This is a genomic window from Nocardia paucivorans NBRC 100373, from assembly GCF_000308675.1.
Lineage (GTDB): Bacteria > Actinomycetota > Actinomycetes > Mycobacteriales > Mycobacteriaceae > Nocardia > Nocardia paucivorans.
Map to the genome: position 1 here is coordinate 1 of NZ_BAGE01000128.1, position 57,550 is coordinate 57,550.

51 protein-coding genes, 2 pseudogenes and 1 riboswitch (1 of these 54 cut by a window edge) are annotated in these 57,550 nt (G+C 65.8%); of the genes and pseudogenes, 28 read left to right on the top strand and 25 right to left on the bottom strand.

Annotated features, from left to right (window positions below; genetic code table 11):
* The 3 genes and pseudogenes from ON32_RS26055 to ON32_RS26065 all read left to right on the top strand — a co-directional run.
* Positions 1–332 (top strand): annotated as a pseudogene (locus ON32_RS26055) (hypothetical protein); the annotation flags it as partial.
* Between the two features lie 361 nt (positions 333–693).
* Complete coding sequence (locus tag ON32_RS26060; protein WP_040793770.1) at positions 694–1,212, top strand: copper chaperone PCu(A)C; 519 nt, start codon at positions 694–696, stop codon at positions 1,210–1,212.
* Positions 1,205–2,404 (top strand): Dyp-type peroxidase, encoded by a 1,200-nt coding sequence (locus ON32_RS26065; protein WP_040793694.1) that lies wholly within the window; start codon positions 1,205–1,207, stop codon positions 2,402–2,404. Before ON32_RS26060 ends, ON32_RS26065 begins: the two co-directional genes overlap by 8 nt.
* A 500-nt stretch (positions 2,405–2,904) precedes the next feature.
* On the opposite strand, the gene ON32_RS26070 is transcribed toward ON32_RS26065, so the two are convergent.
* Complete coding sequence (locus ON32_RS26070; protein WP_040793695.1) at positions 2,905–3,576, bottom strand: TetR/AcrR family transcriptional regulator; 672 nt, start codon at positions 3,574–3,576, stop codon at positions 2,905–2,907.
* 117 nt (positions 3,577–3,693) lie between these two features.
* On the opposite strand from ON32_RS26070, the gene ON32_RS26075 reads away from it, so the two are divergent.
* Positions 3,694–4,731, top strand: coding sequence for a glycoside hydrolase family 113 protein (locus ON32_RS26075; protein WP_040793696.1), 1,038 nt, complete (start codon positions 3,694–3,696; stop codon positions 4,729–4,731).
* 207 nt (positions 4,732–4,938) lie between these two features.
* Here ON32_RS26075 and ON32_RS26080 read toward each other — a convergent pair whose 3' ends face one another.
* A complete protein-coding gene (locus tag ON32_RS26080) occupies positions 4,939–5,427 on the bottom strand; it encodes an FBP domain-containing protein (protein ID WP_040793697.1) in 489 nt (162 codons plus the stop codon).
* Between the two features lie 273 nt (positions 5,428–5,700).
* Between ON32_RS26080 and ON32_RS26085 the strand changes: the two genes are divergently transcribed.
* On the top strand, positions 5,701–6,174 hold the full coding sequence (locus tag ON32_RS26085; protein WP_040793698.1) for a hypothetical protein: 474 nt from the start codon (positions 5,701–5,703) through the stop codon (positions 6,172–6,174).
* Between the two features lie 39 nt (positions 6,175–6,213).
* Here the strand turns inward: ON32_RS26085 and ON32_RS28365 are convergent, their stop codons facing one another.
* Positions 6,214–6,744 (bottom strand): CAP family protein, encoded by a 531-nt coding sequence (locus tag ON32_RS28365; protein ID WP_157224381.1) that lies wholly within the window; start codon positions 6,742–6,744, stop codon positions 6,214–6,216.
* A 358-nt stretch (positions 6,745–7,102) separates the two neighbouring features.
* On the opposite strand from ON32_RS28365, the gene ON32_RS26095 reads away from it, so the two are divergent.
* The 7 genes from ON32_RS26095 (at position 7,103) to ON32_RS26125 (ending at position 16,829) form a co-directional block, all read left to right on the top strand.
* Positions 7,103–8,137 carry a linear amide C-N hydrolase gene (locus tag ON32_RS26095; RefSeq protein ID WP_040793699.1) on the top strand — a complete coding sequence of 345 codons (1,035 nt, stop codon included), beginning with the start codon at positions 7,103–7,105 and terminating at the stop codon, positions 8,135–8,137.
* Positions 8,138–8,472: 335 nt separating this feature from the next.
* Positions 8,473–8,916, top strand: coding sequence for a hypothetical protein (locus tag ON32_RS26100; protein WP_245551301.1), 444 nt, complete (start codon positions 8,473–8,475; stop codon positions 8,914–8,916).
* Positions 8,916–10,295 (top strand): hypothetical protein, encoded by a 1,380-nt coding sequence (locus ON32_RS26105; protein ID WP_040793700.1) that lies wholly within the window; start codon positions 8,916–8,918, stop codon positions 10,293–10,295. Before ON32_RS26100 ends, ON32_RS26105 begins: the two co-directional genes overlap by 1 nt.
* A complete protein-coding gene (locus ON32_RS26110) occupies positions 10,292–11,680 on the top strand; it encodes a vWA domain-containing protein (RefSeq protein ID WP_051133704.1) in 1,389 nt (462 codons plus the stop codon). The genes ON32_RS26105 and ON32_RS26110 overlap by 4 nt, the downstream gene beginning before the upstream one ends.
* A gap of 14 nt (positions 11,681–11,694) precedes the next feature.
* Positions 11,695–12,822 carry an ATP-binding protein gene (locus tag ON32_RS26115; protein WP_040793702.1) on the top strand — a complete coding sequence of 376 codons (1,128 nt, stop codon included), beginning with the start codon at positions 11,695–11,697 and terminating at the stop codon, positions 12,820–12,822.
* Entirely contained in the window at positions 12,819–15,614 is a 2,796-nt protein-coding gene (locus tag ON32_RS26120) for a DUF5682 family protein (RefSeq protein ID WP_083874800.1), read from the top strand. Before ON32_RS26115 ends, ON32_RS26120 begins: the two co-directional genes overlap by 4 nt.
* A gap of 954 nt (positions 15,615–16,568) precedes the next feature.
* Complete coding sequence (locus ON32_RS26125; protein WP_040793703.1) at positions 16,569–16,829, top strand: hypothetical protein; 261 nt, start codon at positions 16,569–16,571, stop codon at positions 16,827–16,829.
* A gap of 131 nt (positions 16,830–16,960) precedes the next feature.
* Here the strand turns inward: ON32_RS26125 and ON32_RS26130 are convergent, their stop codons facing one another.
* From ON32_RS26130 to ON32_RS26160, 6 genes and pseudogenes are all read right to left on the bottom strand, one after another.
* Positions 16,961–17,356 carry a VOC family protein gene (locus ON32_RS26130; protein WP_040793704.1) on the bottom strand — a complete coding sequence of 132 codons (396 nt, stop codon included), beginning with the start codon at positions 17,354–17,356 and terminating at the stop codon, positions 16,961–16,963.
* A gap of 34 nt (positions 17,357–17,390) precedes the next feature.
* Positions 17,391–17,930, bottom strand: coding sequence for a hypothetical protein (locus tag ON32_RS26135; protein WP_051133705.1), 540 nt, complete (start codon positions 17,928–17,930; stop codon positions 17,391–17,393).
* A gap of 1 nt (position 17,931) precedes the next feature.
* Positions 17,932–18,348, bottom strand: coding sequence for a hypothetical protein (locus ON32_RS29795; protein WP_040793705.1), 417 nt, complete (start codon positions 18,346–18,348; stop codon positions 17,932–17,934).
* A gap of 334 nt (positions 18,349–18,682) precedes the next feature.
* A pseudogene (locus ON32_RS30950) lies at positions 18,683–19,394 on the bottom strand (SAM-dependent methyltransferase).
* Positions 19,395–21,012: 1,618 nt separating this feature from the next.
* Positions 21,013–21,432 carry a DUF2000 domain-containing protein gene (locus ON32_RS26155; RefSeq protein WP_040793707.1) on the bottom strand — a complete coding sequence of 140 codons (420 nt, stop codon included), beginning with the start codon at positions 21,430–21,432 and terminating at the stop codon, positions 21,013–21,015.
* Positions 21,429–22,409: a DMT family transporter gene (locus ON32_RS26160; RefSeq protein WP_083874802.1), complete on the bottom strand. Its 981-nt coding sequence runs from the start codon at positions 22,407–22,409 to the stop codon at positions 21,429–21,431. The genes ON32_RS26155 and ON32_RS26160 overlap by 4 nt, the downstream gene beginning before the upstream one ends.
* 103 nt (positions 22,410–22,512) lie before the next feature.
* On the opposite strand from ON32_RS26160, the gene ON32_RS26165 reads away from it, so the two are divergent.
* The gene (locus ON32_RS26165) at positions 22,513–22,989 is read left to right on the top strand and encodes an Lrp/AsnC family transcriptional regulator (RefSeq protein WP_245551302.1); all 477 of its coding nucleotides are present in this window, start codon (positions 22,513–22,515) and stop codon (positions 22,987–22,989) included.
* Between the two features lie 199 nt (positions 22,990–23,188).
* On the opposite strand, the gene ON32_RS26170 is transcribed toward ON32_RS26165, so the two are convergent.
* On the bottom strand, positions 23,189–24,007 hold the full coding sequence (locus ON32_RS26170) for a CE1 family esterase (protein ID WP_051133709.1): 819 nt from the start codon (positions 24,005–24,007) through the stop codon (positions 23,189–23,191).
* A 54-nt stretch (positions 24,008–24,061) separates the two neighbouring features.
* Between ON32_RS26170 and ON32_RS26175 the strand changes: the two genes are divergently transcribed.
* Positions 24,062–24,619 (top strand): TetR/AcrR family transcriptional regulator, encoded by a 558-nt coding sequence (locus tag ON32_RS26175; RefSeq protein ID WP_157224382.1) that lies wholly within the window; start codon positions 24,062–24,064, stop codon positions 24,617–24,619.
* A gap of 30 nt (positions 24,620–24,649) precedes the next feature.
* Here the strand turns inward: ON32_RS26175 and ON32_RS26180 are convergent, their stop codons facing one another.
* Positions 24,650–25,165 carry a hypothetical protein gene (locus ON32_RS26180; RefSeq protein ID WP_040793709.1) on the bottom strand — a complete coding sequence of 172 codons (516 nt, stop codon included), beginning with the start codon at positions 25,163–25,165 and terminating at the stop codon, positions 24,650–24,652.
* Positions 25,166–25,575: 410 nt separating this feature from the next.
* Here ON32_RS26180 and ON32_RS26190 point away from each other — a divergent pair, with 410 nt between their 5' ends.
* The 3 genes from ON32_RS26190 (at position 25,576) to ON32_RS26200 (ending at position 27,985) form a co-directional block, all read left to right on the top strand.
* A complete protein-coding gene (locus ON32_RS26190; protein WP_040793711.1) occupies positions 25,576–25,935 on the top strand; it encodes a DegT/DnrJ/EryC1/StrS family aminotransferase in 360 nt (119 codons plus the stop codon).
* A 312-nt stretch (positions 25,936–26,247) separates the two neighbouring features.
* Positions 26,248–27,441, top strand: a complete 1,194-nt coding sequence (locus ON32_RS26195) for a hypothetical protein (RefSeq protein ID WP_157224383.1) — start codon at positions 26,248–26,250, stop codon at positions 27,439–27,441.
* A gap of 31 nt (positions 27,442–27,472) precedes the next feature.
* A complete protein-coding gene (locus tag ON32_RS26200; protein WP_051133710.1) occupies positions 27,473–27,985 on the top strand; it encodes a type VII secretion system-associated protein in 513 nt (170 codons plus the stop codon).
* Between the two features lie 57 nt (positions 27,986–28,042).
* Here ON32_RS26200 and ON32_RS26205 read toward each other — a convergent pair whose 3' ends face one another.
* The 5 genes from ON32_RS26205 to ON32_RS26225 all read right to left on the bottom strand — a co-directional run bounded on the left by ON32_RS26205 (position 28,043) and on the right by ON32_RS26225 (position 36,585).
* Positions 28,043–30,298, bottom strand: coding sequence for an ABC transporter ATP-binding protein/permease (locus ON32_RS26205; RefSeq protein WP_051133711.1), 2,256 nt, complete (start codon positions 30,296–30,298; stop codon positions 28,043–28,045).
* Positions 30,295–31,269 carry an ABC transporter permease gene (locus tag ON32_RS26210; protein ID WP_040793713.1) on the bottom strand — a complete coding sequence of 325 codons (975 nt, stop codon included), beginning with the start codon at positions 31,267–31,269 and terminating at the stop codon, positions 30,295–30,297. Before ON32_RS26210 ends, ON32_RS26205 begins: the two co-directional genes overlap by 4 nt.
* 6 nt (positions 31,270–31,275) lie before the next feature.
* Positions 31,276–32,877: an ABC transporter substrate-binding protein gene (locus ON32_RS26215; protein ID WP_040793780.1), complete on the bottom strand. Its 1,602-nt coding sequence runs from the start codon at positions 32,875–32,877 to the stop codon at positions 31,276–31,278.
* A gap of 38 nt (positions 32,878–32,915) precedes the next feature.
* A riboswitch (cobalamin riboswitch) is annotated at positions 32,916–33,043 on the bottom strand.
* 99 nt (positions 33,044–33,142) lie between these two features.
* Positions 33,143–35,614 carry a phosphoketolase family protein gene (locus tag ON32_RS26220; protein WP_083874804.1) on the bottom strand — a complete coding sequence of 824 codons (2,472 nt, stop codon included), beginning with the start codon at positions 35,612–35,614 and terminating at the stop codon, positions 33,143–33,145.
* A gap of 125 nt (positions 35,615–35,739) precedes the next feature.
* Complete coding sequence (locus ON32_RS26225; protein WP_083874805.1) at positions 35,740–36,585, bottom strand: class I SAM-dependent methyltransferase; 846 nt, start codon at positions 36,583–36,585, stop codon at positions 35,740–35,742.
* Positions 36,586–36,674: 89 nt separating this feature from the next.
* Between ON32_RS26225 and ON32_RS26230 the strand changes: the two genes are divergently transcribed.
* The gene (locus ON32_RS26230) at positions 36,675–37,277 is read left to right on the top strand and encodes a TetR/AcrR family transcriptional regulator (RefSeq protein ID WP_040793782.1); all 603 of its coding nucleotides are present in this window, start codon (positions 36,675–36,677) and stop codon (positions 37,275–37,277) included.
* A gap of 188 nt (positions 37,278–37,465) precedes the next feature.
* On the opposite strand, the gene ON32_RS26235 is transcribed toward ON32_RS26230, so the two are convergent.
* Positions 37,466–37,945: a MarR family winged helix-turn-helix transcriptional regulator gene (locus ON32_RS26235; protein ID WP_040793715.1), complete on the bottom strand. Its 480-nt coding sequence runs from the start codon at positions 37,943–37,945 to the stop codon at positions 37,466–37,468.
* 45 nt (positions 37,946–37,990) lie between these two features.
* On the opposite strand from ON32_RS26235, the gene ON32_RS26240 reads away from it, so the two are divergent.
* Positions 37,991–39,559: an FAD-dependent monooxygenase gene (locus ON32_RS26240; protein WP_083874806.1), complete on the top strand. Its 1,569-nt coding sequence runs from the start codon at positions 37,991–37,993 to the stop codon at positions 39,557–39,559.
* A 99-nt stretch (positions 39,560–39,658) separates the two neighbouring features.
* Entirely contained in the window at positions 39,659–40,627 is a 969-nt protein-coding gene (locus ON32_RS26245; RefSeq protein ID WP_051133712.1) for a serine/threonine-protein kinase, read from the top strand.
* 56 nt (positions 40,628–40,683) lie between these two features.
* Here ON32_RS26245 and ON32_RS26250 read toward each other — a convergent pair whose 3' ends face one another.
* Both ON32_RS26250 and ON32_RS26255 read right to left on the bottom strand, forming a co-directional pair.
* Positions 40,684–41,346 carry an enoyl-CoA hydratase/isomerase family protein gene (locus ON32_RS26250; protein WP_040793716.1) on the bottom strand — a complete coding sequence of 221 codons (663 nt, stop codon included), beginning with the start codon at positions 41,344–41,346 and terminating at the stop codon, positions 40,684–40,686.
* A complete protein-coding gene (locus ON32_RS26255) occupies positions 41,343–42,011 on the bottom strand; it encodes a TetR/AcrR family transcriptional regulator (protein WP_040793717.1) in 669 nt (222 codons plus the stop codon). Before ON32_RS26255 ends, ON32_RS26250 begins: the two co-directional genes overlap by 4 nt.
* Before the next feature lie 210 nt (positions 42,012–42,221).
* Between ON32_RS26255 and ON32_RS26260 the strand changes: the two genes are divergently transcribed.
* Positions 42,222–43,571, top strand: coding sequence for a lipase family protein (locus ON32_RS26260; protein WP_051133731.1), 1,350 nt, complete (start codon positions 42,222–42,224; stop codon positions 43,569–43,571).
* Positions 43,572–43,595: 24 nt separating this feature from the next.
* Here ON32_RS26260 and ON32_RS26265 read toward each other — a convergent pair whose 3' ends face one another.
* The gene (locus ON32_RS26265) at positions 43,596–44,138 is read right to left on the bottom strand and encodes an ArsI/CadI family heavy metal resistance metalloenzyme (RefSeq protein ID WP_051133713.1); all 543 of its coding nucleotides are present in this window, start codon (positions 44,136–44,138) and stop codon (positions 43,596–43,598) included.
* A gap of 94 nt (positions 44,139–44,232) precedes the next feature.
* Between ON32_RS26265 and ON32_RS26270 the strand changes: the two genes are divergently transcribed.
* The 5 genes from ON32_RS26270 to ON32_RS26290 all read left to right on the top strand — a co-directional run bounded on the left by ON32_RS26270 (position 44,233) and on the right by ON32_RS26290 (position 48,194).
* The gene (locus ON32_RS26270; protein WP_040793718.1) at positions 44,233–44,592 is read left to right on the top strand and encodes an Rv2640c family ArsR-like transcriptional regulator; all 360 of its coding nucleotides are present in this window, start codon (positions 44,233–44,235) and stop codon (positions 44,590–44,592) included.
* Between the two features lie 191 nt (positions 44,593–44,783).
* A complete protein-coding gene (locus tag ON32_RS26275) occupies positions 44,784–45,446 on the top strand; it encodes a sugar O-acetyltransferase (protein ID WP_051133714.1) in 663 nt (220 codons plus the stop codon).
* A 26-nt stretch (positions 45,447–45,472) separates the two neighbouring features.
* Complete coding sequence (locus ON32_RS26280; RefSeq protein ID WP_157224384.1) at positions 45,473–45,796, top strand: hypothetical protein; 324 nt, start codon at positions 45,473–45,475, stop codon at positions 45,794–45,796.
* 83 nt (positions 45,797–45,879) lie between these two features.
* Complete coding sequence (locus ON32_RS26285; RefSeq protein WP_217998124.1) at positions 45,880–46,470, top strand: NADPH-dependent FMN reductase; 591 nt, start codon at positions 45,880–45,882, stop codon at positions 46,468–46,470.
* Positions 46,471–46,658: 188 nt separating this feature from the next.
* Positions 46,659–48,194: a glycosyltransferase family 39 protein gene (locus tag ON32_RS26290; protein WP_245551303.1), complete on the top strand. Its 1,536-nt coding sequence runs from the start codon at positions 46,659–46,661 to the stop codon at positions 48,192–48,194.
* A gap of 24 nt (positions 48,195–48,218) precedes the next feature.
* Here ON32_RS26290 and ON32_RS26295 read toward each other — a convergent pair whose 3' ends face one another.
* The gene (locus ON32_RS26295; protein WP_040793789.1) at positions 48,219–49,187 is read right to left on the bottom strand and encodes an Acg family FMN-binding oxidoreductase; all 969 of its coding nucleotides are present in this window, start codon (positions 49,185–49,187) and stop codon (positions 48,219–48,221) included.
* 284 nt (positions 49,188–49,471) lie between these two features.
* Here ON32_RS26295 and ON32_RS26300 point away from each other — a divergent pair, with 284 nt between their 5' ends.
* A complete protein-coding gene (locus tag ON32_RS26300; protein WP_040793721.1) occupies positions 49,472–51,130 on the top strand; it encodes a catalase in 1,659 nt (552 codons plus the stop codon).
* A gap of 31 nt (positions 51,131–51,161) precedes the next feature.
* On the opposite strand, the gene ON32_RS26305 is transcribed toward ON32_RS26300, so the two are convergent.
* The 4 genes from ON32_RS26305 to ON32_RS26320 form a co-directional block, all read right to left on the bottom strand.
* On the bottom strand, positions 51,162–52,478 hold the full coding sequence (locus tag ON32_RS26305) for a cryptochrome/photolyase family protein (protein WP_040793722.1): 1,317 nt from the start codon (positions 52,476–52,478) through the stop codon (positions 51,162–51,164).
* Between the two features lie 52 nt (positions 52,479–52,530).
* Positions 52,531–53,151 carry a lipocalin family protein gene (locus ON32_RS26310; RefSeq protein ID WP_040793723.1) on the bottom strand — a complete coding sequence of 207 codons (621 nt, stop codon included), beginning with the start codon at positions 53,149–53,151 and terminating at the stop codon, positions 52,531–52,533.
* A gap of 149 nt (positions 53,152–53,300) precedes the next feature.
* Positions 53,301–54,194: a hypothetical protein gene (locus ON32_RS26315; protein WP_051133715.1), complete on the bottom strand. Its 894-nt coding sequence runs from the start codon at positions 54,192–54,194 to the stop codon at positions 53,301–53,303.
* Positions 54,195–54,367: 173 nt separating this feature from the next.
* Positions 54,368–55,372, bottom strand: a complete 1,005-nt coding sequence (locus tag ON32_RS26320; RefSeq protein ID WP_051133732.1) for a helix-turn-helix transcriptional regulator — start codon at positions 55,370–55,372, stop codon at positions 54,368–54,370.
* Between the two features lie 62 nt (positions 55,373–55,434).
* Here ON32_RS26320 and ON32_RS26325 point away from each other — a divergent pair, with 62 nt between their 5' ends.
* On the top strand, positions 55,435–57,550 hold the 5' portion of the coding sequence (locus ON32_RS26325; RefSeq protein ID WP_040793724.1) for an ATP-binding cassette domain-containing protein. Its footprint extends 122 nt past the window's final position; the window shows 2,116 of its 2,238 coding nt (coding positions 1–2,116); the start codon lies at positions 55,435–55,437; its stop codon lies off the right edge, out of view.

Below are 57,550 nucleotides of genomic sequence, written 5' to 3' on the forward strand. Positions count from 1 at the left end.
TCACGGACATAATGGCGATGCTCGTATTCGGGCAGGCGCTCGGCCATACCGCCCTATCGATATCCGCACACGAACACGGAAGCTCCGCGCCGTCACTCATGCTCGGCGCGCACCTCGTCGCCGTGCTCGTCGGGGCGCTGCTGATCCACGGCGCCGAATCGGCGGCCCGCTACGTCCTCGTGAGTATGCGGGGTGTGCTCCTCGCGCTTGACCCGGCACTCCCCGTGCCGGACGGGCCCGGCCGTCCGCTCATACGGACCACGGTGCCGAGACCACTGCCCCTCCTGGTGGACTCGGGAATCGGTAGGCGCGGACCACCGCTGCCCCGGTAACACGCCATACCTTTCACCGTTCGCCGGAGCGACCGCGAGATATCGGGCGCTAGGTGCCGCACGGCATCGCCCGTGATCATCCCACGCACCGATGCTCGGTGCGCCGGGTCGTTTCCCGGTGGGCCGGGACCCTACGGCCGTCCTTTTCGTGCTCGGCTCACAGCACGCCTCGGATGTCTCCGAGGTCCTTGCCGCCACGGACAGCGCGGGTCGGATCGCGGTGCGACCGGCTCGCGTCTCCGGACATGATCCGAGCACATCCCGGCACGGTGACTTCCCCTTACTTCTCTCGAATGGAGTCCGTGTGTCCATCGCAGCCGAATCCACCCCATCGACTTCCGGCGCGTCCCGCGCCGCGCGCCTGGCCCGCGTCGCAACCGCGGCGCTGGCGGTACTGCTATTGCCCGCCTCCTGCGCGAGCTCGGAGCCGGACGGGAACGCCGCCGCATCGGTCACCGTGCACGACCAGTGGGTCAAGGCGGCCGACAGCGGGATGTCAGCGGCCTTCGCGGAGATCACCAACGACGGCGACCGCGATATCGTCCTGGTCTCGGCGACCAGCGCGGCATCGTCCCGGATGGAACTGCACGAGACGGTGACCGATTCGTCCGGCACCAAGACCATGCGCCCCAAGGAAGGCGGTTTCACGATTCCGGCCGGGCAGACGCTCACCCTCGCCCCCGGCGGCGACCACCTGATGTTCATGGATTTGAAGGAGCCGCTGCGCACCGGCTCGAACACCTCGATCGAACTGCACTTCGCCGACGGTTCCACCACGGCGTTCACCGCCCGGGTGCGGGATTTCTCCGGCGCACAGGAGAACTACGCCCCCGACACCGAACACCATGGCCACCACGCCTCCACGACACACGATGGCTGAGCGGCGCAGCGGCCGGCTCTCCCGACGGCGGCTCCTCGGTGGCGGGGTCGCCGCCGCGGGGGTGGTCGGCGCGGCGGGTGCGGGGTGGACCGCCGCCGACCTGCGCCGGGCCCCGACCGACACGGCGACCGCCACCGAACCGTTCTACGGCCCCCACCAGGCCGGTATCGCCACTCCACCCCAGGCGTACGCCGCGTTCGTCGGACTGGACCTACGGTCGGGCACCGACCGTGACGATCTGGTCGGTCTGCTCGGCATCTGGACCGAGGACGCCGCCCGCCTCACCCAGGGGCGGCCGGCGCTCGCCGATACCGAGCCGGAACTGGCGGCCCGCCCGGCGCGGCTCACCGTCACCGTGGGGTTCGGTCCACGGATATTCGCTACGGCCGCGCCGGCGCGGCGCGCACCCACCTGGTTGCGTCCACTACCCGCGTTCGAGATCGACCGGCTACGGCCGGAGTTCAGCGGCGGTGACCTGTTGTTGCAGATCTGCGCCGACGAGCCGACCACCGTCGCGCACGCGGTGCGGGTACTGTGCCGCAGTATCACCTCGCTGGTCACCGTCCGCTGGGTGCAGCGCGGGTTTCGCGACGCCGCTCCCGGCGCCACCCCCCGCAATCTCATGGGGCAGGTCGACGGCACCGCCAATATCGACCCGAACAGCGCCGATTTCGATCGGCTCGTCTGGGATGACGGCGGCCGGCAGCCGTGGCTGGCCGGGGGGACCTCACTGGTGCTGCGTCGTATCGCCATGGACCTGGACACCTGGGACGAGCTCGACACCGAGGGCCGTGAGCTCTCGGTGGGTCGCACACTGTCCAACGGTGCGCCGCTGACCGGCACCCATGAGCACGACGAACCCGATTTCACGGCCGTCGACGTCAACGGTATTCCGGTTATCCCACCGTCGGCGCATATCGCCCGCGCCCACCACACCCACGACGGTGAGCGGTTCCTGCGACGGGGATACAACTACGATGACGCCCCCGAACCGGGACGGATATCGAACTCCGGTCTGCTGTTCGCGGCCTATCAGCGCGATATCGACGCCCAGTTCCTACCGGTACAGCGCAGATTGGCCGAGTTCGACGCGCTCAATATGTGGACGACCCCGATCGGTTCGGCGGTGTTCGTCATCCCCCCGGGCATCGAACCGGGCGGGTACCTCGGTGAAACACTCTTCGCCGATTGAGCCCGTTTCGGTCCGGGGAGCCGACCCGCGTAGCGTCCGCTCGCGGCCGGCTCCCCGGCTCCGGCGCCGCGCTCGGCCGGTCGTTGTACGACCAGGTGTTCTGGTTCGGGTACCCGCTTGCCTTCCAGATCTTGTCGGTCAGGCCGACCAGTAGATAGTCCAGCCCCACTCCGGCCTCGGTCCACGACGCATGGGTTCGCGCGAATCGGGCGAGTTCCTCACCGCCACCGCGCCATAATTGGCTGCGGCCCGGCCGACCAATGAGTAGGCCACATCGTGCACCGCTCGCAAATGCGCTCGGAGCGTCCAAATTCTCCAGCAGGACCTCGACCCGCTCCGGCGGCGGTCGAAGATCCAGGCCACCGTGATCGAACAGAGCTCGCCGAAGCGCTGCCGAAGACATGTCGGCCACCGTAACGTCCGGACCACGCTCACCGGGGCTGTTCGGTAGAGCGTTCGGACCCGAGTAGGCAGCCGGTCCGCGCCCTCGCCCGATATGTCTATTCCCGAGGAAGTCGTTCTGCTTCAACGGTTTCCATGTGTCTCTGCTCGGCCGCATCGAGTGCCGGTTCGAGGGGGGCGAGCGCGGCGCGGAGCAGGTCCGGTAACGAGCCGGAAGTGACGACGAAGCCCGAGGTGGCGAGAACGCCGGTGGTCGGCTGTAGCCACTGTTCGAGTGCGACGCGGACCGCTGCGGCCACTCCGGCCGCGAGCACTCGGGCGGTAAGACCATGGGTATCGCGCAGGTGACCGGCGATCGCATCGGCGAGTGGTGGGGTGATCGTATCTGTGGCGTTCAGAAACGCCGCACGAAGCGCCGGGCGGGTGGTGATCAGCGACAGGGCGTCGCGTCGGTGTTCACCCGGATCGGTGTATTGCGCCAGGACCGCCTCGATAATGGCATCTGCGAGCCGAGCTTCGGGCGCTCGTGCCGCGACCATGGCTGCGACTCGTGCTTCCCGATCCGCGGTGATGGCGGCGACGATCGCTTGTTCGCGGCTGGAGAAGTAGTTGTTGTAGGTCCGGGGGGAGACGCCGGCTGCCTCGGCGATCTCCTCGACGCGCACATTGTCCGGCCCCTGTTCCAGGGCCAGGCGTAGTGCCGCTTCCCGCAACGCTATCCGGGTGGCCTGCTTCTTTCGCTCACGTAACCCCGTCGGTCTTGTTGTCACGACCTCTATCGTGCCACATACTGCGCAAACGTAATTTTGCCTAAGCGAAAATTTGCGTGAAGGAAATTTTTGTTTAGGCTGATGTCGACCTCATCCATCGGCAGAAGGGTTACGCACATGCGAGGCAAGGGAATCACCTACGACACCGGTTTCGTCCGCGACGGCAGAATGTCGCGGACGGACTTCGACCCCACGGTGGTCGAACGGGAACTGGCCATCATCCGGGACGATCTGCACTGCACGGCGGTCCAGATCATCGGCGGTGATGCGGACCGGCTGGAGTTGGCGGCCCGGTGCGCAGCCGCACTGGGCCTCGAGGTGTGGTTCTCGCCGTATCCGCTGGAGCTCGAGACCGCGCAGATCTTGTCGCTGTTCGCCGAATGCGCCCTTCGGGCCGAACGGCTACGCGGTACGGGAGCCGAGGTCGTATTCGTGGCGGGTGTCGAACTGTCCCTCATGAACCGAGGTTTCCTACCCGGCGACACCGTTGGGGACCGCGTCGAGTTCCTGGTGACGGACCCCGGCCGTCGCCAGGACCGGATCAGGGAGGTGAGTGCCCGCCTCGACGCATTCTTCGCCGAGGCCGTGCCCGTGATCCGTGCGCATTTCCGCGGCAGGCTCACCTACTGCGCCGTACCGCTCGAACACATCGATTGGACACCTTTCGATTTCGTATCGGTCGAGCTGATTCGATCGGCCGAGGTGGCCGATCGGTTCCAGGCGGGCGTGCGCGCCTTGGTCGCGCAGGGAAAGCCGGTGGCGATCACCGGATTCGGTACGGCCACCTGGCGCGGTGCGGCCGAGGTGGCGCCACGCAGCAACGAGATCGTCGAATACGATACGACCACCGGAGAGCCGATCCGACTGAACGGGAACTATGTCCGGGACGAGGCCGGTCAAGCCGCGTACCTTGCCGAGTTGCTGGAGATCTTCGACACCGAAGGCGTCGACAGCGCCTTCGTGTTCCTGTTCGCGCTACACAACCATCCACACCGTCCCACCGGCGACCCGCGAGACGACCTGGACCTCGCGAGCCTCGGTATCGTCAAGGTCCTGGAAGACCGCCACGGTGATACCTATCCGGACATGGCATGGGAACCCAAAATGGCGTTCACCGCCGTCGCCGAGCACTACCGCGACCGGGACGACGGGTGACGTCGTCCCGGTCGCCTCGATGCCACCATCGCTCCTCCTCGGCCGGCAGGAACCGGAGCAATCCGGTTCCTGCCGGCCGAGGAGGAGCGGGACGCCTCCGGATTCCTGTGTTCACACATGGAATCCCGAGTCGTCCGTGGGATCGGTCTCGAGTGTCGGCGCATGGGCCACAACCTCTTTCTCTCGTAGTGCATTGTCGAGCGGTGATCAGCCGCGGACCCGACCGAGGAACGCGGTCATGTTCTGTCGGATCTGGTGGATGCGGTCGGCGGGGTCGTAGTCGTCGCGGTAGGCGCGGCCCAGGGCCGGGGTCAGCAGGCGCCGGGCGTACAGCGAACAGCGGAGGTCGCCGCACATATAGGTGCCGGTGGAGTTACCGCGTCGACCGGCTTCACCGGCCTTTCGGGCGGTCATCAGGACGACTCCTCCGTCGGTATGGGTGGTCGAACAGATGGCGCACATCTGGGTCCGGCGTGGTCCGCCCGTCTCGTAGCGCAATGCGATACCGGCGAGACCGTCCGCCTCGGGTAATACCAGATACGCGCGACCCGGTAATCCCGGATCGGTCCAGCCCAGGAAGTCCAGATCGTCCCATGGGCGGGTCGCCAGGTCGGCCGGTACCGTCAGTCGTTTGGCGTCCCCTTTCGAACAGTTGACGAACGATGCTCTGATCTCTCGTTCGGTGACAGGCTTCATCGGTTGTCGAACTCCTGCGGATCGAATGGACAAACCGCGACACCCTATCGACCGTCCAGGAGTATCGGCAACGTTATTTCCGCACGTGGCCCGCTGTTCGTCTACCTGCTCCGGCTCCGGCCGGCCACCCGTTCGACGCCCCACGGTCCATCGGCCGCCGCCGCATCATCCACGCCGGAATCCACGCCGGAATCGTGGAAAAGCTGCGGGACAACGCATGGCAACGGCACACTTCATCGAGTACCGAGCTCTTGTCGACAGAAAGGAACGTTCATGTTCGATAGCGGCCGCTCACATATCGTCGCCCTGGTTCCGGTCGTCCTCGGTGCGCTGCTGTCCACCGCTCCCGTCGCACACGCCCAACCCGACGATCTCGACGGTTACACCCCGGTGGAGACCGCCGACTATCAGGTGCCCGGACCGCAATACGGGGGGACGGTCTTCTTCACCACTCCCGATGGCCGGCACTGCGCGATCTACTGGAACAACGGTCCGGCCGGTTGCGACGCGGTCTCCATCGACGCCCCCGAAGGGACCAACCAGATCAGGACCGCGATCGACGAACCCGCGCATTTCCTCACCTCGGAGACGCCGACCTTCACCCATCCCGAGGCGAAGCTTCTACCGGAAGGTCATCGGCTCTCCTTGGAGAACACCACCTGCGGTGTGGGGTTCCAGGGCACGGTGAGCTGCGCGGTCGCCGATCATGGGTTCACCCTCGCCGCCACCTACAGCGTGCTGCGCTGACCGGACGAGTGACGTCGGGCCTCGGCGCCGGGATCCAACTCAGCGTGGACGCGCGACGTTCTGGGGAAACTTCCCCTCCACATTGCCGGGTGGATCGTAGAGGGCGACGACGACATGGTTGTCACCCTTCGAGGCGTACCCGATACCGAGTCGGGTGCTGGCCTTCCACACCACCTGGGTGAAATGTCCGGTTCGGTGGCTGAAGCCGGGATTGTCGTAATCGTAGTCCGCGATCTCGTCGTACCACATCTGCGTGGCCTGCTCGACATGGCCCACGGCGTCGGGAGAGCCGCCCATCATTATGAAGAGGTTCTCTCCGGCCTCGTTCTTGTGCGGGCAGGAGTGGTCGATCCGGCCCAGGTCGGCGTAGTACTGCGCGCATTGCCGGGCCGAATCGATCAGTCGCTGGTCCAAGGTCATGAGCGGTGAGTCGTGCCGGGGTCGGAGGTTGTTGTGCGCGACGAGCCCGGTCTGCACGAAATCGTCCTGTCCTGCGGCCGTGCCCCCGCCGGTGACGGATACGGTGAGTATCACCGCGGCAATGACCGATACCAACCGCCCGACGCGCACGAAGACCTCCCCGAGGAAAGCGGAACACAGTAGAAGACGAACCAGAGTATTACCGGAAACAGCCACGGCCCGTGGTTGTTTCGATCCAGGGAGTGTACTGCGGGCATCTCTGCCCTTCCCTGTGGGGCCCCGGCGGGGTGCGGGACGGATTCGGGAAGGCCATGCCGAGCGGTTCGAGCGGGCTGTGGTGTCGTGGGCCCGGTGCAGGTTGCCCCCCCGGAATCGTCGACACCGGCGATATCCATCCGACAGCACTGTGTGCGGGTAGGATGATCGTCCGAAAAAGCTGCGGCGATTATTCGAGGATCTCGAGGCGGAACCCTACTTCGACAGCGCTTGTGAAAGGTCCGGGAGACTTATGTGCACTCGCGTGATGTGGCCCGACGCAAATGGTTCCGTTCTGGTGGGACGGAATATGGATTTTCACCGGGATCTGATGACCAATTTGTGGAAGCAACCTCGTGGAGTGACCCGGGACGACGGTGTCGAGGGTGAGCTGACGTGGACCTCCCGTTATGGAAGCGTTATTGCCGCCGCCTTCGACATGATCTCGGTGGACGGACTCAACGAGGCGGGATTGGGCGGGCACATCCTGTGGCTCGCCGAATCGACCTACGGTGAACTCGACCCTTCACGTCCCGCGCTGAGTCAGGCCATCTGGCTCCAATATTTCCTGGACAATTTCGCCACCGTGGCGGAGGCCGTGGCGTGGATCGAGAAAACGAACGTTCAGGTCGTACAGATGCCGGACCCGACCGGCGGAAAACCACCCACCATCCACCTCGCTCTCGACGATGCGAACGGCGACTCGGCGATCATCGAATACATCGATGGTCGTCCGAACGTGTACCACGATCGTAACCATCGCGTGATGACGAATTCCCCCACATACGATCGACAGATCGAATTGCTCACGCGCTGGGAAGGTCTCGGGGGAGACGAACCGCTCCCCGGCGATACCCTGGCCGAGCACCGTTTCGCGCGTGCGGCGTACTACGTAAGCCGTCTACCCGGGCCGAACAGTCAACTGGAAGCCATAGCGAGCATGTTCAGCGTCATCCGCAACGTGGCCCAGCCGTTCCGTATTCCGGATCCCGGGAAACCCGATGCGTCGCAGACCATTTGGCAGGTGGTCCTGGATCTGACGAACAAACGATACGTCTACGAGTCCACGACGCGACCCAATATTGTCTGGGTCGATCTGGCGGATCTCGATTTCGGCGCGGGTTCCCCACAGCTCAAATTGAATCTGACCGGTGAGCTTTCGTTGGAAGGCGGCCTTGCGGGCAACGTCGGCGGTCGATTCGAGGATGCCGGTCCCATGGTGTTCCTCTCGTTCCGGCTCCTGGAACAGCTCGAGGCGGCTCGAAAAGCACAGCACACCTCTCAGTGATCCGGGCGATTCCGACGCCGGGAAACCGCTGATCACATCGGGTTTTCCGACGTTCATCGCCTTCCGGAAAGCGCACTACGACAGAGCTCCATCTCGGTACACGGAGACCGGCGGGAACCGGCGCTCCGAACCTGTCGACCCGTCGTCGTCGCCGGGCAGGTGTGGACGCGGCGCGAAAGTGCTCCTACCTGTGAATTCGGGTTCGAGGCGGTACTTGTCGGTGCCGTCACCTATCTTGGGCGCATCGTGATCGACCGGGAGGGAGAACGATGGCCTCGAATCCGAGTGCCACGCCGGATGTGCCGGCATGGGAAAGTACTTCTGTCGTAAGACTTTTGACCGCTGTCGCGCCGCGCAAACTGAACAAGGTGCCGTTTGTGGAACTGGCCGACGGGCGTCTCCAGGGCGTGGTGTCGAGTGGCTCCGATATCTCCCGTGTGTACGTGGCGTCGGTGACCGCCGGAACACATGGGCTGAGCTGTAGCACCAACAACAACCGGCCGTGTGGCGGGTTGAACCAAGGATGGACCTGCAAACACCTGGAGGCACTCGTCGCGGAAGCGGTGCTCCAGTACGGACAGGATCGAGTGGCGCGTTTCCTGCGTGTCGAGGTTCCCGAAGGCGCTCGTCTCGTGGACTGCCTCGACGGAATCCGTTACCCGGCTCCGGCCGCCGCGGTGTTCAGCCGGTTCCTGCGCCATCTGACCTACCTGGAACTGCCGAACAGCACCACACCGATCCCCGAACTGCACTGGTTCCCGGCGGGAGTGGGGCGCTGATGCAGTCTGTACAACTGGACGCACTGGAGGACAGGCCCGCCGATATCGTGGCGGCCTTGGATGTGGTGAACGGCTTCGACACCATGCTGGTCGACGGTCTCGCCCGGCTCTCCGAACCACAGAGCGTGGCATTGGCGGAATTGGCCGGAGCCGTGGCGGCTTCCCCACTTGCCGATGCGGTGGCAGCGGCGGTGGCGAAGGTGCGCACGGGAGTGATCGGGGCGGATGAGTTGTCGGCGCTGGCCGCCGCCCGGGCCGCTCTCCTGGGCGCGGTGCACGACGCACTGCTAGACCAGGTCGATACGGCGCTGGGCCGTACTCGCCGTGAATGGACGGCCACCCCGGACACCGCCGCCCCGAGCCCGCTCGCGGAGGGCGTCCGCGCCTGGTTGGGTGAGCTGGCCATCGGTGGATGGCGAAGTGTGGACCACGACCTGGTGGCAGCTGCCGACCACATTGTGGAGTCGCTCCTGGCCGACCCCGCGCTGCGCCGACCGGCAATGCTGCTGGACGGCTTCACCGCCGAACTGGGTGCCTTCGCCCCTATCGCCACCATGGACCCGGTGCCCGTGCGGCGCTGGGCCGATCTGTGGACGCGCGCCCTGCTGTTGTCCTGGCGCGGTGCGGAACCCGATATCGAGGAATCGGTTTCGGGACGTCTGCTCCCGCTGGGCGTGGACATCCACGAGCACGGGACCGCTGTTCAGGCCCAGGTATACGGTGTGCTGGAGGTTTCGGACGCACCGGCCCGCCGGGTGCGGGTCTCGGTGGCCGCAGCCAAGGTGGACACCATTGTGGGGCCGGCGCTGTGGCAATTGCTGGCCGGACATCGACAGTTGCTCACCGCGCTGGCCGAACGCCGCGCGTTGGAGCTCACCGATATGCCGCTCACGGCGACCGGTGACCTGTTGTGGGACGACGATCGGGCCAAGGCCGGCGAGGCCGCCGATCCGTTTGCCACCGCCGCCGTGCAGCTGCCGCAGGCGCAGGCCCCGGCCGTCGCGCCCTTGGACAGCCATCCGGTGCACATCGCCGAGCCGGTGCTGCTCGAGGGGTATCGGGTCGACAGTGGCCTCATGGAATTGGGAGAGCAACGAATTCGGGTGGAATTGGGCACCCTGTCATCTGCCGGTCCGCTCACCTCGGCCAGGGTGAGCGCCGCGGGCGGCACCATGATCGGATTGCTGCGCTGGGACGCCGATGGATGGTCGGTACGGCCACTGGCCGTGCGGCGTAAGGTCAAGAGCACACTCACCGACTTCCACAACGGTGATTGGGCGCTCGGCCCCACCGATCCGAAAATCGCCAAGGCGCAAGCGAAATCGGGCGATGCCGTAGCGGTGTTGCGGGAACGGGCAGGACGGTTGCTGCGCAAATGACCACTCCACCGCAAAACGGCTCCCTGATAGGCCATGCCGTAGCGACCATGCCGAACCACGAGACGCGCCGACAAATCCTGTACTGGCGTCTACTGGCCGGAATTTTCACCGGCGAGCGGCCACCGACGCTGGAGCGGGCGAGCGTGGACATCGTCGAGGATCTGGGGTTGCCGCCGGTCGTACTCGACCCCGGGGTCTCCATCGATAATGTGGTGCAACGCTTTCCGGAGCTGAAGGCGGAATTCGAAAGTCTCGATTTCACCGCGACCACCGACCCGATGACCGGTATCGAGGATTCCACCGCCGACAATGAGACCGTGTCCGATTCGCTGCGGCCCGTCGACGCATCCGACGTACGAACCGCCGCACTGGTTTCCAAACTGCTGCTGAACATCTTCGCCACCGGATCAGGCCAGGTCAACGCCACCCAACTGGCGGACTGGCAGTCGGATGCCAACTGGTTGCGCCGCACTCTGGGTGAAGAGAAGGCCTGCGATCTCCAGGGCGTGCTCACCGGCCTGGAAGGCGAACTGGTCTCCCGCATGCGGTTGCGTGAAGTGTTGGCCGATCCGCACCTTGCGGCCCAGCTCACCCCGAGCATGTCGCTCATCGAACAACTGTTGCGCGACAAGCACAATCTGTCCGGGGTGGCGCTGGCCAATGCCAAACGCCTCATCCGGCGCTATATCGACGAGGTCGCCGAAGTCCTGCGCACCCAGGTGCAGCAGACCAGCGTCGGCGCCGTCGACCGCTCGGTTCCGCCCAAACGAACCCTGCGCAACCTGGATGTGGATCGCACCATCTGGAAGAACCTGCCCAACTGGAATCCGCAGGACGAGCGTCTCTACGTCGACCGGCTCTACTATCGCCAGACCGCCAAACGCACCGTCCCCGCCCGCATGATCGTGGTGGTCGACCAATCCGGTTCCATGGTCGACTCCATGGTGAACTGCACCATTCTGGCGTCGATCTTCGCGGGCCTGCCCAAAGTGGATGTCCATCTCATCGCCTACGACACCCGCGCCCTGGATCTCACCCCATGGGTGCGCGACCCGTTCGAGGTGTTGCTGCGGACCAATCTCGGCGGTGGCAACGACGGTCCGGTCGCCATGGCCATGGCCCAACCCAAGATAACCGACCCGAAGAACACCGTGCTGGTGTGGATCTCGGACTTCTACGAGTTCGACCGCTCCCAGCCGCTGTTCGAATCCATGGAAGCGGTGCACCGCTCCGGGGTGAAACTCATCCCGGTCGGTTCGGTGAACAGTTCCGGCAACCAGAGTGTCAATCCGTGGTTCCGGGAACGGTTCAAGAAACTCGGCACCCCGGTGATTTCCGGACGCATCCAGAAGCTCGTACAAGAACTCAAGAACTTTCTCGACTAGGAGACCCGGCCAACATGAACGACGTTTTGCGCGCCCCTGCCGAAATCAAGTACGCCGAGGAACTGGATTGGTTGGAGTCCATCGACGACGGCCCCAAACCGTTCGCGTGGCGACTGAGCCCGAAGATGGTGCGACTGTTCATCCTCGGCTCCGAACGCGCCGACGGACTGGACCGCAAAGTGGAACAGAAATGGTTCGGTGACCGCAGTTTCGTCGAGCGCAGCATCGTCACCCTGGCCTCGGACCGGGGCCTGCTGCTCATCGGCGACCCGGGCACCGGCAAGAGCTGGCTGGCCGAGTTGCTGGCCGCGGCCATCAGCCGCAACTCCACCCTGGTGGTGCAGGGCACCGCCGGCACCACCGAGGACCACATCAAGTACTCGTGGAACATCTCCATGGTCATCGCCAAGGGCCAGTCGCGGGAATCGTTGATCCCGTCACCGATCATGACCGCCATGGAACAGGGAGTGATCGGCCGTTTCGAGGAGCTCACCCGCTCCACCAGCGACGTGCAGGACGCGCTGATCTCCATCCTGTCGGAGAAATACATCTCCATTCCCGAGCTCGACGACGACAATGTGGTGTTCGCGCAGCCGGGCTTCTCCATCATCGCCACCGCCAACAGCCGCGACCGGGGTGTGAACGATCTGTCCTCGGCGCTCAAGCGACGCTTCAACTTCGTGCGCATCCCGGTGGTGTCCAACAAGAAGAGCGAAGCGGAGATCGTGCGCTTCCGCACCGCGGAGTTGCTGCGGCGCCATTCCATCGAACTGGAGCTGCCGCCCACCCTGCTGGACATCCTGCTGGAGAGCTTCGCCGATCTGCGGGCCGCCGCGGCCGCCGCCGGCAGTGACGACGACAAGCTGGAGTCGGCGCTGTCCACCGCCGAACAGATCGGTGTACTCGAGGATGCCATCCTGCACAGCCAGTTCTTCGGCGAGCGGGAACTGCGTGCCGAAACCCTCGCCGGCTCGCTGGTCGGTTCCCTGGCCCGGCGCGCGCCCGAGGATCTGGCCATCCTCAACAAATACCTACACGGCGTGGTCGAGCCGCGCGCCAAGGACACGAAGGGCCGGGAGGACAGCGCCGCCTGGGGTGAATTCCTGGACGGCGGCCGAGCGGCGATCGCGAGGCTGTCGTGACCGTACCCGAGACCCGAATCGCGCCGAATACCTTTGCCGCGCTCCGGGAACAGCTGGTGGACGCGGCCGCCGCGTTCGCCGGCGCGCCCAGGGCAGCGGGTGACATCCTGGCGGGCATGGTCGACGACGTCGACCGGGCGCTGTCGGAGCGGCTGGAGATCTTCCCCGTCTGCCACCACTCACCCGCCTCGGGACTGGCCATGGTGCGGCGCCTACGCGAAAAGCAGCCGAGTGTCATCTACCTGGAACTGTGCGAAGACCTGCGGCCGCTGCTGGACGAGCTGCACAACTGCCGGTTGCCGGTCGCCCTGCAGGCCTTCGCCACCGATGTCGAGGGTTTCCCGGTGGAATGGACGCCGCTGTCGGTGGTCGCGCCGATCACCGAGTCGTCGGCCGAATACCAGGCCATCGCCTACGCGCTCGATACGCCTGGCGTCGAACTGGTGCTGGTGGATCGGTCCGTCGACCACGTCTTCCAATGGGCTCCTCGAGAAGCGAAATCAGAACCGACCACCGACGGCGAAAAACCTTCGGGTGACGCCCTGCACGGTGAAGCGGTCGGCATCGAAATCGGTGATCTACGGCCGCATTTCGCCGAGTTGGAAGAACACCTGCTCCACCACGGCAAGGTCCGCCACTGGTCGGAATGGTGGGACCAGTACGTCGAACAGCCCCTCGTGGACGCCGACTACGACACCTACCGCCAGGTCATGGTGATGATCGGCAGCCTGTTCCGTCGGCTGCGGCGCGACGGCATCGCCGAGAACGAGTACCGCGAACGGTACATGTGGACCCGCATACGAGAACACATGTCCGCCAACGCCATCGATCCGGAAAAAGCGTTGTACATATGTGGCGCCGCCCATGCGGCCAGTCCGGTCGAACAATTCGGCCTGGACTCGAACGCGCCGTTCGAGATCTCGTCGCGCACGGCCACCACATGGCAATACGGGCTGATCCCATCCAGTCATTCCGCCATCGAGGCGCAGTTCGGGTTGGCCGGCGGTGCGGTGTCGATCGCGGCGGCCACCTGGGCGAAAGGTTTGCGGCGCGGCAAAATGCAGCCGTTCCGATTGGCCGGCCAACAGGGAACGAAAAAACGCGCCAAATCCCTGCCGCTGCTGCCATCGAAATCGGAAACAGCAGTAGCCGAACGACTTTCGGGATTCCTCTCCCGCCCACCAGCACTCGACCCCCTCGATGAGGTGGAACTCCTGGAATGGTCGGTGGATATCGTCCGCCTGGCCCGTCGCAACGGCTATCTGGCCAGCACCGCCGACGCCATCGCCATCTTCGAGACCTCGATCCTGCTGGCAGGTCTGCGTAACCGCGCCCGTCCCACCCCGTACGACTTCCAGGACGCGGCCGTCACCTGCCTCGAGAAGGATCAGGTACCGGGACGGCGTGATGTGCGGCGGCTGTGCGAGATCCTGCTCGGCGGCGACCGCATCGGACAGGTCGGATATGCGGCGCTACCACCATTGGCCCGCGATGTGATCGACCGGCTGGAACCCCTGGGCCTGGATTTGACCAAACGGACGCTACAACGCGCCCTGCTGGACCTGAAGGCGAACCCCGAACTGCGACCGTGCTCGGACCTGCTGTGGCTGCTGCGCAGACTGCTGCCACCGGACGCACTACGACCCATCATGGGTTCGCGCGGACTGGGGGAGACCTCCATCCAGGAGAGCTGGGATATCGACCTCGGCAAATACCAGCGCTCCCTGGTGGAACTCGGCTACGAAGGCGTTTCGGTGGAGCAGGTGCTGGAGCAGCGCCTGCGACGTGCGGTCGTCGCCCCGGACGCGACGGCGGCGGTGGCATTGGCCGCGGTCGAGGACGCACTGGTGTACCTGAGGTCGACCCGGCTCGCCACCGACCTGGGCACCCGCGCCATCGAACTCCTCACCGCCGAACGAACGGTGGACGACGCGCCCCTCGTGCTCCGACACATCCGGGCGCTGCTCAACTATTTCCGCTCCATCGAAGCCGGCCTACCGGCGTGGTGCGAACGGTTCGTGACCGCCGGCTACGCGCACTACTGTACCCTGCTGCCTACCGCCTTCGCCGCCGAAGAAACCGGACCGGCACAGGTGGCGGCCATGCTGGGCTTCCTGTTCGGGATGGAGAACCTGGCGCTGTCGCTGGGCTGCGATCACACCCAACTGGAATTGGCGGTACTGCAATCGCACCCGGAGCAACCGGCCAAGGTGGCGCTGCTGTGGGCGGCCCGGTTCCAGCTCGGCCTCCTGACCATGGCCGAGCTCCGCGAGCGGTGCGACGAGATGCTCACCAACCCCCTGGTGCTGCCGACCGTACCGCAGTACGTGAGCGGTTTCGTGCAGGCCATCGATCCGGCCCCCGCATTGAAACCCTTTGTGGTGGAGCTGTTGTCGAAGGCCTTCGGCATACTACCGGACGCGGTACTGCTGCCGTGGCTGCCGAAGCTCATCATCACCCTGAGAGATCAGGCGGGCGAGCTGATCCCGGGACTGATCCGAGAAGCGGGCCGCGTCTTCCCCGGCGCGCTACCCGCCGTGGACACCTTCGTCCCACCCTGGTCGGCCGAGGCCGGCTCGGCCGCGGCACCACCGTCGGCGGTGGCGGGCGGACCGGTCACCGAACTATTGGCCGCCCATCCCGCCACCTGCAACGCACTCGCCGGGCTGTTCGGCCTCGAGGGCGGATGGCAGGAGACCGGGAACCACGAGGTAGCCGATTTGCTAGACCGGTTCCCCGCAACCGCCACCGCACTGGCCGCGCAGCTCGGGATAACAACCGCGTCGAGCTGACGCGAGGGTCGTGATATGCGCCGACCCGGCTCCACTACGGCGGGAGCCGGGAGAAAAGCGGGGTCGGCGCGACGGAACGGGTCGTGCCCGGTGACCTGTCGGGCACGACCCGGTTTGGCCGAGTTGGTGGAACGGGTCGAGACTCGATGTCTCGGCTAGTTAGGGGTGGTTCGTGGAGACGCGATCGATCTGCACTGGAACGGATCACCGAACTCCGGCAGGACCGGATCGCTCTCCGATGTGTCGGGATACCATGCGCAGCTCGAACGGGGCCGCCTGGTCATTCTCGGTGGAGCCGGCTCCGGAAAACCGTCACCGCGCTGCATCTCGTATTGGAACTGTTGGATCAGCGGAAACGCAACAACATCGACCCCCGACCTGTCCCCGTCCGGGTCGATATCGCTGGTTGGGAACCGGTGTCCAATAGTTTCGGCCATTGGCCGAGCAGACGGGTTTCCCAGGACTACGCCATGAGCCGTCGAACAGCGCGAATGTTTGTCGAATCCGGCCGCATACTGCCGGTTCTGGATGGTCTCGACGAGATGGACGGAGACGGTCCACACCCACACATTGCTCGGGCGGCACTGCGGCAACTCAATGAAACGGCATGGCGTGGACGTCCGGTCGTCCTCACCTGCCGCACCGATACCTATGTTCGGATACGCGAACTCGGCGCGGACGCCGGACTGCATTCGGCGACCACCATCACCTTGTGGTCGTTGGAAGCCCCGGAAATCACCGAATATCTCCGGAAACAAGCCCGCCGGGCGGGTATCGATCCTCGACGATGGAGTGCCGTCATCGACGGGGTCGGGAAGCGCGACAGCGCACTTCGGCATGAGCTGGGAACACCGTGGCCGCTCAACCCGACCATTACCCGCCTGATGCGTGGTGATGGGGCCACGGCAGTGGAGCTCGCCTCCGCCGTCGATGCTTGCGTCGGTCTTCGCGTTCATGGTCGGCGCACCGGTCGTGCTTGCGGTGACATTCACCATCGTGCTGACCGACCACCAAAAGCCCTACCTCGACGAACGAAGCCTTATTCGAAACGACATCACGACCGGATCGGTCATAGCGGCGGTGGCCTGTGTATCTCTACTGATCGCGCACATACCGAGTCTGGTCGTCGCTTTGACCGTCGTCGGATACGAATTCCATCCCGACCGGTATCCGAAAATGCATTCACGTCAGGGCCGACCGTTTTCGTGCCGGTGATGCTCCCTATCTCGAAAGCGGCACTTCGCTACGGATGCGCGGCCATCTTGTTCCGTATCGGAGGCTACTCCACCCCCAGACCGAAACCGTTCCTGGACTGGGCGCGGCATGCGGGATTGCTACGGTGCTGTTCACCGGCCCACACGACGAGCCAGTTCCGGACATTTCAGATAGTCGGTCAACCCGATCACATTGCCCCACGGATCGGCGATCTCCACCACCCACCCGGTGCCCACCTCGAAGGGTTCGGACAACGGTGTCACCCCCTGACCACCCAGCTCTACGGCAACGGCACGGGCATCATGTACTTCCAACCACAATCGCATGGCCGGCGGCGCACCACGCCCCGCACGCGGATCGACCCGAACCATGATGCCGGGAGCTTCCGTGCCCACCCCGAACAACGCCAAACCGTGCTCGACCCTCTCGAACTTCACCGGAAGACCGAGGACACCGGCGTAAAACCACCGGGCTTCCGCCAGATCGCCCACCGGGACCAGCACATTGTCGAGACCCAGTATTTCCATACACCGATGAAACCAGACCGTTGGGGTGCCGACTTCACACCAGTGGGACGGAGAACGAAGTCGTCGGTTGTTCGGTCGGGAAGATCCAGGAGACGAAGCTTCGGGGCACCAGTGTGGTGCTGTCCATGAGTTCACAGATGAGGTCGTGGTCGAGGCTGTTGCCGACCGGCTCACCCACTTCTTCGCGGGTCGGACCGGGCCCCGCCGCGGAGAGACGGGTGCGGACTCTCACGATCAGATGTTCGACCCGTTTGGCGTTCCAGCCCACCTCGGACAGTCGCCAGACGCGGGGCGGGTGTGTCGGGTCGGCGGGACCGGCCGGTTTCCGCCGCTCGTCCGCACCCGCCACATACAACTCCAGCAGGTGTTCACGTTTTCCGGAACCGAGGATGAGCAGGGGAGTGTAACCGGGCCCGAGCGGCGAGGGTTCTTCGTCGGTGAACAGCTTTCGGGAGCCGGCCAACCGAATGGGTTGCCGCCCGGTATTGCCGACCCACCAGAGATTTCGATGACGGATCGGTACGCCGTGGCAACGGCTGATCTTGCGGTCGTCGGTACCGATACAGATGTCCAACTCATGACGGTTGCGGCCGAACCGGATTCGTCGTCCTTCGGCCGGACCCGTGATCGCCCCGCCACCGGCCTCCGGCACATGGAATGGTGGCGGGTTTCGAATCGCGCACCCCCATGACCAGGCCCTCCTGGTCACCGGTCGGCTTCGTCGACTCGCCCTCCCGGGTCTCGTCCGTCGTCGTGTCGAAGCGAAAGTATTCGTTCGGCTTCGGGACCGGGGCCCCTCTCGATCGCTGACGCGGTGGCATCTTCTCGGCCACCGCCGCGGCGATACCGGTGGCCGGTCGACAGCGGCGCTCCGGTGGCTGCGGGCCGGTGAGCATCACCGCCGCTACCTCGAGCAGTATCGACCGAGTGAAGGACCGCGGTTGCTCGGCCAGGGACGGGTGTTTCGCGAGTTCCTCGAACTTCTCCCGCACCTGCGATGCCGTAGGTGGCCGGGTTGACCCGAAACATCTCCGAGATGACGGGCGTGGGCATCCCGGCCCGTATCGGTGCGTCGACCTCTCGGTGGATCGGCGTGGGAAACAGTGAAATCCCCAAGGATGGAGGTGAGTTCAGGTCCAGACGGGTCGGAGCCGAGGCCGGTCCCATCGAACCGAATCACCACCGCGGTGGTCGCATCGCGCCCGATATTCCCGGCCCCGCCGCTTTCGCGTCCGCGCCGGACTACCCCGCCGCCGGTTTGCGGCCGACGGCCGCGTACAACGGCAGAATGCGATCATAGGAGGGAGGCTGCTCCATCATCGGCCGTCACCGGTGCAGCGGCACGATCCCCGGCTCGACCAGTTCCAGGCCGGTGAAAAACCGCTCGAACTCCTCTCGGCCACGCGGTTGCATCACGATCCCGCTCTGGGTATAGGCCGCCACGGTACCGGCCACCCCCTCCGGGTCGATCTCCGCGGTCAGATGCGTCATCATCAGGTAACTGCCCGGCGCCAGCGCGGTCAACAGGGTCGCCACCGCCTCATATATCACCTCACACGGGACGAAATGGGCGGTCGCAATGAGGCCGAGCGCGGTGGGCACCTCCAGATCCAGTGTGTCGAGCAGCGCGGGTGCGGACAGGATCGAATCCGGTTCGGTGAGATCGGCGTTGACATGGCTGATCCGCCCTTCGTCGATGCCGCTCAGGAGTGCGCGCGTGAGCGAGCACCAGTGGATCGTTGTCCACATACACCACCCGGGCGGCCAGGTTTATCTTCTGGACCACCTGATGCAGATTCGGTTCGGTCGGAATACCGGTACCGATATCGAGAAACTGGCCGATCCCCGCTTCCGCGGTCGTTTTCGCTCGACCCCATATCGGACGGCCCGCCCTGTCATCGGGCGATGCGAAAGAACGCGAACCGATCGCCCCATGTTCGGCCGTGCACTTCTCTCGGACGCCGACGGAACCGTCCGTAAGGTCGTCCATGTACTCGCCGCCTTCGTGATCCATGAAGGCATCCGAGATACCGGCCATTCGATCTCATCCCCGATGAAAGAAACCATGGTGAGTCCTGCCGGTGTCGCACCACTACTCGCGACCACCGCTTTCCTCTATCGAAAGAGATCGAGCAAATTTGTCCTGGATTGGTGGAAGCAGACCCGGTCGTGCGTCGATCGGACCGAGCCGAGGCAACCGCCTCGCGATCTGCCAACTCACCGCCCACGGTCTCGACCTGCTCGAAATAGCTGCCCCACCCGTCTGTGACCGACGTCGAGACCACCGCCAACCATGGATCGGCGACCACACAAGCTCCTGGATGCGCTTGTCCAGCGGGATGGTCGCTTGCGAGGCCGTGAAGGCGCTACCAATGCCTTTCGACACGGCCTTCGATTCGAACAGTCCACCGTGAGCCTGATTGTAGGGGCAGTGTCGTTCTTGCAGACACCACCGGGGCACTAGCGCCACTCGTTGTCCAAGGCATCTCGGCGGCGCATCTAGGGGGCAAATCGGTGACTGCGGCCCAGACACAAGAAAAATTCATACGAGCAAGCAGAACCGGTATCTCGTCGGTGGCCACCATCGTGCCAACGATGATCCGGGTTGAGGCTCGGGTGCGAGAGCGTAGTTGCCGGTGAGCTGTTCTAGTACGTTGAAGTTATAGCCGGAGTGAAAGTAAATGAGAATTGGTCGTTCTGCGAGGAAAGTACCAGGTCAGGAAGTGTTCCCCGCGCATGCGGGGATGAGCCCTCGTCGACGAACAGCTGGATGGTGCGGCCGTGGTGTTCCCCGCGCATGCAAGGGTGGCCAATGCCGTGTTGGAGTTGTCCCGTGGTCCGTAGATGCGGCAGGCTGGTCACTGCAGGGTGCAGTAGCACCGTGAAGCGAGCCCGGCAACCATCCGGACGGTTGGTGAGCCGGGTTTTGCGCATCTCTCGCCGAGAGTCGGTGCTTACTCTGCTCATTTTGGTCTATTGCGTGAGCAGACATTCCGTCGGATGTCCGGGAAGACCCCGAGCATGAAGATGGTGGGGATGCGTATCAACCATCCCCGCCGTCCGTGCCCCGCAGGCGCGGGGAGTGGCTGAGCCGTTCTTTCGCCCTCAAAAATCGTGCTGGGCTCATCCCCGCGCATGCGGGGATGAGCCCAGAACCAAACCCTGAGGGAACGCCGTGTTGAAGTGCTCCCCGCGCATGCGGGGATGAGCCCGGGTTGCGGTGCTCAGTCTTCGGGGTGGTCATGTGCTCCCCGTGCGTGCGGGGAGGGGCTGTCCGGTCTGGTATGCGCTACAAGGACCACAGCGAGCGCGAGAACCGCCCACGCAATGTATGACTCGAGGATGCCGCACTACGTTCATATCGCGGCTTGTACGGCCATACATGCCAAGCATATTCGCGGATATCGCCGAGCGGTGGAGTTTCTGATCGACCGGTGATGTCGTGCCGTAGGCGGCCCTGAACTCGGCGTGGCATTCGATGGGGATCAACCAAAGGAACTGTATCGGATACGGTTGGACTCTCGAGGGCCGTGTGTTCGTGGCCGCTTGGAGTAAGGAAGTCGACCAGGGCGCAGCCACGTTGATCGGCGGAGCCGAGGAGGCCGGGTGGCCGGCGTGGGTTTGTGGCCGCAGAACATACGGCAGCGGGTTTCGGGTCAGCGAAGCAAGGGCAGAGAACCGATGAGTCTGTCGACTTGTTTACGGGGACCGTGCAGACCGACCCCGACGTTGATCAGCTCCGTGGTAGGAGTGGTCGCCATTTTGTCGATGTACTCCTCGTACGTCCTGCAGCTTTGGGCCAGTTCACTGAAGTCGACGGTGAACAGTCCGTCTTGTATGGCTGCTGTTCGCGCGATGGTGCCGACCTGTTCGTGCGGTGCCACCAGGATCGGCAGTGGGATGTGGATTATGCCGGGATGTATCGTTCCGTCGGCGTCTTTCACGTCTTCGCCGACAAGCCCTTCGACGCGGTGTCCCATGGTTGCCGAGAGCACGCTCGCCGCATTGACCGCGAGTCCTGTCGGTAGTTTGTCGCTGACCACGATTGCGCATTTGAGTGCCGGTCGGTGCGTCATGTGGTGTTTCCTTTCTCGGGTTCTGCCGTGGGTTCGTCGTTTTTTCGTTGGTATTGACCGACCGACACGCCGATGATGACGATCGAGCCGCCGATGATCTGTTGGATGCCGATGGGTTCTCCGGCCAGCGATGCCGCCCATATCAGGCCCGCGACCGGAACGATGTTGAGAAGGTTGACCGCCACGCTGGGCGACAGTTTCTGTAATCCGTAGTTGTAGAGCAGGAATGCGGCCACTGAGCAGAATCCGGCCAGGAACAGCATGCGGCCGAGGTCGGCGGGGGACGGCCAGGTCCAGCGGTTGGATTCGAACAGCGACATCGCGAGGAAACCGGACGCGCCGGCCAGCGTCTGGTAGTAGGTCACCACGACCGGTGAGGCGCCCGAGGTATCGCGCTGTGCTACCAGGTTGTAGCCGGCCCAGACGAGTCCGCCGAGGATCAGCAGGACGTCACCCCATAGCCGGTTTCCGAGGTCGTTGTCTGCTCCGTCGCGCACGATCAGCCATACTCCGCCGACGGAGATGATCATGCCTGTCGTCCGGACGATCGACAGGGTGGTGCGCCCCAGGATCGATTCCAGGGCCAGGGTGATGATCGGGTACGAGGCGACGATCAGCGTTGCGTCGGACGCTGTGGCGAGATCGACGCCGAGGTTCTCCAGGGCGAAGTACGCCGAGATACCCAATAGTCCGGCCAGACCGATGAACAACCGCTGCCGGACCGTCGGCAGCCGGCGGTTGCGTCCGGTATGGACCATCGCGGCGAGGATGAGGGCGGCGAGGCCGAATCGGATCGCGCCGATCGTCATCGGCGGTATGCCGGTCAGGGCGATTTTGGTGACCGCGAACGATGTGCTCCAGATCAGTGCCGCCGCCACAACGGCCGTGACGGCCAAGAGGCGGCTGTGTCGGTGGGCGGGTTGCGCAGTATCTGTAGCGGCGACGAGTTCGGCAAGGTCGCCGTCACGCGGGATCATGGCGCTCACCCTAACGATTTGTACGGATGGAACCCATTGGGCCAGTGTTATATTCGGCAGATAGATCTATTCACGAATTTCATTCGGGAAAAGGGTGCTGGATATGCCTTTGGACGAACTTGATACGGCATTGCTGGCGCTCTTGCAGGAAGATGCTCGGCTGACGAACAAGGAACTGGCCGCTCGCCTGCACGTGGCTCAGTCCACCTGTCTGGAGCGCGTTCGGCGCCTGACCAAGCGCGGTATCCTGCGCGGCCTGCACGCGGATGTGGATCTGCGGAAGATCGGACGCGGTACTCAGGCGATGGTGGCCGTGCAACTACGTCCGCCGGACCGCGCGGTGATCGAGTCCTTCCAGGCTTTCGTCGAGGGTCTGCCGGAAGTGTTGTCGTACTTCGTCATGGCGGGTGGGGACGATTTCCTGCTGCATATCGCGGTGGCCGACAACGATCAGCTCAGTGCCTTCATCCTGGATCGTCTCACCCAGCGGCGGGAGATCGTGCATGTGCGCACTTCGGTGATCTTCAGTCATGTTCGACGTTCTGTGGTGACGCCTCTGCCGGGCACGGCGGAATCGTGACGGTCGGTGTCGGGGATATGGCCGCCTCGATACCGGTGCCCACGATGCGTGAGAAAGACACTCACAACCGTCATGGGGTGAACTTCCCGATGCGCCCCCGGCTGTGGTAGCGGATGATTCGACTTAGCGGCAGGGTTCGGAGCCTCTCCAGCGGAGGTTGGTGTTGCCGGGGAGGCTCCGGTTTCCGTGGAGGTGCCGGTCAGGGCCGGCGTGACCGGAGGAGGAAGGTGGTGAGTTCGGTGGCCGCGTCGAGGTTTCGGGCGATCCTGCCGAGTACGAAGGGGGCTTTGCCTCGGCCGGGGATGACGTGTCCGCCGCCTTCGACGGTGAATAGGGTGACCGGCGGTTTTCCGTCCTGGCGGTAGTCGGTGCGCACGATCGGCATTCGGGTTTCGGTGCGGGTGGTGACCGGTGTGGTGGTGATGCCGTTGCGTCGGGCGAGGTAGGCGGCGGTGTCCGGGGCGGACATCCCTTCGCCACGTGGGCGGAAACCCCAGAGGCTCGCGGTGCCGCCGTTGTAGGGGACGAGCCGGTCCTTGGTGCCGTGGAAAAGCACGAACGGCATGGGGGATGGTTCCGGTAGTGGGGTGGGGACGGGTTGGGCGGCGCTGAAGAGGGCGGCGCCGGCGAGTAGTTCGGGGGCTTCGCGGGCGATGCGGAGTACGAGTTGGCCGCCCTGGGAGTAACCGGCCGCGTAGACCTGGTCGATCGGCATTCGTGTGCGGATGTCATTGATGACCGTCCGGGTGAAGGCGATGTCGTCGATGTTCTCGCGGGTGGCGGCCGTCGGTGTGGTGGGGCGGCCGTCGTTCCAGCCGCCGCGGTATCCGTCGAGGTAGGCGACGTGGAAGTGGTCGGTGAGTGCGTCGAGGCCGGACATGGTGCGTACTGTTGCGCCGTTCTGGTTGGAGCCGTGGAAAACCAGCAGTAGCGGGGTGGGTGGTTCGGGGTCGGTGGCGGGGACGAGGGTGTAGGTCCGATTGCGGCCGTCGGCGTGGACGGTGTGCAAAGAGATCATATGAAGCGGAATTTATTCCGTTCGGAATTTATTCCGCTTAGTAAGGTGGTCGGTGTGACTTCACCGCTACGCTCCGATGCCGCCCGCAATCGCGACGCCGTGCTGCAGAAGGCGCGCGAGCAATTGCGCAGTCGGGGGGAGCTGCCACCGATGAAGGACCTCGCGCGGCTGGCCGGGGTTGGAATCGGTACGGTGTATCGCCATTTCCCGACGCAGGAGTCCCTGCTCGAGGCACTCGGCGAGGAGGGGATGCGGCAGCTGGTGACCGCGGCGCGTGCGGCGGCGGCGCATCCGGACGCGGCGGCGGGATTCGCGCGGGTGGTCGAGTACGTGGTGCGCGGACAGCTGGCCGATCCGGGGATCGCGGTGGTGCTGGAGAACGCGGGGCGTCACACATGCGCGGCGGTGACGCCACTGGCCGAGCAGCTTGGGGCCGCGGTGGCCGAGCTCATGGAGCGGGCCCACGCGGCGGGTGCCGTGCGCGCGGATGTGGGCCCCGACGATATCCGTCGGCTGCTGATCGGCTTGGCGCGGGCGGTGGGCACGCCTGCCGACGAGGAACGGTTGCAGCGCTACCTGGGATTGTTCTTCGACGCGATCCGGCCGCGCTGAGTCGGCCGGCGCGGGTGGGCAGGTTCGGATCTACTCGTCGTCGCGGGCGGGTCGGCCGGCGTCGACCCATTTCTGGTGTCGTTTGACGGCGCGATCGTAGATCCAGGAGATCTCTTGTCCGGAGCGACGGTCGAAGGCCAGACCGATCGTGTGCTGTATGTCGTGGAAAGCGGTCCACATGGGGGCCTCGACGACGGCGAGTGGGTCGGGCCGATCGGGTGGGTTGGGGGGTAGGACGGCCCAGGTGCCGTCGAGGGCGCGGCGGAACGTCTCGCCGACGGCGTAGAAGAAGCACAGGCCGATCTCGAGGTTTTCCTCGGAGAACATGTCGTGCGCGGTGGGGAAACGAAGCAGCATCTGCTGTTCGGCGATGACGAGACCTTCCCGGGTGTAGAGGTGGCCGGCGAGTTCGGGTACGTCGTTGCGGATGAACTCGGTCTCCACGGTCGTTTCCTGCGTCCGCAGCCAGTTCTGGAAGTCATCGTCGTGTCGGCCCGCCTGATACTCGGGGGTGTCCCTGAGCGGGTTGTACTTGTTCGAGGTCATCCGTTCTCCGGGATCGATGCTGTGTGCTCGCGCTGTTCGTGGTGATGGTCGACGGTGGGCCGGGTCTGCGGCCTTCGACCGGGCCGGCTCGGTATGCCGGCCGGGTGGAACAGGCGCCTCCAGGTTATAGATGATCTTGTCACCGAGGTCGAGGGCCTGTGCCGGTCACCCGGTGTCGGGGCGGTCTTCGCGCAGCACCCGACCGGTGAACGGGCCCCGATCGACGCGGCGCTCCCCACGACAGGGAATATCCGGGGTGCGGCCGGCGGGCGACTGCGGGCCGGGTGATCACCACCAGCTGCTGTCGACCGGGCGAGAACTCGGAGACTTCGCGCGCGGTGGGTGCCGGATCGAGCCGGGGTGCGGTGGACGATCGCTCGGTCTCGTGATCCGCCGAGGCCGCGCTGGATATGCGTACTGCGGCGGCGAGGCCGGCCCAACGGTTCGAGAAGGGGGTCGCCAAGAAGATGGGGCTGCGTAAGGCGTGGCCGACCGATTCCGGGTCCTCGGCGAACCTGCTCGCGGTGACCGCATCGACCTCCACCTGGCCGGGCGATTCTCTGCTGCGCTCCGGGGACGAGGTGATCACGGCCGCGGCCGGATTTCCGACGACGGTGAACCCGATACTGCGAAACGGGTTGAAACCGGTGTTCGTGGACATTGATTCCGCACTTATGTCGGCGACCTCGTATCCGCTCGCGCCTGCCCCGCGTGACGGTGGCGGTGCCGCAGCCGAATACGATTCGCTTGTGCGATCGTCGAAGCGGTAGGGCTCGACGCGAAACGGATACGACCCTGTTGGACAGCATATTTCCGCGATGCGGCGACCCGGCCGGGACGCGGTGCTGTCGGATGCGGCGTGGACCGGTTGCGGCCTCTGGTCATCGCCGTGCCGGCGTGGCGGGCTGTCGGGGCTGCGGTCCGTGACAGTCGGCCGTGAACGATGCGAATGCCGACCTGGCGTTCGTTCGAACCATTCTGTTCCCGACTGTGCGCATTCTTGTTTTCGGCAACGAGATTCCGCCGAGTCCCCACGAGCGGTGATAGTCGGTATGCGGAGGGGGTCGATGGCTTAGGATGTGATGAGCAGGACTCAATCGTATTGGGCGGCTGCATTTTCCGGCTACGCAAAGGCGTTGCGCCCGGTCCTGCCATCCGGTTTCGATCTGTGGGAGACGAATTGGCGACTCTCGGGTGGATGCATCGGCAAACTTTCGGTTCACGTGTGGGATGTGAGGCCGGGTGCGGTCGGGGGCCGTGGATGCGCCAGGCGCTGTATGCCGGTGACGTTCCCGTCGTATGGGCCACCCGAGGCCGGGTGGTCTAGCGGGATGCCCACTCTGTCCCGGTTCATGCAGGGGGTCGCTGCCCGCTTGCGAAACGCCCTTTCCGATGGATCGCTGGGCGCCAGAGAGTTCGTGACCTCGTTGAACAGGAAACCCGTCGAGAATGCGGAAGAGCTCGTTCGGAAGGATAGAGAACTCGTCACGGGCGTTCGCGGCGTCTATTCCCCGCAGGAGAACCGATTCGTCGAGGGGGATCAAGTACTCTTCGATCCGCGTCAGGCGTGTTACAAACCCATGGTCGACCGATGGGGAAACACCATTGGGGTATGCTATCCGAGCAATGATGAAGATCTGGCGCTCGTGAAATTGTTCAGCAAATCCGAATTGTTTCTCCCCGATTTTGGTTACTACCGGAACTCGATCGATTCGAAGGGGTGGAACAAGGGAAATCAAATACCTGCGCCGTGGCAGAGGTTGGATCCCGGGAACAAGAATTCCGCTCTCAATCTGACGTCTCCGCTGTTCGTCGATGTTCACGCAAGTCCGAAGGGTTTCACCTTTCTGGTGGACATGGGATCCGAATATTGTTATGTCGGCGTCGATCACGAGAACTTCGCAAAGATACTGACGGTCAATCGGCACCTCAAGGAGGCGCTCGAGGCCAATCGACGCGAGATCGCGGCCGGTCGGCACCTGCGCACAGGGGGAGGCAGATACGGTCCGAGCAGGTTGGTGTTCACGTCCTGCGGTCCTGCGGGGAACGGTCCGAGGATGCCATTGGTGCTTCGAGACAAGGTCTCCGAAGAACTCGGAGACGACTTCGAGGTCTTCATGTCACCTCATGATGTGAACATAGGTACTGCGGACGACGACACCGTCGCATATATCGAAGTCGACGACCTCACATCCGAGTGCGACGACGTCGAGGAATCGTGGTTGTATGTACCGGCGAAACGGGACGGAAGCCGACAACCGAAATACATCGACTGACCATTCCGCACGACGAAAAGGAAAAGATGATATGGGCCCCACGCCGGACGCGATTCGACAGGACAACTGGTTCGTTCTGGTAGATCCGGGATACCCGGCGGACGCTCCCCCGCGGGAGGCGATGATCGGGGGATGGGTGATCGAGGAGGAGGGGAAGGTGGGGCCTTTCCGGCCCAATCCGTATTACCGGCCCAGCTCCCCGGACATTCCCACGGATCCGATCGATACATTGATACGGCTCATGGTCTCGGGCGAACAGGTGGCCGAGGAGTTGGTGGCGACCGTGCGGGACAGTGTGGTGGAAATCGGCACCGACGAGCAGGAGCGGCCGGTCATCGGGAAATCCCCGGACGGGGCGCTGTGCGTGGTGGTGGTAACCGCCGAGGTGCAGAAAGCGGGATTGGATGTCGAGAACTGGTGCCCGATCCTGGGAAGCGAACTGGCCGAGGTTCTGCCGGAGGGACTCGACATCATGCTCAATCCGGCGGGGGCGGCCCCGTTTCGGTTGCTTCGGGCAGGTCTCGTCGACGCGAACGGGCGTTGACCGATGTCGTTGTGCTCGTATGGGTTCGTGGTCGACGGTAGCGTACAACGGTAGAGGTCACGCCGGAACGCCCTGGTCGGCGTCGGCGGGTGGCCTGGGATGGGGCATCGGGTCGAGCTCGTCCAGGGACAGCACCGAATCGGCGAGCCGTTCGACGACCGTGTTCTGATGACTGATCAGCAATAACGCCAACCCTTTTCGGCGCAGATCGTCGAGTAGTTCGAGGATGATCTCCTGTGTTTCGGGATCGAGCGAGGTGGTGATCTCGTCACAGATCAGGACCCGCGGGTCGGCGGCGAGGGCACGGGCGATCGCCACCCGCTGCTGTTGTCCGCCGGAGAGTGCGCCGGGTTTACGCGCGGCCAGTGCCGGGTCGAGCCGGACCGCGGTCAGCAGGTACTCGGTCTCGCGAGCCGCCGCGACCGCATCCATACCGCGCAGTAGGCGCAGTGGACGGCCGATCTGAGTGCCGACGCGGTGGGTGGGATTGAGCGAGCCGGCCGGGTTCTGGAAGATCAACTGCACGGCGCGGCGTTGATCGACGGGGCGGTGATCGACGGTCGGGTGCAGGAGTGTGTCGTCGAGTCGGATCGTTCCGTGCATTGGGGGATGCAGTCCCGCCAGTGCACGGGCCACGGTTGTCTTGCCCGCCCCGGAGCGGCCGGTGAGGGCGAGACAGGTGCCGGGATACAGGGTGAACGAGATGCCGTCGACGATCGGGCGAGATCGGCGGGCGACGGTGAGATCGTCCACGCGCAGCACCGGTTTCGTGGTGGCGGCAGGGAGCCGAGCGGGTGGCGGCGGGGCGGTCTCGGTGGGTGGGTTGATCAGTGGAGAGTGGGAAACGACCCGGCCCCGCGCCAGTTCGAGTACGTCGTCGACGAGTGATGCCACGGTGGGCAGGTCGTGGGTGACGATCAGCAGCGTGGTCGCGGATTCGCGGCGCAGCGTGGCGAGGGTGGTGACGAGTTCCGTTCGGGCGCGGGCGTCGAGGCCGGTGGTCGGTTCGTCGAGGACGAGTACTGCCGGGTCGCCGAGTATCGCCATGGCCAGGAGCGCGCGCTGCTGTTGGCCCCCGGACAGTTCGTGTGGGAAGCGGCGGCGGAAGGCGCGGTCGTCGGGCAGACCCACCCGACGCAGGGCCGCGGCGACCCGCGCCGTGATGTCGGGCCCGCCATGGAGGCGGGCGATCTCGGCGATTGCGGTGCCGATTCGCAACGCCGGATTGAGACCGGCCGCCGGATCCTGGGGGACGAATCCCACGGTGCGATGTTTCCCGGCCGCACCGATGGTGACGGAGCCGTGGGCGGTCGACCCGGGTGGCAGCGCGCCGAGGACGGCCGAGACGAAGGTTGTCTTACCGGCTCCGGACGGGCCGACGATCGCCAGCCCTCGGCCGGCAGCCACCCGTACCGATACGTCCTCTAGCAGCGGTCGGCCGTTCGCGGTGCGCACGGTCAGCCGATCCACTCGCACACCTTCCGCGGCGATGTCGATCGTCGGAGTGGTTCCGGTTCGGGCCGGTCGACGTGGTTCCAAGGTTCGGTCGGCGACCATGTTCACCGAGACCACCAGGGCCGTGATCAGCAGTGCCGGGGCGAGCACCGCCCAGGGCTGGAGGCCGAATCCCGGCCGATTCTCCGTGATCATCAACGCCCAATCGGGGGAGGGCGGCCGCAGCCCCAAACCGAGGAAACCACCGACCGCGACAATCGAGATCACCCCGGACAACCGGACCCCGGCATCGGCCTGCACCACCGCGCGGAGATTGGGCAGCACCTCCACCAGAGCGAGTCGCCACAGCGGTTCGCCCCGGGCCCGTGCCGATTCCACGAACCCGGCGCCGGCGATCTCGTGCACCGCGGTGCGGACGATCCGTACGATCCACGGCACCGCTGTCAGCGCGGCCGTGAGTACGATCGCGCCGGGACCGGCGCCGAGGGCCGTCGCGATCACGGCGAGTAGCAGAAACCATGGGATGACGACGATCGTGTCGACCGGTCGCATGATCCAGCGGTCGGTGCCGCGCCGCAGACCGGCGAGCAGTCCCAGGCCCACCCCGGCCGTATAGGCCACGATCAGCGACACGGCGGCGATCGTCAGCAATGGAAGCCCACCGTGCAGCACCCGACTGAGCACATCACGACCGACGACATCGGTTCCCAGCAGATGGTCCGCGCTCGGTGGCCGGAACGGTGGACCGCTGGGGGCGGTCGGCGCGTATGGCGCGAACAGCGGGCCGAGTAGCACCACGAGGAGCACCGATATCAGGACCACCAGCCAGACCGTCCGGGTTCGGGTTCCGCGCCTCATCGCCGCACCTCGGTGACCAGGGTGCGCGCCCGTGGATCGACCAGGAGTGCGAGCAGGTCCGCGACCAGGTAGGCCCCGATTCCGAATGCGGCCAGCAGTACCGCGGTGGACTGGACGAATGGGTAGTCGCGGGATGCGATGGCGTTCAACAGCTCTTGTGACAGACCCGGGTAGACGAACAGCGCCTCCACGACGGCGATACCGCCGACCAATCCCACCACCGATCCGGCGAGCGGGTGGATCGATGCGGATACCGCGTTGGGGGCGATGTGCCGCAAGAACAGTCGGAGGCCGCCGACCCCGTTCAGTCGGGCGGTCCGAATGTATTCGGCGGCCACGACCTCGGCGGTTCGGGCCCGGACCATCCGCACCGGATGTGGTAGCAAACCCAGTAGCAGGCAGGTCACCGGCAGGATCAACACCTGGGGACGACTCCACACACTGGTTCCGGTGGGCACCAGCGATACCGCGGGCAGTAGGCGCAGGGACAGGGAGACGACCGCGACGAGCAGGACGCCGACGATGAACGACGGCATCGATTCGATGCTCAATGCGACGACACTGACCATCCGATCGGTACGCGACCCCGGACGGGCGCCGGCCCACAGGCCGAGTCCTATTGCCAGGGGGATCAACACCGCGGTGGTGACCAGCGCCAGCGCGACGCTGTTGGCGAGCCGGTCCAGCAGGATGTCACCGACCGGGCGACCCGAGAGCAACGAGTGCCCCAGATCGCCGTGCAGGAAATCGACAATCCATTCGGCGAACCGTACCGGCGCGGGCCGGTCCAACCCCAGCTCGGCGCGCAGGGCCGTCAACTGCTCCGGCGTGGGATCGCCGGCTCCCTGCCGGGACAGGACCACCACCGCCGCATCCGAATCCAGCGTTTCGAACAGGCCGAAAACGATCAGCGCGACCGCGAACAGCACACCGATGGCCGCACCGATACGGCGCAGGAGATACCGCAGCACCCCCGCTCACCCTTCGACGGCCAGCCAGACGCCGGCGTAGTTCGCCCAGTCGTCGGTGCCCGGCACACCATTGCGCACCCCTTGGACGTGCACGCGGGCCGCGTTGGGGCGTTTCGCGAAACTGTGCAGGATGTAGCCCCCTTCCCGCCACAGCTCCTCCTGCAGTTCGAGATACAGTTCGCGTCGGCGTTGCGGGTTCATCGCCGCTCGCGCCTGCGCGAATTTCGCGTCCCAGCTCGGCCGCCGCCAGCCGGTGCCGTTACTCGGTGACGAACTGGTCATGGTTTGGCCGTAGAAATAGTCGAGACCGTAGTTCCACCACCCCACGTGGGATAACGGAGCCTTGCCGCTGACCTGGGAGAAGTAGGTGTCGGCCGGTACCGATTCGAGTTCGATGGTGATACCTGCCGCTTTGGCGTGCTCGGCGTACAGGGTCGCCGACTCGACCATTCCCGGGGTGGCGTCGGCGGTGGGCAGCGTGACCTTCAAGTTCTCCTTGCCCGCAGCGCGCAACAGGTCCCGGGCCCGCTGTGGATCGTAGCCGCGTTGGGGGAGGGCGTCGTGGTAGAACGGCGCGCCCTTACCGTAGATGTCGTTGCCGATCTCGCCGTAGCCGTAGTAGACGGAATCGACCATCGCCTGCCGGTCCACGGCCAGCCGCATCGCCTGCCGGACCCGCACATCGTCGAACGGAGGGAGGTCCACCCGCATCTGGAACGCCGCCATGATGCCCGCCGGGGGCACGAGTACCGTGACACTCGGATCGCTTTCCAATTCGCGGGCCTGCAGATAGCTCGTTTCGTGGACGATATCGGCTTCACCGGACAGGAAGGCGTTCATCCGCGCCGTGGTTTCGGCGATCTGGATGATCTCCACCTCGTCCAGGAGCGGCGGCCCGTCCCAGTGCCGGTCGTTGCGTCGCAGCAGGGCGCGATCACCGGGTGACCAACTCGCCAGGGTGAAGGGGCCGGTGCCCGCCGGCAGGGTGTGTTCGTCGAAGGTGGTGGTGCCGTCCTTGACGATGTAGCAGTACCAGCCCGCCAACACGGAAGCGAAATCGGCGGTCGGTGTGTGCATCGCCACCACGACGTCCAGGTCGCCGTCCGCGCGGGTGCGGGACATATCGACCATCGCCAGATCGCCCGACGACGGTTTCGCCGGATCGAGCATCCGCTCGAAACTCCACAGCACGTCCCGCGAGGTCAACGGCGTGCCATCGCTGAAGACCACGCCCGGTCGGAGCCGGATTCGCCATTCGCTCCCGTCGGCATTGGGCTCGAGGGCTCGGGCGAGCCGATAGCGAGGGGTCAGGTCGTTGTTGTAGGCGACCAATTTGTCCCAGACGTTCTTCGCCACCGCTCCGCCCGCCGAGCTGCCCGCCTCGTGCGGGTCGAGCACATCGGCGCTCCCGGAGTAGCCCGCCAACGCCGAACGCAACCGACCCCCCGGCCGGGGTGGTCCGGCGGGGATACCGGCCGGCCCCATATCGGTGCCGCAACCGGTCAGGGTCGGAACACCGCCCAGGGCCGCGAGCCCGAACAGTGCCGCGGCCCCGGTCATGACGCGTCGACGGCCGATTCGGGTCCGTACTGCTGTGGAGTTGTTCATCGCCATCCTCGTGGGTGGTATCCCGTCATGCCGGCGCCGGTGTCCTGGCTTCCGGATCAACGCATCCCCACCGGCCTTCCAACCCGGGTAGGTCGTGGCCATGAAATCGGCGGATCGCTCCTCGGTCACAGTTGCGGGACAGCCCCGGACTCCCACCGGTGTTCCCCGCGCCGGGATAGACGTTACCGGGCGGGCCGGTGCGTCGAGGGGCCGAGATCCGACTCGGCGCATCGCCGATCGCGTCTCACGGTCCGAGGCGGGGAACTCACGAGTGTCGGTCCGGCCAGGTCCAGTCGGCCACCTCGGGGATGTCCTCGCCGTGCTCCCGGGTCCAGGTGCGGGCCCGCCGGCGGGCGTCCACCATTTCCTGACGCAGTCCCGCCGCCTGTTCCCGCAGGGTGGGCACCCGGTCGATAACGTCCATCACCAGGTGGTAGCGGTCCAGGTCGTTGAGCATGACCATGTCGAACGGTGTTGTTGTGGTGCCGCGTTCCTTGTATCCGCGCACGTGCAGATTCGCGTGGTTGGCCCGTCGGTAGGTGAGCCGGTGGATCAGCCAGGGGTAGCCGTGGAAGGCGAAGATCACCGGCGCGGTGCGGGTGAACAGGGTGTCGAATTCGCTGTCGGGCAGGCCGTGCGGGTGGGCGTCGCTGGGCAGCAACCGCATCAGGTCGACGACATTGATCACCCGGACGCGCAACCACGGCAGCCGCCGGCGCAGTATCGCGGCGGCGGCGAGGGTTTCCAGGGTCGGAACGTCACCGGCGCAGGCCAGGACGACATCGGGGGTGGTCGCCGTATCGTCGTTGTGGCCGGCCCACTCCCAGATGCCGAGCCCACGCGCACAGTGCAGTTCGGCCTCGGCCACCGAAAGCCAGTCGGCCTGTGGTTGTTTACCGGCCACCACCACATTGACGTAGTGGCGCGAACGCAGACAGTGGTCGAAGGTGGACAGCAGGGTATTGGCGTCCGGCGGTAGATATACCCGCACGATCTCGGGTTTCTTGTTGAGCACCACATCGAGGAAACCGGGATCCTGGTGGGTGAATCCGTTGTGGTCCTGGCGCCAGACATGTGACGACAGCAGGTAGTTCAGGCTTGCGATGGGTCGCCGCCACGGCACCGCCGCACTGGCGTCCAACCATTTGGCGTGCTGGTTGAACATTGCGTCCACGATATGGATGAACGCCTCGTAGCAGGTGAAGACGCCGTGCCGCCCGGTGAGCAGATAGCCCTCGAGCAGTCCCTGGCACATATGCTCGGACAGCACCTCGATCACCCGTCCGACGCGGTCGAGTCCGACGTCGAACTCGCCGATCTCGGCCTGCCAGTCGCGGCCGGTGACCTCGAGAACGTCCTGGAGGCGATTGCTGGCCAGTTCGTCGGGAGCGAAGATCAAGAAGTTGTGCGGATTGCGGGCCGTCACCTCGCGCAGCCAGCCGCCGAGTACCCGGGTGGCCTCGTGCCGGCTCGCCCCCGGCCCGGGCACCGACACCCCGAATTCCCGCCAGTCCGGTAGGCGCAGGTCGCGGACCAGCGCGCCGCCGTTACTCACCGGATTGGCGCTCATCCGGCGCTCACCCACCGGAACGAATCGGTTCAGTTCCGAGACGGGGGCGCCGGCCGCGTCGAACAGCTCTTCGGGTCGATACGATTTCAACCACTGCTCCAGCACCGCCCGGTGTTCGGCGTTGGTGCGGGCGGCGGGTAGTGGCACCTGATGGGCGCGGAACGTTCCTTCCACCGGCTCGCCGTCGACTCGGGGTGGGCATGTCCAGCCCTTGGGGGTGCGTAGCACGATCATCGGCCAGTGCGGCCGGTCGTGGTCGCCCTTCTCGCCGCGGGCGGCGCGCTGGATCTGCGCGATCCGTTCCAGGCAGGTGTCCAGCGCGGCCGCGAATCGCTGGTGGACCGTCGCCGGGTCGCGACCCGCCACCAGGATGGGTTCGTAGCCGTATCCGTGCAGTAGGGAATCCAATTCGGCCTGCGGGATACGGGCGAGCAGGGTGGGGTTGGCGATCTTGTATTCGTTGAGCGCCAGGATCGGCAGGACGGCGCCGTCGCGGGCGGGGTTGAGGAATTTGTTCGCGTGCCAGCCGGTTGCCAGCGGTCCGGTCTCGGCTTCCCCGTCGCCCACGACGCAGAAGACCGTCAGGTCCGGATTGTCCAGGGCCGCGCCGAACGCGTGCAGCAGCGAATACCCCAGTTCACCGCCTTCGTGGAACGACCCGGGGGTCTCCGGCGCGCAGTGGCTCGGCACTCCGCCGGGGGAGGAGAACTGGGCGAACAGCGCGCGCATGCCCTCCTGGTCTCGGGAGACGTGGCTGTAGAGCTCGGAATAGGTGCCTTCCAACCAGGCACAGGCATTCGGGCCCGGACCGCCGTGTCCGGGTCCCGCGACGAACACGGCGTGCAGGTCCCGGGCCACGATCGCGCGGTTGGCGTGCGCCCATACCAGATTGAGGCCGGGCACCGTCCCGAAATGGCCGAGCAACCGGGGTTTGATGTGTTCGGGGGCGAGTGGTTCGCGCAGCAGCGGGTTCGCCATCAGATAGATCTGCCCGACCGCCAGATAGTTGGCCGCGCGCCACCACGCGTCGAGGGTTTCGAGTTCGTCCCTCGAGAGCGGCCCGGGCGCGTCGGAGAGGTGATACGGCCGGGGCGCGATCGACGTGCCACCGCGGCTGCCGATATTGTCGGCCGAGGTGTCGCCACCGGAACTCGCCATCTGGGTCATACGCCGACTCTCCTCGGACTCGGTTCACCGATGGACGGAGAATTCCCCGCCAGGCTACCGGCATTCACCGCCGGGTCGGCGGAGTCCGGGGCCGTCGGTCCCGGCGTGGTGGGTGATCCGGTGGGTCAGGCGGTGTTGTTGCGCACGGCGGTGGCCGCCAGGGTGGTGTACGGCAGGGTGAAACCACCTCCGATTCTGTCGAGGGCGGCCCCGACGACATCCAGGACCTCCGTCAGTTTTTCCGGCGGGAGTTGGGTGAGGGCGCCGGTGGTGCAGAGATGGTCCAGCCATTCGTCGCGGGTGTAGGACTGCTCCCGGTCGAATCGCCACTGCTCCGGCTCGTCGAAGCCGCCCGCCTGCCGTATCCCATCGGCGGCCTTGGCGAACATCGCCTGGTAGATCTGCACGGCGGTCATGGAGTTGCGGTCGTCGCCCGTGGTCGGGAAACGCAGCGGTGAGTCGGGTGCCACGCGCCGGTAGGCCGTGGCGAGGGCTTCGGTGACCTCGGTCGGGGCGTCGAATGCGTGTCCGAACACCGCCAGGAGGCCGCCGGGGCGCAGAATCCGTGCCGCTTTGGCCGCTCCCGCCACCGGGTCGACCCAATGCCATGCCTGCCCCGCGACGACGGCGTCGAAGGTGCGACCGGCGGGATCCCAGTCCTCGAAGGTGGACACCTCGACCTCGATGCCGGTTCGGCGCGCGAAGTCGGCCATCCTCGGGTCGGGGTCGACGCCGAGTACGGTGCAGTCGGCCGCCCGGAACTGGCGGGCCTCGATACCGGTGCCGCAGCCGACGTCGAGTATGTCGCGGCCGGGTGCGGTGGTGATGATTCGCTGCACCAGTTCGTCGGGGTAGCGGAGCCGGGCCCGGTCGTAACGCTCGGGGTCCACACCGAACGATTCGGCCATCGCGCGGTGCCGATGCGGTTCCCGATCGGAGGGTTGAGTGGGGTCAGGTGTTGAAGTGGGCATGCGCCCACGTTAGTGGGCGCATGCCCACTTGGCAATCGGGTCGTCGAGGCGTGAAAGAATCGGGTCGTCGAGGCGTGAAAGGAGGCGCGGTGCCCACCGGGGTGCATATTCGTGATGCGCGCCAACAGTTGTTCGACGCCGCCGAACGGGTTCTGCTGCGCGACGGTCCGAGTGCGCTGACCAGCCGGGCGGTCACCACTGAGGCAGGTGTCGCCAAAGGTGTTCTGCACCGGCGCTTCGCCGACTTCGACGCCTTCCTCGTCGAACTCGTGCGCGCCCGCATCGCCCGGATCGAGGGTTGGGGCGCCGAGTTGCGTCGAGCCGCCGGAACCGGCGCCGTGGCCGCCAATCTCGCCGACGCGTTGACGAGTCTGTTCGACGCGGTTGCCGTGTCGATCGTCGGGCTCGTCGTCTTCCGGGACGAACTGCGTACCCGGTTGCGCGAGAGCGGTTCGGGCCGAGGGATTCCGGTGCTTGACGAGGCGAGTGCCGTGCTCGCGCGCTACCTGTCCGACGAACGCGAACTCGGGCGCATTGCCGCCGACGCGGATGTCGACTCGCTCGCGCTCTCGCTGATCGGTGCCGGGCATCTGCTGTTCGCCGACCGACGGAACGCCCCACCGGATGGTGGGGCCGTCGACGATGTCGTCACCGCGGTCATCGCGGATGTCGTGCAGCGACGCCTGCTGTAGCGTCGAGCGGGTGTCCGCGGCGTCCGGTCTCGCTCGACGGAGCGGGCTCAGGTCGGATCGGCGTGGTTGTGTCCCGATATGCCGCGCTGAGGGCGGCGCGGGTGGGTCGAGGGGGCTCGCTCCGGTCGCTCGTGTGATTTCCGGGTGCGCCCGCGCGATGGTCGGCGATGGTCGGCGATGGTTTCGGATCACTCGTCGGAAGGCGGAGTGGTTTCGGTTTTCGCGCCGGATCCGGTCTTTCCTCGGGCGAGGTTGTCGTTGAGTCGGGTCAGTAGTTCTTCGAGGGTTCGGATCTCGGCGGTGCTGAACCCGGCCACGGCCCGTTTGTCGAGTTCGGCCAGTTGTCTACGAGCCGCGGTCGAACATGCGGCGGCCTTATCGGTGAGCCCGATCCGCTGACTGCGTGCGTCGCGGGGATTCGGGGTGCGGCGGATCAGTCCGTCGCGTTCCATTCGAGTGAGCAGTTGGGCCATGGAGGGTTGCTCGATACCGGTGGCCTCGGCCAGCTCCTTCTGGGTTAGTTCGACGCCGTCGCGCAGTAGGGCCAGAACCGGGACCTGGGCGTATCGCAGGCCCAGGGGGCGTAGTGCGGCGTCTCCATCGCGGGCGAGCATGCGGGCGGCGTGATTGATCAGTCGGGCCGGGCCGGGCAGTGGTGGGATGGTCATGACCCTATTTTACATAGGTACCTATTTAGTGTTACATAGGGTCCTATGGAAACTGACATATCGACATCGCGGTCACGGGTCGTCATCGCGGGCGCCGGACCGACCGGTCTGATGCTGGCCATCGAACTACGGCTCGCGGGAATCGAAGTCGTCGTGGTGGAGCGGCGCTCATCGGGTACCGTCGGTGAGTCGCGCGCACCCGGTATCAATGCTCGTAGTCTCGAGATCTTCGCCCAACGCGGATTGGCCGAGGAGTTCCTCGACCGCGGTAAGACCCTGCCCGCGGTCTTGTTCTCCGGTATTCCGATGAACCCGCATCGATTCGATCCGGACTGGCCCGCCGCGCTGATCCTGCCGCAGCACGAAACCGAGCGAATTCTCACTACCCGCGCAACCGAACTCGGCGCTCGTATCGTGTGGTCGACCGCCGTGGTGGACCTGTGTCAGGACGCCGACGGAGTCGAGGTCCGGCTCGACAGGCCGACCGGTCCGGACTCGATCCGCGCCGACTACCTCGTCGGTTGCGACGGTGGGCACAGCGCTGTGCGCAAGCTGTGCGGTATCCCGTTTCCCGGCGACGAACCGGTCTCGTTCTGGGTGGTCGGCGATGTGCGATTGGATTGTCCGCCCGACGGTAACGGCGTTTTCGGCCGCAACGAACACATCGGCACCTACCAGATCTCGCGGGCCGAACCGGGATGGTTCCGCCTGAGCCTGATGTACGCGAAACCCCCCGCCGACCGCTCGGCGCCGGTCACCCTGGACGAACTGCGGGAGGTTATGCACGACGGACTGGGTACCGATTACGGTCTGCGCGATGCGCGATGGGCTTCGCGCTTCTCCGATGGCTTCCGTCAGGCCACCCACTATCGTCGGGGCCGGGTGTTCCTCGCCGGCGATGCCGCCCACACCCACGCGCCGATCGGGGGACAGGGTCTGAACCTCGGAATCCAGGACGCGGTGAACCTGGGCTGGAAACTCGCCGCCGTACTCGGACATGCCGCGCCCGACTCGCTACTGGACACCTACCACGAGGAACGGCATGCGATCGCGGCCACCGTGCTTCGGCTGACCAGAGCCCAGACTGCGCTGATCAAACCGGGGCGGCAGAACGACGACCTCCGTGATGTCGTCGCCGATATCCTCACCGTCCCGCAGGTCTGCCTGCAGCTCAGTGGAATTCTCAGCGGGCTGGATCTGCGTTATCCCCTCGGTGACACCCACCCCCTGCTGGGACGTCGAATGCCCGATACGGTCCTCACCACCGACCGCGGCGATACGACCGTGTTCGACCTGCTGCGTCGTGCCCGGCCCGTGCTGATCGATCTCGGTGTCGACGGATCGGCCGACGCCCTCGCGCCATGGAGCGACCGGGTGGACCGTATCGTCGCCCGGCTCGTATCCGCCCCATCCGACGGCCGGTGGCATGTGCCGGTATTCGGTGACGTCCCCGCAGTGGATGCAGTGCTCCTTCGTCCCGACGGCCACGTCGCCTGGGTCAACCCGGCCGGTCAGGCCATCGACCGCGCTGCCCTGACCGCCGTGCTCACCGGATGGTTCGGCGGGACCGAGGCGTGCGCCCACACGCCGATATCCGCTACTGCCGTGCGGTGATCGGGCCGTCACGGCCGCCTGCTCGACGTCCCCACCGGGGTGACCGGCCGGCCACTGTGGGGAAGGATCCGAGTGAACCCGCTCGATTATGGTGGGACGATGATGGCGCTCGAGCCGGGGGACCAGTTCGCGGGTTTCGTCGTGCGGGCCCAACTGGGCCACGGCGGTAGCAGCGAGGTGTACCTGGCCGAGGATCGGCAGCGATCGCGGCAGGTGGCACTGAAGATCCTGGGTCCGGTCGACAGTCGATCGCCCGAGGCGCGGGCGCGATTCCTGCACGAATACGACATCCTGTCCGCGCTGCGGCATCCCGCCATCGTGCGAATGTACGCACACGGGGAAACCGATGGCCGGCTGTGGTCGGCGCGGGAGTATGTGGCGGGCACTACGGGATCGACGGTGGTGCCGATGCCGTGGCAGCGGCCGGATCTGCGGCGCGCGCTCCATATGCTGACCCGGGTCGCGGCGGGTTTGGACCACGCGCACGCCAACGGCGTGGTTCACCTCGATATCAAACCGGCGAACGTGTTGGTGGGGATCGACGAACCCGCCACGGTGAAGATCTCGGATTTCGATCAGGGCCGGTGGTTGCATCGGCCCGAACCGCCCTTGGCCACCAACGGTTTCGTCGTGGTGTCGGTGCCGTATGCCGCGCCGGAGCTGTTGCGGGCGGATACGGTGTCACCGGCGACGGATCAATACGCGCTGGTCTGTTCGGCGGTCGAGCTGCTCACCGGTCGTCCGCCGTTCCCACGGGCCGATCTCATGGCCACCGCGCAAGCGCATCTGCGCGAGCGGCCGCCGCGGATCTCCGAGCGTCAACGGTGGATTCCCTCCGAGGTCGACGAGATCCTGCACCGGTCACTCGCCAAGGATCCCCGTGCCCGCTACGACTCGTGCGCCGAACCCATTCGTCTGCTGGTGGAGGCGCTCCGGAACGTCGATCTGCGCGCCTTCGCCCTGTTGCGGAACCGGCTGAAAGCGGCATTCACCCGAGCACGTCCCCCGAGGACCGCCGCCGGTGAGTCCGCAGCGGAGACGAGTGAGGTCGGGTCCCGCCTGCGATAGGGGGTCTCACCGGTGGGCGGGGCACGGGGTTGTCGTGGAGCCCACGGGGGCGCACGTCACCGGCCGGGGTGGGCGCGCAGGGTTTCGACGACGGAGGCGAACATGGTGGTCTTGATGGCCCGCACCGTGTCGGGGTTCTTACCGAGGAGTGCGTCGAGGCGTTCGACGGCGCTGTCGAGAACCCGCTCCTCGGTGGCGGTGTCGTCGACGAGCCCGGCGGCCAGAGCCTGCCCGCCGCCGTAGCGGTGGCCGGTGGTCATGGCGGTGATCGCGGTCTGCGGGACGATCTTGGCCTGGATCAGCGCGGCCATTCCGGGTGTGAAGGGGATATTGATATCGACCTCGGGGAAACAGTAGTAGCCGCGGTCCTCTCGCATGACGCGGTAGTCGTGTGCGATCGCCAACATCGCCCCGGCGCCGAAGGCGTGGCCGTTGACCGCGGCCACGGTCGGCATCGGGAAGGTCAGGACCCGGGCGAACAAATTGTGCACGCGCTCGACATACCAATCCGTGCGGTCACCATTGGTCATCAGGAAATCCAGATCCAGACCATTGGAGTAGAACTTGCCGATTCCGACGGTCACGAGGCCCTGTGCGTTGCGTTCCACCTCGTCCAGGTGGGTTTCGAGGCTGTCGAGCCAGGCGGGAGAGAACCGGTTCTCGCCGTCGCCGAGGTTCAGCACGGCGACCTTGTCGCGATAGGACAGCTGGGTGGTCATGGTTGCACCTTTCGGTTCGGTCGGGCGGCCGGGTCGCCGGGCCGCGTCGGTTCGGGAGGTGGGAGCGTCAGCACCGCCCGCACCGCCGCGGCGAGGCGGGCCCGTACGGCGGGTTCGGGGGTGCGCCACCCGCGTAACAACAGTGCGGCGGGCAGTTCCACCACGCAGTCACGGATGACCGCGATCGACTCGGGATCGGCGCGGTTCCACACCCCGCGCGAGAGCCGAACGAACAATGTGGCGAGGTCCTGGTCGAGATTGCGCAACCGCGCGGCCACCTCGGTCGGAACATCACCGGAGCCGAGAATTTCCGTGCGGCGCACGGTCAGCAGGAACCGTCCGGAGATCGGGTGCCGGATCGAATATTCCGCGGGGGTGTCGGCCGCCGCCACGACGGCCTCGATCGCGTTCTGCGGCGCCGGTCCCGCGGCGAAGGCCGCCTCGACGGCGTTGCGCTGCAATTCCAGAAAGCGTTGCGCCGCGCGCAGCCAGACCTGTCCCATCAGCCCCGCCCGCGACCCGAACGCGTGGTAGATCGCCCCGTTGGAGATCGAGGTGGCCTCCGAGAGGGCGCGAACGGTGACCGCCGCGGCACCGGATTCCACGGCGATCTTCTCGGCGGTGTCCAGCAACCGATTCGGATCGTGGGTACGGGGACGAGGCATTACCGGAGAGTAACAGAGCAGTTGCTCTGTATTTTTCGAGGGTCCGGAGAAGGGTGTCGCGTCGACCGTTGTGGGATCGCGGATCCGTCCGAGTTCGCCGATCCTCGACTTTTGAGCGAGGGTTGTTTGTAATGTGGGCCACGCAATGCTTCTGTGTCCTGCGTCACTTCACGGAAGTCGGTGCGGCGACCACGAATGGAGTCGAATTCGATGCGAAGTGGTGTGTGGGCCCGATCGGCGGCGGTGGTGATGGCCCTCGGGATGGTATTCACCGGGTTCGGTGCACCGCCGGCGTCGGCTAGTCCGCCCGATATCTCGGCGCCTGCCGGGCCGTGGGGGTCTTTCTACGATCCGCCCTCGGTGCTTCCGGGTGGGACGGCCGGGGATGTGATCCGCGAACAACCCTTCACCCCCGTCCTGTCGATTCCGTCGGCAACGGGAACCTTTCCCGGTTCGGCGCGACGCATCATGTACCGCAGCATCGACGACACCGGTCGCGCGATTGCGGTGACCGGCACCTATTTCGAGCCCGATGTTCCGTGGGCGGGTAACGGGCCGCGTCCCTTGGTGTCGCTGGCCTCGGGAACGATCGGCGCGGGTCGCCAGTGCGCGCCCTCGATCGCCATGCAGTCGCTGGTGCGCTACAGTCCGCCGTTGGATGTGTCGATCGCCTACGAACAGGCGGCCGTCGCCTACCTGCTGGCGCGGGGGATCGCCGTCGTCTTCACCGATTACGTGGGTCTGGGCACTCCGGGCCCGCACCCCTACGGCAACCGGACCGCCTCGGCGCGTGCGGTCATCGACGCGGCCCGAGCCGCTCAACGACTTCCGAGGACCTCGTTGAGCTCGGAAGGCCCGATCGGATTCTGGGGCTACTCCCAGGGCGGCCATGCCGCGGCGGCCGCCGCGGAACTGCAGCCGACCTACGCCCCGGAGCTGAATGTGCGGGGCACCTATGCCGGAGCTCCGCCCGTGAAGCTCGACGACACCCTGGCCCGGGCGGAAGGAAGCACCCTCATCGGGGTCGTCGGCTATTTCCTCAACGGCGCAATGCGCACGAACCCGGAGATCGGACCGGTTCTCGACCGTGTTCTCAACGACCGGGGCCATGTCATGATGCGCGATACCGCCGGCCAATGTGTTGGGGAGACCCTGCTGAACTACTCGTTTCAGCGCACCTCGCAATGGACGAAAACCGGTGAATCCCTGGGCGCCGCAGTTGTCGATGACCCGGTCGGCCGGCGCGTCGTCGAGGATCAGGCCGTCGGAAACCTGACTCCCACCGCGCCGGTTCTCCTCGCGTCCAATGTCAACGACGACGCGGTCCCCTACAACCGCGTGTACGACCTCGCGCAAGCCTGGTGTGGACGCGGGGTGCCGGTCACGCTGGAGACCATCGAGTTGCCGCCGATTCTTCCGGGGACCGCGGTGGGGCACGGGATCCCCGAATTCGCCAATGTGCCCGCGGCGGCGGCATGGATGATCGATCGTTTCAACGGGATCGCGGCCCCGTCCTGTGGTCCGGAGCCGGTCGGCGACACCGCACCGCGGGCGGGGTGACCGTCCCGCCCGCGGTCGAGGGGGTCACACCCTCGAGGCGGCTTCCGTCGCCGTGCTTCGGCAATCCCGGATGTCGACTGCGGGTGCGCAGCACGCCGCCGGAGCCTCGGTCGCCGTCTCGGATGCGGACCGGCGGCGACCGTTGGTGCCGCAACACGTCGGTGCCGTGTCGTCGTCCGGTGCCGGCGCGGCGCCGAAGTCCTCGGTATCGGCCAGGACCGTGTAGATCTCCCACCGTTCGCCGTTCGGGCCGGTCACCCACACCTTGTCCTGGGTGGCGTAACAACATGTGGTCGCGATCTGCTCCTCGGTGAACAACCCGGCCTGTGACAGGCGCGCGATCTCGGCCCGGACCTGCTGTGTGGACTCCACCTCGACGCCGAGATGGTTCACATTGCCACCGCGGCCGGGGTTCTCGACGAGTACCAGCTTCAGCGGCGGTTCGTCGATTGCGAAGTTCGCGTAGCCGGGCTTGCGTTTGGCCGGTTCGATGCCGAACAGGGTCGAGTAGAACCCGACCGCGGATTCCAGGTCGTCCACATCGAGTGCGAGCTGTATGCGGGACATTGCCACCACCACCTTTTTGATGTATGTCGAATTTCTGACAGCGCCAGTCTGCCACCTTTTCGACATAAGTCAATAATCTCGATAGCATGGCTTCATGCCCAAAGCGTTGCCCGTGATCGATACGACCGCTCCCGTCTGCTGCCCACCCGTGGCGGCCGAACCGGTCGACGACGAGGCCGCTCTACATGTCGCGCTCCGGTTGAAGGCCCTTGCCGACCCGGTTCGGGTGAAACTGATGTCACTGCTGTTGACCGGACCGGACGCCGGACGTAACGGTGGGGAACTCGCGGAGGCGGTCGGACTGTCCGAATCGACGGTCAGTCATCACCTTTCCCAACTGCGCAAAGCGGGTCTGATTCACTCGGAACGTCGCGGTATGAACGTCATCCACCGTGCCCACCGCGACGCTCTGGCTGCGCTCTGTCTCGTTCTCGACCCCAACTGCTGCCGGTAACCCGCATTCGCACTTCCCGGGCTCCCGGCCGGGCCTATCGCGCACGACGAACCGCTGCGGCGTCGTCATCTGCGAGGTCACCGATGACACGCAGCGTTGTCGGAGGTCCGATTCGTGCGCAACGGTCGACAGGGTCCGGGAGTTGTCGGGGCGGGGTGGCTCCTCGGGCCGGGGCAACTACGCTCGGACAGATGTCGGAGCAGCCCGCGGATAACCGATCCATGCGCGAGCGCATGATGTCCGGAGACCTCTATCGCGCCGACGACCCCGAGCTGGTCGAGCAGAGTCTGCGCGCCATGGATCTGATGGAAGCGTTCAATGCCACGCCGATGCGCGATGCCGCTCGGCGACGATCCCTACTGGCCGAACTGCTCGGCGCGATCGGCGACGCCACGGAGATTCGGCCACCCTTGCGGGTCGATTACGGTCGCCATATTCGTATCGGGGCCCGTACATTCGTCAACTTCGGCCTGGTGGCCTTGGATGTCGCGTCGATCACGATCGGAGACGACGTGCAGATCGGCACCAATGTGCAGCTGCTCACGCCGACCCATCCGCTCGACCCCGCGCAACGTCGCGCGAAATGGGAGGCCGCCGCACCGATCGTCATTGCCGACAATGTCTGGCTGGGAAGTGGGGCGATCATTCTGCCCGGTGTGACGATCGGTGAGAACACCGTGGTGGGAGCCGGTTCGGTGGTCACCCGTGATCTACCGCCGAATGTCGTTGCGGTGGGCAACCCGGCGCGGGTGGTTCGTACCCTCACATCCTCCGACGCGGATCGACGCCCCCCGGTAGCGTTCCGGGACGGGAGGTTCGGGTTCGAAGCGTGCCCGCCGAACGCACTCGGATAGCGCGCTCGCGCAGTGTGATACAGCGCATGCCGGACGAGGAGATCGATGCCGCCCGCGCCGCCGATCGGATCACCACCGCGCATTTCCGGGCCGGCGGACGGGTGATCGCCACCATGTGCACCGGGATGGCCCAGTGGTTCCACGAGAGAGGGATGACCCGCCCGAGGGAATCGCCGCGCAATACGGAGAATTCGCCCTCGGCCTGTTGGGAGCGAATCGGGTGGGATCGGATGTGCGGTCCTGAGGGGTCGACCCCTATCGCATCGCTCGCGGGTGGCAAAGCCGGTGGTTCGGCGGTGCGAATACTGCCCTCTCGCATCGGCCGACACGGGTGCCCCGCGAAAATTTGACCTCAACAATAGTTGAGGAAGCAGGGTGGGGTGTGTGCGGTCTACGTGGCCGCCGAGCACACGAAGGGAATACAGCAATGACGATGGCAACACCCACTACCGATACGTCCACCCCGCCGCTGCGGATCGCGGTGGTGCTCGGCAGCGCACGGGTGGGACGTTTCACGCCCATTGTGGCCGACTGGTTCTCGAATCGGGTGAGCGCACGCCCTGATATCGAGATCACTGTCATCGACGTGGGGGCGATGGAGTTGCCGCACTCGTTCGGTGAGCCTGTGCCGGGCGGCGACGATATACGGGCGGCTCTCGCCGCCGCCGATGCGTTCGTGATCATCACTCCGGAGTACAACCACAGCTATCCGGCAGCCCTGAAGAACCTTATCGATGCGCACAATCGGGAATGGCATGCGAAACCGGTCGGCTTCATCAGCTACGGCGGGATATCGGGTGGTCTGCGAGCGGTGGAGCATCTGCGCGGTGTTTTCGCCGAACTCCACGCCGTTACGGTGCGCGATACCGTCAGCTTCCACAATCCGTGGGGGCAGATCGACGAGCAGGGCGCTCTGATAACCGATCCGGCCGCCGATACCGCGGCGAAAACCTTGCTGGACCAACTGGTTTGGTGGGGGGAGACATTACGCGCCGGGCGTGCGGCTCGCCCCTACGGCCGATAGGGCCATCGAGACGGTCACCACGCTCGGTGGTGCACCACCGATGTCATCCGAACGGCTATCGGGAAATCGGTCGCAGGAAGGATTACCCATCGGTCGCAGGAAGGATTACCCATCGGTCGCGGGATGGATTACGCGGGAAGCGGCCGGCTGTACCGTCGGAGAGGCTGCCCGGATCGTCAGGAGTATTCGTGACCGCAACCGCCGATATCGAGAAACGCCCGTCGCATCCATCGACGCTCCCGTCGCCGGCCGCGGTCCGAGTGGCCGCGGTCGGCGCGGTCTCGGCCATCGTATTGACACTGTCGGCGACCCGGTACGGGTACTTCGGCGACGAGCTCTATTTTCTCGCCGCGGGACGGCGCCTGTCGTGGGGGTATGCCGACCAGGGGCCGATGCTGCCGTTGTTGGCGCGAATCATGGACACCCTCGTCCCCGGATCGCTGGTCGCGCTGCGACTACCGGCCATTGCGGCGACCGTACTCGCGGTGGTGCTGTGCGCCGCGATCGCCCGGGAATTCGGCGGCGGTCGCACGGCACAGACACTGACCGCGCTCGCCTACGCGACCTCGTCGTTTTTGCTGATGCAGGGCAAGAACCTGTCCACCAACGCGATCGATACCGCGTTGTGGGTCGTGATCACCTGGTTGGTGGTGCGGTGGGTGCGTACCCGCCGCGATCGGCTGTTGTTGTTCGCGGCGCTGGTGACCGCTGTCGATATGCAGGTCAAATGGCTCATCCCGTTCTTCTGGATCGCGGTTGTGGTGTCCGCATCGGTATTCGGCCCGCGACAACTGGTGCGCCGACCCCTGCTGTGGTTCGGCGGGCTCGTGGTACTCGTGACCACCGTGCCGTCTCTGCTCTGGCAGGCTCGTCACGGTTGGCCGCAGATAGCGCTGGGTGCGGTGATCAGCGAGGAAAGCGGCGTGCTCGGCGGTCGGTTGCTGTTCATCCCATTGGCGGTGATCTGCGCGGGAACAGCGGGCGCGGTTCTGTTGTGCTACGGGATGTGGGCGTTGCTGCGGACGCCGTCGTTACGCGAGTACCGGTTTCTCGGTGTGGCCACGCTGTTGATCGCCGGGGCATTCCTGGTTCTCGGCGGACGTATCTACTACGTCGCGGGGATGTACGCGGTGGTGTTCGGGGCAGGTGCGGTGGCCCTGACACAGCGCTGGGAGTGGGTCCGGTCCATCACGCGGAAACGGCTGATGAGCGGGACCGGATGGGTGCTGGTCGCCGTCTCGGCACTTCTGGTGGTCTGGTCGACACCATGGCAGGACCCGGCACGGATATCGCCGCCGGCCAGTGATCTCGAGGCGGCGTTGAACATCGGCCTCTACGGCGAGTTCGGTTGGCCGGAACTGGCCGCCGGTGTGATCGCGGCCTACGAATCACTGAGCCCGCCGGAGCGGGCGGATACGGCCGTGATCACCGAGACGTACTGGCAGGCGGGGGCGCTGGACCAATTGGCTCGCGATCGTCTCCCGTCGATTCACAGCCCCAGCCGTGGATTCGGTTACTTCGAGGCGCCGCCCGAGGTGGCGAACTATATCTGCGTGGGCGGCGACCAGGACCGGATGCAGACCCAGTTCGCGGTGCTGGAACCGATCGGTCGAGTCGATACGCGCCTGGGATTTCTCACCAACACTCGGGATGTGACGATATGGAAGTGCGCGAAGCCCCGCGCGCAGTGGTCCAGGGTCTGGTCGGAGTGGATGCATCTGTAGTAGGTCGTGTAAGTCGGTCGCGAGTCAGATCTCGAGTATTTCCTCGATGGAGCGGCGCGGTGTGTCGGCAAGTGGTGCCGACGTGCGGGGACTCCACCCCACCCGAACCATGGTCTGCGGATAGGCGCAGTTGTGGAGCAGGGAGGTTTGGATTTCCCGCCGCAGCTCGGGTAGGCCGAGCGGTTCGGTTTGCAGGCTGGTGGCCAGACCGAGGCTCGTCGCGGTGAGCAGCAATACGCTGGTCGCCTCTCCGGCGCGCAGTTGCGCCGCACGATCGTCGTAGGCGGTGCCGATGAGCAGCCACTGCGCGCCGTCCGGTGCGTCGAGGGGATCGATCAAGGTCGGTCGGGCGAAGGTCCGAAGCGGGATTTCGGCACCCGGTCGCGGCGGTGGGGTGTTCTGGGATGGCACACCGTCGGTGCCACGCACTCGGCCACTCCAGGTGGCGATCTCGTCCTGGTACTCCCGGTCGATGGCATGTTCGATGACGGCCTCCCGCATGGGCCGCGCCAGCAACGGCAGCATGCGATCCGGTACCTGCCGGATGGCCGCGCCGAGCGCGGAAACCCGAGTGGCCATCGCGCGAATATAGCGGGCGGGGATCGGTCGGCAGAGGTAACGACGGCGGTCGGTGCGCCGTAACAGGATGGCCGCCGCCAGATCGATATCGTCGTTGGTGGGCAGGGCGGGAGTGGGGTGTACCACGGCGAGATATTCGGGAACCCCGGGATCCGGGCAGCGGTCGACGGTGGTGGCCCAACCGAGCGCGGTCAAGGCCACCCGCAGATGGTGCAGTGTGGTGCCGCAGCTGATGACGAGTGCCCGTTGGAAGGGGTCGGTGGCGGTCAGATGGCGGTCGGTGTCCGCGAACAGATGCATACCCTCGGAGTCGATACGCCATCGCCAGGGCTGACTGTTGTGGACCGAGGGCGCGCGCACTGCCAGACCGAGTGCGATTTCGATGGTCTGACGATCCGGGTTCGGACATGACATGGCGGCGTATCCCTTCGGTCGTATGTGGTTTTCGCCGGGTGGCCCGGACGGGCAGCGGGAGGCGATATGGGTACGCGCCCGAGTCGCGGCCGCCGCGCCGATGCCGGGTGGGGCTGTATCGGGCCGGCGGGACTTCTCGTATTCGAGAATAGGCATTTGCACCGGTCATAGCAGTAGTGGCGATGCATCGGACGAGCAGCGGTTTCGCATTCGGCGCCGCTGTTTGGGTCCGCCGTTGCGGGGTAAGCGCCTCGAAGCAGTCACCCATACGGAGGAGCGCAGCGATGACCGACGTCGCGTCACCGGGCTCGGCGGGCGAAGACGACCGCCGCGTCCTCACCACCCGGCAGGGCCACCCTGTCCACGACAACCAGAACCAGCGCACCATCGGTGCCCGGGGACCGGCGACCCTGGAGAACTATCAGTTCTTGGAGAAGATCAGCCACTTCGACCGTGAACGCATCCCCGAACGGGTGGTGCACGCACGCGGCGCCGTCGCCTACGGCTATTTCGAGGCCACCGGCCGCTGGGGCGATGAACCGATCGAGAACTACACCCGCGCGAAAATCTTCGCCGAACCCGGGAAACGAACCGACCTGGCCGTGCGTTTCTCCACGGTCATCGGCGGCCGTGATTCCTCGGAAGTGGCCCGGGACCCGCGCGGTTTCGCGGTCAAGTTCTACACCGAGGACGGCAACTGGGATCTGGTCGGCAACAATCTGGGTGTGTTCTTCATTCGGGACGCGATCAAGTTCCCGGACGTGATCCACGCGCTCAAACCCGATCCGGTGACCTTCCGGCAGGAACCGGCCCGCATCTTCGACTTCATGTCCCAGACGCCGGAGTCGATGCACATGCTGGTGAATCTGTTCAGCCCCCGAGGTATCCCGGCCAACTACCGCACCCAACAGGGTTTCGGGGTCAACACCTACAAATGGGTGAATGCCGAGGGCAAGACCCACCTGGTCAAATACCATTGGATTCCGAAGGCCGGCGTGCGCAGTCTCACCCAGTCCGATGCCGCGGCGATTCAGGCCGAGGACCTCGGCCACGCGAGCAAGGACCTGTACGAGCACATCGCGGCGGGTGACTACCCGGAATGGGAGCTGCGGGTGCAGCTCATGAGCGATGACGAGCATCCGGAGTTGAACTTCGACCCGCTCGACGACACCAAGGTATGGCCGGAGAACGAATTCCCACCCCAGCTCGTCGGCACGATGGTGTTGAACCGGAATGTGGACAACCACTTCCTGGAAAACGAACAGATCTCCTTCGGCACCGGTGTGCTGGTGGACGGGCTCGATTTCTCCGACGACAAGATGCTGGTGGGACGCACCTTCTCTTATTCGGACACCCAACGTTACCGGGTGGGCCCGAACTATCTGCAACTGCCGGTCAACAGGCCGAAGCACGCCCATGTCGCCACCAACCAACAGGGCGGGCCGATGGCCTACGGCAACGATGACGTGGGGGAGAACCCGCATGTCAACTACGAACCGTCCATCACCGGCGGATTACAGGAGGCGCGGCCACCGGCCCACGACGAGCAGGGGCCGCAGATAACCGGACGGTTGACGCGGAAACATATCCCTCGCACCAACGACTACGAACAGGCCGGTCAGCGTTTCCAACTCATGCACGCCTGGGAACAGGACGATCTGGTGACCAACCTGGTCGCCAATATCGGCCAGGCGGCCCGCGCGGTGCAGGAACGGATGGTCTGGCATTTCTACATGTGCGACGACGAACTGGGACAGCGCGTGGGCGAGGGGCTCGGTATCACCGCCGACGATGTCCGTGATCTGGAGCCGTTGCCGAGCCAGACGCTGACCGAGGAGGAGCTGCAACGGGCGGCGAACCTCGGGAAGAACGGACCCCGTGACGTCGAGGGGTTGCAGATGACCCACTGTGTTCCGAACGAGCGCGAGGTGCACGCCGGCTGACCCCGGTCGACCACGCCCGGGCCGGGCCCGGCTACATTCCGGCGACCTCGATGATCGGGGCCGGATAGTCGACCTGCTCGCGCCACGGGCGATGTATTCGGGAGCCGGGCAGGTGGGCCAGTTCGGGAATCAGGCGCCGCACATAGGTTCCGTCCGGGTCGTAACGTTCGGCCTGGCGCAGCGGGTTGAGCACGCGGTTGGGTCGGGTGTCCGTGCCGGTGCCCGCCATCCATTGCCAGTTGAGCTGGTTGTTCGCCATATCGCCGTCGACCAACCAGTACAGGAAGTGTTTTGCGCCGATGCGCCAGTCCACCCGCAGGGACTTGCTCAGGAAGGAAGCCGAGATCAGACGGGCCCGGCCGGGCATCCACCCCTCCGCGCGCAACTGACGCATTCCGGCGTCCACGATCGGATATCCGGTGCGGCCCTCCTGCCAGGCGGCCACGGCCTGTGGGTCGTCGCGCCACCGGATGCCCCGGTCGCGGTAGTCCGACCAGGTGGCGTCCGGGCGGGCGGCCAGTAGCTGGTGGTGGAAGTCGCGCCAGGCCAGCTGCCGGACGAATGTCTGTCCGTCCGCGGTGTGCGGGTCCACTCGGTGCACCAGCTCGGTGGGAGACAGACAGCCGAAGTGCAGGTACGGGGACAGTCGTGAGGTGGCGTCGGCGGCGAGGTCGTCGCTGCGTGTTGCATAGTCCTCGATCGACCCGGACAGCCATTCGCGCATCCTCTTGCGCCCCGTGCTCTCACCACCGACGGCGAGCCGGGGCGAGGCCGGGCCCGCGCACAGCTCGGTCGGGTCGGGCAATGGCAGGCGCCGCACGCGCGGGGTGGTGAGCTCGTGCGGCGCATCGAGCGGTTCCCGCCGCTGCGCGGTGAGCCAGCGTCGGAAGTACGGGGCGAAAACGGCGAAATGGTCGCGGCCGGTGGTGGGGACGAGCGACCGTGGATCGGACACGGTGATGGTGGTGGGGTGGGTGTGCAGGCGACATTCCCGACGGGAAAGACGGTCGCGCAGAGCGCTTTCCCGTCGACGACCGTAACAACCGAGATCGGTGGCGATATGCACGCTCCGAGCGCCCACCTCGTCCACCACCTGCTCCACCTCCGTGGCCACGTCACCGCGGCGCAATACGAGCTCGCCGCCAATGGCACGCAGCTCGGCGGCCAACTCGGCCAGGGCGGCGGTCAGGAACCGGATCCGGTTCGGTGCGGCGAAGGAGCCGGAGAGGATGTCCTCGTCGAGGACGAACAGCGGCACCACCGCCGCGCTTTCTCGGACCGCGGCGGTCAGCACCGGGTTGTCGTGCACCCGCAGATCGCGGGTGAACAAGGCGACGGTGACGGTCACCGGAACAGGTCCCGGTGACCGTCACGGATTGTCGGATTGCCGGACAAGTGCGTCACCGCACACACAGGGGGACGATACGCGGATCACCGCCCGTCGTCGGCGAGGTCAGATAGAAGCAGGGATTCTGTCCCGCCGCGGTAATGGCCGCGCGTATCTGCTGCCAGGCGGTGTCGTCCAATACGGGTTCGCGGGCGAGGACGAAACCCGACACCCGGCTCGGGTCGGTGACAACGGCCCAGGAGTAATCCGGGCCGAGGGCGGTGACGATGTAGTTGGTGGGCCCTTCCACATTGTCCTGGGTCGGGACACCGGGGAAGCTCACCCGCAGCTGCGCCCCGGTCGCGCGGTCGTTGACCACGGCGGTGCCGGTGATCTCGTTGACCGTGTTCACCCAGGTGATACAGGAGTTGCGCACCGCGATATTGCCCTGCGGATCGAGCGAATAGTGCGCCTGGGTGTCACGGGCGCAGACCACGTTGAAGAACTGCGGTACGGCGGCCAGTTGCCACCACCTACCCAGGTAGCGGTTCAGATCCAGCCGCGGCACCGGCGCCGGTCCCGTATCCGCGGACACCGGACCGGCACCGCTCACGGTCGGAACCGCGACGGCCAGTGCCATCGCCGCCACCGCGAACAGCCGAGTGAGCATGCGTACCGAGCGTCGACCGGTCATATCGGCTCCTCGAGATCGATTCCTGCCGTACATCCACATACCTGCCGTACATTCCGGGAAAGCGCGGCAATGCTTTCCGCCGGCCGCACGGAACGGGACGCCGACCTTCGGCCTCTCGCCCGCGGACCCGGTGCGGATGGTCGCCGGACTCACGATTCTTCGATGGTGGGCGCCTCTTCCGGACCGAGGGCCTTCGGCGGGGCGCTGAGGGCGTGTGCCGCGCCCAGACCCGCCCCGATTCCCGCTCCGATGGCGGTGAGGGGAACTGCCATGAGGGCCGCGCCGTATGCGGCGCCGACGGGTGCGGCGGCCAGACCGATCGGCGCGAACGGAAGACCGATGGCCAGGCCGAGCGCACCACCGAAGCCCGCCCCGATGGCCGTGAACGGCAGCGCTGTCGCTCCGCCGACCGCCGCTCCGATCGCAGCCGCGCCGATGGTCTGTCCCGCGACGCGGTCGGAGCGGGTGCGTTCCATACCGACCGAATCGAGGAACGTCGCCAGGTTGGCCTCGGCGACCGCCGCACCGTCGTTGATCTGGATGGCCTGCTCGCGCGGCAGCCACTCCGGTGCGTCGACCTGCACGTCCCCGAACCGCAGGACACCGGGCGGCGGCGCGATCGGCGGCACCGGTTCGACCGGGCCGGGCAGGTGGAGGTTTTCCACCGGTGACAGGTACGCGGTCTTCGGAAGCGGGCGCGCCCACTGCAGAGAGCTCAACGTGTCGTCCGGGATGCGCATGCCCCGATAGGGACGCACATTCGGGGCTTCGGCGTCGGGCCACCGGATGGTCCGATCCTGATGCGCCGACCCGTCGGAATGGAGCGTTTCGTCGGACGGGATCGTCTCCTCGGCGATGGGGGCGATGTGGTGATGCTCGGTCCGGTTCACCGGTAGGTATCGGTAGGGCTCGGGGTGATAGGGCTCGGCACAGGCCGTGCCATTGCCTACCAGGGAGAGAACCAGTGGGACCGCTCCCGCCGCGACCATGAACCCCATCCGCTGCCGCCGCGGGCCGACCGCTCGATGCTTGCCAGTGCCCATCTATCGCCTTTCGTTCCGAAAGAGGTGCTACCTGGAGAAGAGATGTCGTCCCTTCACATTCGGACCCGGGAGCGTCTCGGATGGGTGTCGATGTCCTTCGAAAGCCGTGACCACGTCGATATCGCGCCCGATCCGACGCGTACTCGGCGGTCCGGCCGGCGCGGCCTGCCGCGCTATCGGACGGTTTCGTCGACCCGGCACCGCGGGTCCTCGTTCCTCGGATCGCCCGCGGCGCGTTCCAGTCGAGTGGCGAACCGTCGGCATGCCGTCCGGAATGCGGCGGGTTCGTGAATGGTGAAGTCGGCGTCGAGGAAAGCGAGGTTCAGCACGAGCCACTGCCAGGAGTCGAGCATGACCAGGGCCCGGGTGCTGGTCCGAGTGATGGGTACGAGCTCCACATCCTGCTCCCGGAGGACATCTGCCACCGCGGCCAGCGGTGCGTCGATGGTCAACTCGACGCGCTGTCGCTGTCGGTCGAGCCCACGACGGAGGTAGTCGAAGCCCGTGTCGGCGGGTAGGGGGCGGGGGGTGAAGGTTCGGTTGCGGTCTCGGAGATCGGTGATGCGGTCGGTGCGGAAGACCCGCCAGTCGTGTTTGTCGATATCCCAGGCAAGTAGATACCAGCGCAGGCGGTGGCCGATCTGCCGATGGGGTTCGACCCGCCGCGTCGTGGTGGGGCCGGTGCAGGGGGAGTAATCGAAGGTGACGATATGCCGGTGGTGGATCGCGTCGGCGAGCGTGCTCACCGTCTCGGTGTCGGGGCTGGGAGCGGGGACACGTCCGGTTTCGAGGCCGGTGCGCAGAGCCGTGGCCCGAGCGCGGAGACGTTTGGGCAGGTATTGATCGACCTTGCCGTAGGCGCGGGTCGCCGCGTCGTCGAGGCTGCCCGCATCGGCGCTGCCGGTCGACGCGAGGGTGGCCAGTCCCAGCAGGATCGCCAGGGCCTCGTCGTCCTCGAGCAGAAGCGGTGGCATGGTGCTTCCGGCCGCGAGCCGGTAGTAACCGCCCGGTCCGGGACGGGTCTGCACCGGATAGCCGTAGTCGCGCAACCGGTCGACATCGCGGCGGAGTGTGCGCGGGGCGACACCGAGTCGCAGCGCCAGTTCGTCACCGGTGAACGTCCTCCCCGTTTGCAGTGCCGCCAAGAGGGCGAGGACTCGTTGCGTGACATCGGCCATGACCGCATTCTCGTCGGAATCGCGGACATTTTCCGGCCACATCTGTTCGTAGCGTCGTGCTCATGTCGCAGCGCAGTATTCGTATTCGCGGGGCCCGAACCAACAATTTGAAATCTGTGGACATCGACGTGCCGCGGGGACGGTTGGTGGTTTTCGTGGGACCATCCGGTTCGGGTAAGTCGTCGTTGGTGTTCGACACGATCGCCGCCGAGGCCGGTTATCAGCTCAACGAGACGTTTCCGCCCTTCACCCGGAATCGGCTGCCGAAATGGACGCGTCCGGAGGTTGACGAGATCGATGGGCTTTCCTCGGCGGTGGTCATCGATCAACGGCGTCTCGGCGGAAACGCCCGCTCCACCGTGGGAACCATCACGGATGCGTGGACCTATCTGCGGCTTCTGTTCTCCCGGGTGAGCACCCCGTATGTCGGGGATTCGAACCACTTCTCCTTCAACGACCCCGCCGGGATGTGCCCTACGTGTTCCGGACTCGGCGAGGTGGTCGTCAGTGCCGTCGAGCGATTCCTCGACCTGGACAAATCATTGCGGGAGGGGGCGATTCTGGTGCCCGGTTTCGGTTACGGGGGCTACTGGGATTCCCACTATGCCGATATCGGCGCCTTCGATATCGACACCCCTCTGCGCGACTGGTCCCCGGCCGAGCGCGACGCCCTCCTGTTCGGCGGGGAATACTTCGCGCGTCGGGGCATGCGGACGCCGAAGAACTACGAAGGTGTCGTCGAACGATTCGAACGCATCTACCTGCACACCGCCGACAACCTGTCCGAACGCAAACAGGAAACCCTCGCCCGCTTCACCCGTTCCGACGTATGCCCGGAGTGTCGGGGCGATAGGCTCGCATCGGCCGCCCGGACCGCCACCGTGCTCGGCCACACCATCGGGGAGATGGCGCGAATGGAAATCGGCGAACTCGCCGAACTGGTGCCGAAAGTGACCGAGGCGAGTGTGGCACCGGTCGTGGCGGCCTTGACGGACAGGCTGGACGCCATGGTCACCATCGGCCTCGGATACCTGCACCTCGGCCGCGCCACCACTACCCTGTCCGGGGGCGAGGCGCAGCGCGTCAAGACCGTCAAACATCTGAGCAGCGGGTTGATCGAGATGCTCTACATCTTCGACGAACCCACCGTCGGTCTACACCCCGGCGATATCTCCGCCATGACCACCCTGCTCGAGCGGCTGCGCGACAAGGGCAACAGCGTCCTCGTCGTCGAGCACGATCCCGCGGTCATGGCCATCGCCGACCAGATCATCGAGATCGGTCCCGGCGCGGGCGATCAGGGCGGCGCCCTCGTCTTCCAGGGCACCTTCGCCGAGCTCCGCCGCGCCGACACACCCACGGCGACGGCCTTGGCGAAATACCGACCCATCAAGGACAGGCCCCGGACACCGCGCGGCAGCATTCGGCTCGCCGATGCCCGCCGCAACAACCTCGCGAACGTGACGGTCGATATCCCGACCGGGGTGATGACCGTGCTCACCGGTGTCGCGGGCTCGGGGAAGTCCAGCCTCGCGGCCGAACTCGTCGCCCGGCACGACGCCGTCGTCATCGATCAGAAACCCGTCGGCACCACCCGGCGTTCGACCCCCATCACCTACACCGGTATCGCCACGCCCATCCGCAAGTTGTTCGCCCGGCGCAACAATGTTCCGGCCGCCCTGTTCAGCGCCAACTCCGAAGGAGCCTGCCCGGACTGCAAGGGGCTCGGCATCATCTACACCGACCTGGCATTCATGGAGGGACAGGAGACGGTCTGCGAATCCTGCCGCGGTCGTCGTTTCATCCCGGAAGTGTTGCGGCACAAGGTCGACGGGCTCTCCATCGCCGATATCGATGACCTCACGGTCGCCGAAGCCCTCGCCCGCCTGAACGATCCGACGATTTCACGGGCCCTCACCCATCTCGACGAGGTGGGCCTCGGTTATCTGAGGCTCGGGCAGCCTCTGACCACTCTCTCCGGTGGCGAATGCCAACGTGTCAAGATCGCCCGGGAACTCCGCGCCGCCGCCGGTTCGACACTATACGTTCTCGACGAACCCACCACCGGCCTTCATCCGGGTGATATCGACACCCTGTTGGACGTTCTCGACGCGCTCACCGATCGTGGTCACACCGTGGTCGTCATCGAACACAACCTCGATGTCATCCGACAGGCCG

Excerpts from the sequence above, each read along its gene's own strand:
- ON32_RS26260 (WP_051133731.1), top strand. The coding sequence starts at position 42,222 with ATGCGAAGTGGTGTGTGGGCCCGATCGGCGGCGGTGGTGATGGCCCTC.
- ON32_RS26110 (WP_051133704.1), top strand. The coding sequence starts at position 10,292 with ATGACCACTCCACCGCAAAACGGCTCCCTGATAGGCCATGCCGTAGCG.
- ON32_RS26295 (WP_040793789.1), bottom strand. The coding sequence starts at position 49,187 with ATGTCATGTCCGAACCCGGATCGTCAGACCATCGAAATCGCACTCGGT.
- ON32_RS26310 (WP_040793723.1), bottom strand. The coding sequence starts at position 53,151 with ATGACCGGTCGACGCTCGGTACGCATGCTCACTCGGCTGTTCGCGGTG.
- ON32_RS26160 (WP_083874802.1), bottom strand. The coding sequence starts at position 22,409 with ATGATCCCGCGTGACGGCGACCTTGCCGAACTCGTCGCCGCTACAGAT.
- ON32_RS26170 (WP_051133709.1), bottom strand. The coding sequence starts at position 24,007 with ATGATCTCTTTGCACACCGTCCACGCCGACGGCCGCAATCGGACCTAC.
- ON32_RS26265 (WP_051133713.1), bottom strand. The coding sequence starts at position 44,138 with ATGTCCCGCATACAGCTCGCACTCGATGTGGACGACCTGGAATCCGCG.
- ON32_RS26300 (WP_040793721.1), top strand. The coding sequence starts at position 49,472 with ATGACCGACGTCGCGTCACCGGGCTCGGCGGGCGAAGACGACCGCCGC.
- ON32_RS26280 (WP_157224384.1), top strand. The coding sequence starts at position 45,473 with ATGCCGGACGAGGAGATCGATGCCGCCCGCGCCGCCGATCGGATCACC.
- ON32_RS26105 (WP_040793700.1), top strand. The coding sequence starts at position 8,916 with ATGCAGTCTGTACAACTGGACGCACTGGAGGACAGGCCCGCCGATATC.
- ON32_RS26125 (WP_040793703.1), top strand. The coding sequence starts at position 16,569 with ATGGTCGGCGCACCGGTCGTGCTTGCGGTGACATTCACCATCGTGCTG.
- ON32_RS26180 (WP_040793709.1), bottom strand. The coding sequence starts at position 25,165 with ATGACCTCGAACAAGTACAACCCGCTCAGGGACACCCCCGAGTATCAG.
- ON32_RS26235 (WP_040793715.1), bottom strand. The coding sequence starts at position 37,945 with ATGACCATCCCACCACTGCCCGGCCCGGCCCGACTGATCAATCACGCC.
- ON32_RS26115 (WP_040793702.1), top strand. The coding sequence starts at position 11,695 with ATGAACGACGTTTTGCGCGCCCCTGCCGAAATCAAGTACGCCGAGGAA.
- ON32_RS26075 (WP_040793696.1), top strand. The coding sequence starts at position 3,694 with ATGCGAGGCAAGGGAATCACCTACGACACCGGTTTCGTCCGCGACGGC.
- ON32_RS26065 (WP_040793694.1), top strand. The coding sequence starts at position 1,205 with ATGGCTGAGCGGCGCAGCGGCCGGCTCTCCCGACGGCGGCTCCTCGGT.
- ON32_RS26255 (WP_040793717.1), bottom strand. The coding sequence starts at position 42,011 with ATGCCTCGTCCCCGTACCCACGATCCGAATCGGTTGCTGGACACCGCC.
- ON32_RS26285 (WP_217998124.1), top strand. The coding sequence starts at position 45,880 with ATGGCAACACCCACTACCGATACGTCCACCCCGCCGCTGCGGATCGCG.
- ON32_RS26215 (WP_040793780.1), bottom strand. The coding sequence starts at position 32,877 with ATGAACAACTCCACAGCAGTACGGACCCGAATCGGCCGTCGACGCGTC.
- ON32_RS26165 (WP_245551302.1), top strand. The coding sequence starts at position 22,513 with ATGCCTTTGGACGAACTTGATACGGCATTGCTGGCGCTCTTGCAGGAA.
- ON32_RS26245 (WP_051133712.1), top strand. The coding sequence starts at position 39,659 with ATGATGGCGCTCGAGCCGGGGGACCAGTTCGCGGGTTTCGTCGTGCGG.
- ON32_RS26080 (WP_040793697.1), bottom strand. The coding sequence starts at position 5,427 with ATGAAGCCTGTCACCGAACGAGAGATCAGAGCATCGTTCGTCAACTGT.
- ON32_RS26320 (WP_051133732.1), bottom strand. The coding sequence starts at position 55,372 with ATGGCCGATGTCACGCAACGAGTCCTCGCCCTCTTGGCGGCACTGCAA.
- ON32_RS26130 (WP_040793704.1), bottom strand. The coding sequence starts at position 17,356 with ATGGAAATACTGGGTCTCGACAATGTGCTGGTCCCGGTGGGCGATCTG.
- ON32_RS26270 (WP_040793718.1), top strand. The coding sequence starts at position 44,233 with ATGCCCAAAGCGTTGCCCGTGATCGATACGACCGCTCCCGTCTGCTGC.
- ON32_RS26250 (WP_040793716.1), bottom strand. The coding sequence starts at position 41,346 with ATGACCACCCAGCTGTCCTATCGCGACAAGGTCGCCGTGCTGAACCTC.
- ON32_RS26225 (WP_083874805.1), bottom strand. The coding sequence starts at position 36,585 with ATGCCCACTTCAACACCTGACCCCACTCAACCCTCCGATCGGGAACCG.
- ON32_RS26155 (WP_040793707.1), bottom strand. The coding sequence starts at position 21,432 with ATGACGCACCGACCGGCACTCAAATGCGCAATCGTGGTCAGCGACAAA.
- ON32_RS26205 (WP_051133711.1), bottom strand. The coding sequence starts at position 30,298 with ATGAGGCGCGGAACCCGAACCCGGACGGTCTGGCTGGTGGTCCTGATA.
- ON32_RS26085 (WP_040793698.1), top strand. The coding sequence starts at position 5,701 with ATGTTCGATAGCGGCCGCTCACATATCGTCGCCCTGGTTCCGGTCGTC.
- ON32_RS26220 (WP_083874804.1), bottom strand. The coding sequence starts at position 35,614 with ATGACCCAGATGGCGAGTTCCGGTGGCGACACCTCGGCCGACAATATC.
- ON32_RS26195 (WP_157224383.1), top strand. The coding sequence starts at position 26,248 with ATGAGCAGGACTCAATCGTATTGGGCGGCTGCATTTTCCGGCTACGCA.
- ON32_RS26095 (WP_040793699.1), top strand. The coding sequence starts at position 7,103 with ATGTGCACTCGCGTGATGTGGCCCGACGCAAATGGTTCCGTTCTGGTG.
- ON32_RS26315 (WP_051133715.1), bottom strand. The coding sequence starts at position 54,194 with ATGGGCACTGGCAAGCATCGAGCGGTCGGCCCGCGGCGGCAGCGGATG.
- ON32_RS26240 (WP_083874806.1), top strand. The coding sequence starts at position 37,991 with ATGGAAACTGACATATCGACATCGCGGTCACGGGTCGTCATCGCGGGC.
- ON32_RS26190 (WP_040793711.1), top strand. The coding sequence starts at position 25,576 with ATGCGTACTGCGGCGGCGAGGCCGGCCCAACGGTTCGAGAAGGGGGTC.
- ON32_RS26275 (WP_051133714.1), top strand. The coding sequence starts at position 44,784 with ATGTCGGAGCAGCCCGCGGATAACCGATCCATGCGCGAGCGCATGATG.
- ON32_RS26200 (WP_051133710.1), top strand. The coding sequence starts at position 27,473 with ATGGGCCCCACGCCGGACGCGATTCGACAGGACAACTGGTTCGTTCTG.